This window comes from Pseudoruegeria sp. SK021 (assembly GCF_002119405.1).
Taxonomy (GTDB): domain Bacteria; phylum Pseudomonadota; class Alphaproteobacteria; order Rhodobacterales; family Rhodobacteraceae; genus Meridianimarinicoccus.
On the sequence record NZ_MTBG01000010.1, the window covers coordinates 56,630 to 108,441 of the forward strand.

Sequence of the window (51,812 nt, forward strand, 5' to 3'; positions counted from 1 at the left end):
TTTTCTGACCATCGGTCAGTATTTGCAGCCGACGCCGAAGCACCATGTGATCGACCGGTTTGTCACGCCCGAGGAATTCGCGTCCTACGAAAAAGCCGCCTATGGCAAGGGCTTCCTGATGGTGTCGTCAACGCCGCTGACCCGGTCCAGCTATCATGCCGGTGATGATTTCGCGCGGTTGCGCGATGCGCGGCAGGCGAAACTGGCAAAGGGGTAACGCGGGCAGGGATGTCTCTGCCTCGGTTATGGTGCGGCGCTGCCGCACCATGCAGCTTTGCGTCGGGGTCAGTCCAGAAAGCGGACTTTGCCAATAAAGGGCAGGTTGCGGTTGCGTTGGGCATAGTCGATGCCAAACCCCACCACGAATTCATCTGGAATTTCAAAGCCAATCCAGTCGGCCTTGAAATCCACATCCCGCCGTGCCGGCTTGTCCAGAAGCACGATGGTGTGCAGGGATTTTGGCTCGCGCGATTTTAGCAAGCTGACGACGTGGCTTAAGGTATAGCCGGTATCGACCAGATCCTCGACCACCAGCACATCGCGACCGGCAATCTCGCCGCGCAAATCTTTGACGATCCGCACCTCGCGGCTGGACACAGTTTCATTGCCATAGCTGGAGGCTTCGATGAAATCGACCTCGATGGCGAGATCAAGTTCGCGCACCAGATCGGCAATAAAAATGAATGATCCGCGCAACAGGCCGACGACGACCAGTTTGTCGACACCGGCATAATGCGTTTCGATTTCGCGGGCGAGGTCCTCTATCTTGGCAGCAATGGCCTTGGCAGAAATGAGTTGATCGATGGCATAAGGCCGCTTTGACATATCGTCCCCTTGTACTTACGGGCGAACTTTACGATATCGGCGGCGACTGTCACACTGAAAAAGGTACGCTATGCCGACCCATTCGGAAAAACGGACCCTGCCATACAGTGCGGCGCAGATGTATGGGCTTGTCGCGGATGTCGCGTCCTACCCAAAATTTCTGCCGTGGTGTGCCGCGGCACGGATTCGGGGGCGCACGCCGATCGACAATGGCGAAGTCCTTGAGGCGGATTTGGTGATCTCGTTCAAGGTCTTCCGCGAACGATTCGGCAGCCGGGTGACGCTTTGGCCGCAGACGCACCAGATCGACACCGAGTATCTGGATGGACCATTCCGCTATATGAAGTCCACTTGGGCGTTTGTGGATCGCGAAGATGGCGGCTGTGAGGTGGATTTCTTCGTCGATTTCGAATTCCGTAACCGCATCCTGCAAGGCGTGATCGGGGTGGTGTTCAATGAGGCCATGCAGCGGGTCGTGCGTGCGTTTGAGGCACGGGCCGAGGCGCTGTACGGCTCAGTCGCCGTCCGTTAACCCCGACAGCAACAGCGCCAAGGCATGATCGACCGATGCGCGGCGCACGGCGGCGCGCCCGATGGCGCCGAACTCGACCGTTTCGGTTTTGGTGGGCTTGCCGTCCTGCGCCAGACCAAAACACACCCGACCTTCGGGTTTGTGATCGGACCCGCCGGGGCCGGCGATGCCGGTGGTTGCGACCGACACATGCGCCCCCGACCGGGCCAGCGCCCCTTCGGCCATTTCAGCGGCCACCAGTTCTGATACCGCGCCTACAGAGGCAAGGGTTAACGGCAAAACGCCCAGTAAATCTTCTTTTGCGGCGTTGGTATAGGTCACAAACCCCCGGTCAAACACGGCGGACGAGCCGGGGATTTCGGTCAAAGCCCCGGCCACAAGACCGCCGGTGCAGCTTTCAGCCACGGCGATCATGACCCCCTTACGCCGGGCGGCCTCAAGGACGCGCGCGGCACTCATAGGGCGAAGACGCCATGGGCAATTCCTGCGGCCAGCATCACGCCGATGGCGGCGAAGGCACCGGCGATCAGGTCATCCAGCATCACGCCAACTGCGCCGGGTTGCCGATCGGCCCAGCCGACGGGGCCGGGCTTCCAGATGTCAAAGAGCCGGAACAATACGAACGCTCCGACCCAGCCCGGCCATGGAAACAGCCAAGGATCGACCCCCGCATGCCACAGGCCGAACGACAGCGGCACCAGCGCAATCCACTGGCCCGCGACCTCGTCGATGACAATTTCGCTGGCGTCATGGGCCCCAGATGCGCGTTCCTCGGCCCGGGCTGCCCACCAGCCCAAGACGGTCGTGACGCAAACGCCCGCGACCAGCAGCAGCGGCCCACCCAAGACATGCAGCCCGTAGCCAAGGGGCAGGGCCGCAGCCGAGCCCCATGTTCCGGGGGCGGGGCGCATCAACCCGACGCCGCCGACCGTCGCGATCCAGCGTGACAGTCTCATGCCTTGACCAACGTGACGCTGGCCAACGCGGCGATGCCTTCTTCGCGGCCGGTAAAGCCCAGCCGTTCGGACGTGGTGGCTTTGACGCTGATCCGGTCCAGATCAACGCCCATAATGGCGGCCATGGCGGCGCGCATGGCCGCGGCATGAGGGCCGATTTTAGGATGTTCACAGATTAAAGTGCAATCGGCATTGGACAGGGCAAAGCCACGGGCTGTGGCCTCGGTCATAGCATGGCGCAGAAAAATCTCACTTGCGGCGCCTTTCCATTGCGGATCGCTGGGCGGGAAGTGCTGGCCGATATCGCCCAAGGCCAGTGCGCCATAGATCGCGTCAGTGACGGCGTGCATGCCAACATCGGCATCGGAATGCCCAACCAGCCCATGGTCGTGCGGTACAACCACCCCGCACAGGGTGACGGCAGAGCCGGGGCCGAATTTATGCACGTCGAAGCCGTTTCCGGTGCGAATATCCATAGTCATTCCTTTGTCGACGGTCAGCAGAGATTCGGCGCGCGCCAGATCGCCGGGATGAGTGATCTTGAAGTTGCGTTCATCCCCTTCGACAATCGTCACGTCAAGCCCGTGCGCACGGGCAACCTCGACATCATCCATGGCACCGCCCGGATGGGCAGCATGGGCGGCGCGAATGTCGTCCAGTCGAAAGCCTTGGGGGGTCTGGGCGCGAAACAGCCCGGTCCGGTCTACCGCGCCCGATACATGCCCCTGCGCCCCTGTCCAAAGCGCATCGGTGACGCCAAGGGCCGGGGCGGCGCCGGGGGCGGTCTGCAGGGCGTTTAAAACCCGGTCGATGACGGCCTGTGGCAGCAAGGGCCGGGCCGCGTCGTGAATCAGGACCGCGTCACACGGCGCGATGATCGCCTCCAACCCGGCCCGCACCGAGGCATCCCGGCTGGCGCCACCCACCACGATTGTTACGGGAAGATGGCTGGGACAGGTGACCATGTTCTTAAACCGGTCCCGGTCCTCGGGATGCAGAACGACGACGATTTGACTGACATTGGGATGACCGCCAAGCGCCGTCAGAGCATGTTCCAAGACAGTTTTTCCGTCAAGTAATTGATATTGTTTTGGTATCATCCCGCCGGCCCGGGTTCCGCGACCGGCAGCGACGATAAGGGCAGCAGCGTGCATTGGCGGTTCTCCTGTTTCGGCCATTACTATTTGCAGTACAGGCAAGTGACAATGCTAGGCATTTAAATGCGGCAATCGCACAAAAATTAAGCAAAGCGAACTTTTTGCCGCCTTTCTTGGGCGCAGGACTTTGCGGTTTGCGTCATTTGCCAGTAGCTGAGGGTCAGTTCGCATAAGGATTAGGCGTTTGACACTTCATGTGGCGGATATAGAGATGACCCCACCGGTGCTTCTGGCGCCGATGGCTGGGATTACGGATCTGCCGATGCGCCAATTGGTGACAGAATTCGGTGTCGGTCTGGTGGTCAGCGAAATGGTCGCCAGTCAGGAAATGGTGCAAGCCAAACCCGGCGCGCGTGAGCGGGCCGAGCTGGGCTTTGATCAGACCCGGACGGCGGTGCAACTGGCCGGGCGGGACGTCTATTGGCTGAGCGAAGCGGCCCGCATGGTCGAAGCCAATGGGGCGCGGATCATCGACATCAATATGGGCTGTCCGGCGAAAAAGGTTGTTGGCGGGCTGTCTGGCTCGGCGTTGTTGCGCGATCCAGACCACGCGCTGCGGTTGATTGAGGCCGTGGTCGGGGCGGTCAAAGTCCCCGTCACCCTGAAGACCCGGCTGGGCTGGGATGATAACACCCGCAATGTCAGCGGGCTGGCGGTTCGGGCCGAAGCGGCCGGTATCCAGATGCTGACGTTGCATGGCCGGACCCGCTGTCAGTTCTATAAAGGCCATGCTGATTGGGCGGCGATTGCCGAGACCGTCGCGGCACTGTCCATCCCCGTCGTCGCCAATGGGGACATCTGCACCCCCGCCGACGCCCGGACTGCCCTTGCGCAATCCGGCGCTGCGGGCGTCATGGTCGGGCGGGGCGTTCAGGGGCGGCCCTGGCAACTGGCGGTCATCGCCGCCGAGCTTTACGGCACCGATGCGCCCACCATTCCCACAGGGGCCGCGTTGGTCGATATGGTGATCCGTCACCACAGCATCATGCTGGACTTTTACGGCCCGACGCTTGGCTTGCGGGTCGCCCGAAAACACCTTGGATGGTACATGGATCACGCCAAAACTCCCCCAGACCTTCGCAAGCGCGTGCTGACCGCCACCACGCCCGCTGGGGTTCACACACTGTTGCCCGATGCTTTGGCGCACTCAATGGAGATGGCAGCATGACGATAGAATGGGGAGACGTCCTGTGGGCGTCGCTGCCGATACCGGCGATTTTACTGAATGCCGATGATACAATTGCCGATGTGACGCCGTCAGCCGAGGTCTTTCTGAATACCTCAGCCAAGGCAATGCGCGACACGCCGGTCTGGGATCGGATCATGATCGACGCGCCGCTAGAGCGGGCCTTTTCCCGGGTCCGTATTGATGGCTCGGCGCTGTTCATCAACGATGTCGATGTCAGCAGCGGCAACCGCCCGCCGGTTCACTGCAACATCCAGATCGGCCCGGTGTCGGACGATTCTGGCAAGGTGCTGTTACTGATAGAACCGCGCCAGATCGCAGATCGGATGGACCGGGCCAGCCTGTCGAAATCAGCGGCGAAATCCGCCATCGGCATGGCCGAAATGCTGGCCCATGAAATCAAGAACCCTTTGGCGGGCATCACCGGCGCGGCGCAGCTTTTGGCCATGAGCCTCAGTGCCGAAGATCGCGAAATGACCGATCTGATCGTGGCCGAAGCGCGCCGGGTGATGAAGCTGCTAGAGCAGGTCGAGCAGTTCGGAAACCTGCGGCCGCCCAAGCGGTGTTCGCTTAATCTGCATGATCTGCTGGACCGGGCGCGCCGGTCTGCCAGCGTCGGCGTCGCCGCCCAGATGAAGATCGTGGAAGATTACGATCCGTCTCTGCCCAATACTTACGTCGACGGGGATCAGATCCTTCAGGTTTTCCAAAATTTGATGAAGAACGCTGCTCAAGCCGCTGAAAAGAATGGCGGCGGCACCATCAGACTACGCACATTCTATGACCTCTCGCTGCGGTTGCGGCGTCCGGATGGCAGCGGCGCACCCTTGCCGCTTCAGGTTGAGGTCATTGATGACGGTCCGGGGATCCCGCCCGAGATCGCAAGTGACATTTTCGATCCGTTTGTGTCGGGTCGCGAAAACGGCACCGGCCTTGGATTGGCCTTGGTGTCGAAGATCATCGCAGAACATGAAGGCTGGATCGGGGTCGAAAGCGTGCCGGGACGCACGGTTTTTCGAATCTCGTTACCGGTCGCACCTAAAGAGACGGAGATATCCTGATGGACGGCACGGTTCTAGTTGCCGACGACGACCGCACGATCCGGACAGTGCTGACCCAAGCGCTGACCCGGGCCGGGTGCAAGGTTCACGCCACATCGTCCCTTGTGACGCTGATGCGCTGGGTCGAAGAGGGCAAGGGGGATCTGGTGATCTCGGATGTCATAATGCCCGACGGAAATGGGCTGGAGGCGCTGCCAAGAATTTCAGCCGAACGGCCGGGCCTGCCGGTGATCGTGATTTCGGCGCAAAACACGATCATGACCGCGATTCAGGCCGCCGAGGCCGAAGCCTTCGACTACCTGCCAAAACCCTTCGATTTGCCGGACCTGATGAAACGCGCCTCGCGGGCGTTGGAGGTCAAGCGCCGGGTTCATACCCCGAAGGCCGCCACCGACTCCGCGCAGGACGACCTGCCGTTGGTGGGGCGGACCCCGGCGATGCAGGCCCTTTACCGGCTTGTCGCCCGGGTCATGAACACCGAGCTTCCGGTCATGGTCCATGGGGAAAGTGGCACGGGTAAATCCTTGATTGCGAAAGCAATCCACGACTTCAGTGACCGCCGTTCCATGCCCTTTATTGTGGCCTCGGCGGCCGATCTGGATGGGGCCGATGGACCCGCCAATTTGACCGCTCGGGCGCGGGGCGGATCGATTTTGTTTGATGAAGTGGGTGATTTCAGCAGTGATGCGCAGGCGCGGATTGTGCGGATGCTGGATAATTTCAGCGATCCGGTGCCGCGGATCATGGCCACATCGCAGCGCGACCTGACCGTCAAGATCGAGGCCGGTGAGTTCCGGCAAGACCTGTTTTACCGATTGGGCGGGGTAACGATTGCGGTACCGTCCTTGCGCGAACGGGTTGATGACATCCCGCTTTTGGCCAGTCACTTTCTGGCTCGGGCCGAACGGGATGGCGATCCGGCCCGCAGCTTTGCCCCCGACGCGCTGGAAATGATCCGGAGTTTCGGATGGCCCGGCAACGTACGGCAGTTGGAAAATACTGTGCGCCGGTTGGTCGTGACCAGCGCCGAAGACGCAATTACCCGTGCGGATGTTGATAATGTCCTTGGAAATCAACCCTCTCGGGAACCACTTTCCGGCAGAACCGACAGTGAAAAGTTATCCGCGTCGGTCGGATCGCACCTGCGACGCTATTTCGATCTGCATGGGGGCGTCTTGCCACCCCCGGGCCTGTATCAGCGCATTCTGAAAGAGGTGGAAACGCCGCTGATCGAGATTGCGTTGGATGCCACGGGCGGCAATCAGGCGAAATGCGCCGATCTTCTTGGGATCAATCGGAACACCCTGCGGAAGAAAATCACGGATCTGGATATCCGCGTGACACGTCGGCGCAAATTGATGTAATAGGGCAACAGAGGCGTGGCCGATGTGTCGCAACATCAGCGCCCTAGGTCGGGGGCTGATGTCCCCCTTACATCGGGGGTGTCACATGCGCACTGATCTGGGTCGTGCGACATGGCTGAAGATCAATCAGATCAGGCAACGGAAACGGGTTCAAAACCTTGCGACGCTTGGTTTGGTGGCGTTGGGACCCGTTCTTGCCGTGACCACGTTCATGGTGCTCGGACCGCTTGGCCTTGAGGTGTCGTCGATGGGACTTCGGCTGGCGTTGCTGGCCGATCTGATCTACGTCCTTGCCGTGGCCACGCTGGTTCTGAGCCGGATTGCGCAGATGGTGGCAGCACGGCGGTCGCGCTCGGCGGGCTCGCGCCTGCATTTGCGGCTGACCGGCGTCTTCGCGCTGGTTGCCCTGATCCCCACCGTTCTTGTCGCGGTGTTCGCCGGATTGACCTTGAATGTCGGCCTTGAAGGCTGGTTTTCGGAACGGGTGCGGCAGGTGATTGGCGCGTCTCTGTCCGCCGCCGAAGCCTATGAAGAAGAACAGCGCCTTGGGCTTCAGGAAGACGCGCAGGCGCTGGCGAATCTGTTGGATGCCCAACGGCAGCGCACCGCGCTTTTGTCTGACGGCGATATTCGCGTCATTCTGACCCAAGGCCAGAGCCAGATTCAACGCGGGTTGAAAGAGGCCTATGTCATCAATGGCGTTGCCGAGATCAATGCTCGCGGCGAGGGGTCGTATCTGTTTGATTTCGAAGCCCCAACTGACGATCAGATCGCCGAGGCCCGGCAGGGCGGCATCGTGGTCATTCAGGATTGGGACAATAACGAATTTCGGGCGCTGGTTTTTCTGGATGCGTTCGTTGATCGCTATCTGCTGGTATCGCGAGATGTTGATGGGGAAATCCTGAACCTGCTGGATCAGACCCAACAGACCGCGAAACTGTATCTGCAACTGGAGCGCGAACGCGGGCGGATGCTGTTCGAGTTCGGGCTGCTTTATCTTGGCTTTGCCGTGATGCTTGTCTTGGCGGCGATCTGGCTTGGGCTTTGGTTTGCCGAACGGTTGGCGCGTCCGGTCGGCCGGCTGGCCGGAGCGGCGCAAAGGGTCGGGGATGGCAATCTGGATGTGCAGGTGCGCGAGGAAGAGGGCGATGACGAGATCGCGGTGCTTGGCCGTGTGTTCAACCAAATGACCCGGCAGTTAAAGCGTCAACGCCAGACCCTTTTGGATGCCAACCAGCAGATCGAACAACGGCGGCGCTTGTTCGATTCGGTGCTGACGTCGATCACGGCTGGGGTGATCGGGCTGGATGCTATGGGACGGGTCGACTTTATTAACCGGTCGGGCGTCCGTCTTCTGTCGCTGGACGATGACACCCTCGCCGGGCGCGACCTGACCGAGCTGGTACCCGAGTTCAGCCATCTGGTTCAAAGCTTGCGCCAAGATGGCGTCGAGGCCGTGCAAGAGGAAATCAAGCTGCGTCGCGGCGGCATTCAGGACATTTTGCTGGTTCGGATGGGGATGCGGCGCGGCACCGACCACAAGTTGGAAGGATTCGTGGTCGCCTTTGATGACGTCACTGACCTGGTTTCTGCCCAGCGTATGGCGGCGTGGGGCGACGTGGCACGGCGGATCGCCCATGAAATCAAAAACCCGCTGACCCCGATCCAGTTGTCGGCAGAGCGGATCAAGCGCAAGTTTAGCAAAAAGGTCGGCGAGGATTCCGCCACCTTGGACCAGTTGACCGATGTGATCGTTCGGCAAACCGGCGACCTTCGGCGCATTGTCGATGAATTTTCCAAATTCGCGCGGATGCCGGAACCTGAGCCGTCGTTGCAAGATTTGTCGAAGCTGGTGCAGGATGCGGTGGTCCTTCAGGCGGCCGGATATCCAACCGTGCGCTTGACGGGAACGATCCCCGATCAAGCCGTTCTGGCAGACCTCGACCCGACCCTGACGTCTCAGGCGATGATCAACGTGATCAAGAACGCGGTCGAGGCCACCCAAGCCCATGCCGCCACCGCCGGGCCTGATTTTGTACCGGAAGTGCGTGTCCGTCTCGGCGTGTCCGGATCGGCGGCGGTGATCGAGGTTGATGACAACGGCAAGGGTTTTCCGCCGGATCGCGCGAAGCTTTTCGAGCCCTATGTGACAACCCGGGATAGCGGAACTGGACTTGGTCTTTCAATTGTGAAGAAAATCGTGGAAGAACAGGGGGGGCGGATCCGGTTGGAAGATGCGCCACCCTTTGCGCCGGGGGCGGCATCCGGGGCGCGGGTGACCCTATCCTTGCAGCTTGTCGAGACGGCATCAAATGCGGCGGAATGAGCAGACGATGAGTTTGAGAATAAGACCTGAACAGGCGAGAACATGAGCGACATTCTGATAGTGGACGATGAGCGGGATATCCGGGAACTCATTTCCGATATTCTGGAAGACGAAGGCTTTTCAACGCGGCTGGCCGGGAATTCGGACGACTGCATGACAGCTCTCAGCGATGGGCTGCCAGCGTTGATGATTCTGGATATTTGGCTGAAAGACAGCACCATGGACGGGATCGATATCCTGACCAAGGTCAAGCGCGAGACGCCCGAGGTTCCGGTGGTGATCATCTCAGGCCACGGGAATATCGAAATTGCCGTCGCTGCTATCAAGCAGGGCGCTTATGACTTCATCGAGAAGCCGTTCAATATCGACCAGCTTCTGGTGGTGGTGCGGCGTGCGATGGAGGCGTCACGCCTGCGCCGGGAAAACACCGAACTACGCCGGATGGATGTCGCAAACGGCGAATTGATTGGATCAAGTCCACCGTTCAAGGCGTTGAAATTTCAGCTTGAAAAAGTGACGAAATCCAACGGGCGGGTCTTGTTGCGCGGCGCGCCGGGGTCGGGCAAAGAGACGGCCGCACGGTACTTGCACAGCAATTCCTTGCGGGCGACGGGGGGCTTCGTCAGCCTGAATTGTGCGTCGGTCTCGCCAGATCGGATGGAACATCTGCTGTTTGGCCGCGAAACCAATGGCCAGCAGGTGGAGCCGGGGCTTTTGGAGCAGGCCGACAAGGGCACGCTTTACTTGGATGAAGTGGCAGATATGCCGCTGGATACTCAGGCCCGAATTCTGCGGGTTCTGGTGGATCAAAAGTTCCAGCGCGTGGGCGGCACCGCCATGATCAAGGTCGATGTGCGGATCATCTCAAGCACGTCGCGCGATCTGGCTTTTGAAATTGCCGAAGGCCGGTTCCGCGAAGAACTGTTTCATCGCCTTGCCGTGGTGCCGATTGACGTGCCGGGATTGGAAGAACGTCGCGCCGATATTCCCGAAATCGCGGCCTATCTGATCGGACAGTTTCACAGCATCGATGGCTTGCCGGAGCGGCCCGTCAGCGACGAGGCAGTGGCGCAACTGCAAACCATGCTTTGGCCCGGGAATATCCGTCAGTTGCGCAATGTGATTGAACGGGTGCTGATCCTTGGACCAGATCACGGCGCCATTCAGGCGCGCGAATTGCCCGTGGCAGACCCCGAGAGTGACGATGAGGACCGGGTGGTTTTGTCGCCCGCCATCGCACGCTTGCCGTTGCGCGAAGCCCGGGAGTTGTTCGAGCGGGAATATCTTCTCACCCAGATCAACCGGTTTGGCGGCAATATTTCCCGCACGGCGAGTTTCGTGGGCATGGAACGCTCGGCGCTGCATCGGAAGCTGAAGTCCCTCAGTGTGGTAACGTCGAACCGCGCGGGCGGCCGGGTTGCCATCATCGAGATCCCGGATGAGGACGAGGCATGACACAAGCCGCACGACGGACGTTTCAGGATGAGGCCGCTCGATGAAAGTCATCATCTGCGGCGCGGGTCAGGTCGGGTGGCAGATCGCCAAACATCTGTCGCGCGAGCACAATGAAGTTACCATTGTCGACAACAACGAAGACTTGGTGCGGCGGGCCACCGACCAATTGGACGTGAAAGGGGTCAGCGGATTTGCCAGCTACCCTGATGTGCTACGCAAGGCCGGGGCGCAGGACGCCGACATGATCATCGCGGCGACCCATTCAGACGAAGTGAATATGGTGACGTGCCAGTTGGCGCATTCGATGTTCTCTGTACAGCGCAAGATCGCGCGGCTGCGGGCGCAAAGCTATCTGGATGCGTTGCAAGACGATCTCTATCGCCGGGATCATCTGCCGATTGACGTCGTGATCAGCCCGGAAAAAGAGGTGGCGGAGGCGGCGTTGCAACGTCTGGCAGCTCCGGTGACTTTTGACATCGAAAGCTTTCTCGACGGGCAGGCGCAACTGATGGGCATCGGGCTGGACGAAGAATGTCCGGTTCTGAATACGCCATTGCGCCAATTGACCGATCTGTTTTCGACTCTGCGCGCCATTGTGGTCGGGGTGCGCCGTGACGGTACCTTGATTACGCCTGCGGCGCGGGACCAGTTGTTCGCCGGTGACGAAGTGTATGTATTCTCGCATACCGACGACATGGATCGCACGCTTGAAATCTTTGGCAAAAAGCGGTCGCGGCAGGAACGTGTGGTGATCGTGGGCGGCGGCAATGTCGGTCTGGCAGTGGCCCGCGCGCTGGAGAAAAGCACCGAACGGGTCCGGGTCAAGATGATCGAGATGGATCGCCGGGTGGCTGAACATGCGGCAGAAGCGTTGCAGCGCACCATCGTTTTAAACGGCGACGGCCTGAATTCCGCACTGTTGCTGGAAGCCAATATTGCCAAGGCCGATGCGGTCCTGACGGTCACGGATGATGACAAGACCAACCTGCTGACGGCGGTGCGGGCCAAGTCTTTGGGATGCCGGATGGCGATCTCGCTGGTGAATGACCCTTCGCTGGTGCCGTTGTTGGGGCCGCTCGATATTGATGCCTATATCAATCCGCGCGCCACCACCGTGTCTTCGATCCTGCGGCATGTGCGCCATGGCCGGGTCCGAGGTGTCTATTCGATTGGCGATGGTGAGGCAGAAGTTCTGGAGGCGCAGGTTCTGAAGACGGCGCAAATGGCAGGCCGCTTTGTGCGCGACATCGATTTTCCGGAAGGCGTGCTGATGGGGCCGATCCGTAAGGGCAACAGGATCCTCATTCCAAACGGCAATACCCGGATCGAAGATGGTGATATCGTCACATTCTTTGTGCTGTCCGGCGAAGTGCCTCATGTCGAACGGCTGTTGCAGGTTTCGATTGAATACTTCTAGACCCGGGATGTCGCGGCTTCGCCGTCCGCACCAGATGTGGTTCGACAAGGTGCCCTTGTTCGTGATCCTGTGCGGGGTGGCGTCGATTGCGATGATGGTGCCAGCCATTTATGGCGGTGTCACTGAAGACCATGATGCCGCCCGTCCGTTCCTATATGCGGCGATTGTGTTGTTCGCGCTGTCGACCCTGCTGGCCATGGCGACGCGTTCCATGCCGGTGGGCAATCAGACCCGGGGATTGTTGTTATCCTTGGTGGGAGCCTATCTATGTTTGCCGGTCGTGCTGGCACTGCCCTTGGTCGAGGCCGTCCCGGGCTTGAGTTATCGCAATGCTTATTTCGAAATGGTGTCCAGCATCACGACCACCGGTGCGACGGTGTTCGACCTGCCGGACCACATCCCCGCCACCGTCCATCTGTGGCGCAGCATCGTTGGCTGGCTCGGCGGGTTTCTGATCTGGGTGGCCGCAATCGCCATTTTGGCCCCGCTTCGACTGGGCGGCTTTGAAGTGGTGCTGACCTCAGAGCAGGTCGGCCAGGACACAAAGCTGGGGCGCGCCGTCACTACAGCCCGGCCCATTCAACGCTTTTGGCGGTACACGCTGGATTTGGCGCCGATCTATGGCCTGTTGACCCTCGCGCTGTGGCTTTGTTTGTTGATTGCTGGTGAAGAACCCTTCGTTGCGGTCTGTCATGCCATGGCGACACTTTCGACCAGCGGGATCTCGCCCGTGGCGGATCTGGGCGATACTCAAGCAGGCGCTATTGGCGAGGTGATCGTCTTCGTATTTTTGATCTTTGCCCTGTCGCGCAGCATGTTCGCCCAAGACATGCCGACGCCGATCATCCGGCGCAAGTATCAAGACCCGGAACTGCGACTTGCCGCCACCATCGTTCTGGCCGTACCGACGATCATTTTCGTACATCATTGGGTCGCGGTCCTTGAGGTAACATCGCCGGTGCAGTTTGGAGGCACCATTGAGGCCTATTGGGGCGCGATGTTCACGACCCTGTCGTTCCTCACCACCACCGGATTTATCTCGGAAAGCTGGCCCGAGGCGCAGAACTGGTCGGGGCTGACCACACCCGGTCTGGTGCTGATGGGGCTTGCCCTTGTCGGTGGCGGGGTTGCCACCACCGCAGGCGGGGTCAAGTTGCTGCGGGTCTATGCGCTGTATAAGCATGGCCAGTTGGAACTGTCCCGTCTGGTGCATCCCAGCATGATTGCCAGTCCGGGCAACCCGGCACGCCGCATCCGCTGGGACAGTGCCTATGTGGCGTGGCTGTACTTCATGATCTTTGCCCTGTCGGTGGCCTTTTTCATGATGATGCTCTCGCTGTTTCTGGTGGGCTTTGATGAAGGGGTTATCCTGACCGTGGCTGCGTTGACCAATACCGGGCCGCTCTCCGCTTTGGCCGGGGACAGCCCGATCAAATTGGCGATGCTGGATACGCCGGCCCAGATCGTTTTGTGTATTGCTATGGTTCTGGGGCGGCTGGAAACCCTTGCGATCATCGCCCTGTTAAACCCCGATTTTTGGCGCTCGTGATGGACAAGGCACCAACCGGTGCATAAATACTGCACGTGCGAAAAAGAACCGGTCTTCCGTGTGGAGCAACTGGAAAACCCGGGGGGTTGCATGCACTGTCATTGGGATATTTAAAAGCCCCGGTGCCCAAGCCGAAAAAAACAAGAAAAGGCAAACGACAATGGCCTCCGACAGACAAAACTTGCAGGATGCTTTCCTGAACCACGTCAGAAAGACCAAGGTCCCGGTGACCATTTTCCTGATCAACGGTGTGAAGCTTCAGGGTGTCATCACCTGGTTCGATAATTTCTGTGTCTTGCTGCGCCGTGACGGACAATCGCAACTTGTCTACAAGCACGCGATCTCTACGATCATGCCCAGCCAACCCATTAGCCTATATGAGGGCGAAGACTGACCGACTCCATCTCTCGCGAGGCCATTCCCACTCGGGCATGGGTCTTGCATCCCGATCTCGACAGCAACAACGAACGGCGCACCCCGGCGCATTCCTTGGATGAAGCCGTGGCTTTGGCGGCCGCACTTCCCGGGCTTGAGGTCGTGGGGGCTGACGTCGTACGCGTTGCCAAGCCGCGTCCAGCCACCTTGTTCGGCACCGGTAAAGTCGACGAACTGAAAGCCCGGGCTGCGGCCATGGACGCTGAATTGGTCCTGATAGACGGCCCGTTGACGCCGGTTCAACAACGCAACTTGGAACGGGCATGGAAGGTCAAGATCCTTGACCGAACGGCCTTGATCCTTGAAATCTTCTCGGACCGCGCCCGGACTCGGGAAGGGGTGCTTCAGGTCGAAATGGCCGCGCTCAGCTATCAGCGCAAGCGGCTGGTGCGGGCTTGGACCCACCTTGAACGGCAGCGCGGCGGGCTTGGATTTGTCGGTGGCCCGGGGGAAACCCAGATTGAGGCCGACCGTCGGGCGATTGACGATGAATTGCTCAAGATCAAGCGCCAGTTGGCCAAAGTGGTCAAAACCCGGGATCTGCATCGTGCGGCCCGGGCAAAGGTGCCGTTCCCGATTGTGGCCCTTGTCGGCTATACCAACTCGGGCAAATCGACTTTGTTCAATCTGGTGACCGGCGCCGAGGTGATGGCCAAGGACATGCTGTTTGCCACGTTGGATCCAACCATGCGGTCAGTCGAACTGCCCGATGGCCTAAAGGTGATCATGTCGGACACGGTTGGCTTTATCAGCGCGCTGCCGACCCAGCTTGTCGCGGCGTTTCGCGCCACCCTTGAGGAAGTTCTGACCGCCGATCTGATCGTCCATGTGCGCGACATTTCGCATCCCGACAGCGACGCGCAGGCCGAAGATGTCCACGACATCTTGGCCAGTCTGGGGGTCAATCAAGCGACGCCGATGATCGAGGTTTGGAACAAGATCGATGTTCTGCCGGCTGACCGTCTGGCAGCGCTCAGCGCCCAAGCCGCGCGGGCGGATGATGTCCTGATGACGTCCGCGTTGACCGGCGCCGGGATTCCCGAGTTGCTGGCGCATATCCAGCAATTGGTGGTGGAACCGGTGCAGCAAGACATCCTGACCCTTCGGTTTAAGGATGGCCGCAGACGGGCGTGGTTGTTCGACCAGAAATTGGTGGTGGATCAGTCGCAGGATGACACGGGTTATACCTTGACCGTGCGCTGGACCCAGCGGCAAAAGCGTCAGTACGACGGTCTCTAAAATGCGAAACTAGATCGGTGTCGATGCCGCCGATCTAGTCCGTGGCTGGTTCCAGCAGGGTGATCCCGGTCGCGGCGGCTTCGGCCAGTTCCGGATCAAGCGACATCGGAATGTATTCACCCCGGCGCCAGCGATCCCCCAGATTGTCATAGAACCGCGACAGGGGATGTCCGGATTGCCCGGTGGAGATGACAAAGACCGAGCTGTCTGGATCGGCCATATCATAGACCCCGCGATAGCCCGCCGCATGGACGTTCTGAAACGGGTTGGGGCCGGTGCCGCTGGTCAGGCCGCGATCCAGCGTATTGTCGCCGCCGCTGGTGGATTGACGGATATTGACCATCCAGTTCAGGACCGGGATGCTGCCCAGAACCTCATGATCATGCATGGCCACATGGGCGTCGCCCCATTGCAGGCTTTCCACTGACCCGCCATAGGTCTCTTCCAGCCAGACAAGCGCATCGTCCAGCGCCAGCCGGGAAATCTCGGCGCAGGTTTCGATTGCGTTCGACTGCAGCACATTGCACCAGACCCCAGCGCCGTCGATGTCGCGATAGACCCGTTCAATGAACAGCGGATCGACATGGGTGAACTCGGATGCCAACTCGCCGCCCAACTCGTCTGAAATCAGGCGGGCTTGCAGGGCGCGCACCCAAGCCGCATAGATCAGGGGTTCAGGCAGATGTTCGTTCATCTCGCCATTCCAGTCCGCCAGCAGGGCCAATGCATCGCGCCGTCGGGCGTCCAATGTGTCGGGCGCTGCCGCCGCACTGGTGAACCACAGATCGGCTCCGATCAGCGGCAGCAGGGCGCGCGCCGAGACGCTGACCGTATCAAGCTGCGCTTCAATAAAGCTTTCCCGGCTGTGGACCTTACGGTCCTGCATCAGCTTTCGCCAACGATAGACGCGCTGGCTGTCGCCCCAATTGTAGCTGACATGCATCGGAAAGGGACGATCAATGACCTTGTTGTTGGTGTTGCCCAGAATGCCGCCCTCAGGGTCGAGAAAGCGGGGGTTGCTGTCATACGCGAACGTGCCTTGCCAGTTGTTTTCTGGCCGCCATCCGGGGGTCGGCAAGCGACCCAAACTGTCATGCAACGGGGATCGGCGTGGCAAAGCGCCGACAACCTGCATGGCAATCTGGGTGCGGTCCACAAGGATCAAGTTCTGGGCCGGGGACACCATTTGCGATGCCGCTTCGATCGCTTGGTCGATGCTGCGTGCTTGCATCAGATCAAGCGCGGCGGACATCGAGGTGTCCTCGCCGCTGAGCGCCGTCCACGCGACAGAGGTGATATAGCCCGGCGGCGTGATCCGGCCCAGATCAAAGCTGCTGGGCGGCAGAACCGGTCCGCGTTCGGTCCAGCGCAGGGTTAGGGTGCGCGGCGCGTGATCCTTAATTCTAACCACCGATCCTTCGCTGCGGAAGGGCATAAAGTCGCCGGATGTACTGAGATATTCATCCGGGTTTTCCGGGTTGACCTGTTCAACATACACGTCAAGGTCATCCGCCCCGGTCGAGGTCAGGCCCCAAGCCAGATCGTTATTTCTGCCGACCAAGACCGGCGGCATGCCGGGAATGGTGCCGCCGATCACCCCGCCGGTGGAAAGTTCGAGCCGGGCCAGATACCAGATCGATGGGGCCGACAGGCCCAGATGCGGATCATTGGCCAGAAGGGTTCCGCCAGTCGTGGTCCGGTGTGGGGCCGCCGCCCAAACATTCGAGGCGCTTTCAAAACCGCGCTTTTTGACCGGAGAGAGCGGATCGTCGCGAACATCCCGCCCATCCGCATGTTGGGTGGCGTCTGGCGATTGGCGCAGCCATGTTAGGTCAGGCAAGACCGCAATGCCTTCGCCGGGCACATCGGGCAACAGATCTAGAACCCGCTCTGGGTCCAGTGCCAGTGCAACCCGGGCACGCAGCACTTCGTCCTGCAACTGGCCATCCAGCTTCAGGGCCATCAACTTGATCATGGCAAGACTGTCTGCGGGTTGCCATGGCGCGATGTCTGGCTGGAACAGGAACAGCTCCGGCGCGCCGCGACCGCGTGCGCCTGCGTTGACCTGATCGATCCACGCGTTCACCCCAGCCGCATAGGCGTCAAGCGCTTGCTGGGCCTCCGGTGTTTGCACCGACACCGAACTGGCGGCGAGGCGATACAGATCGAACCGCCGCATCATTTCGTCGATCCCGACCGTTCGCGCGCCAAAGAGTTCAGACAAGCGGCCCTGCACGGTGCGCCGTAGCATGGTCATTTGCCACAACCGGTCCTGTGCATGCACAAAGCCAAGACCAAAATAGCTGTCCGCATCGGTCTGGCCGAAGATATGCGGCACGTTTGCGGTGTCGCGGACGATTTTGACCGGGGCAGAGATGCCGTCCAATTCAAACGTGGCCGAGTAGTCGGGCAGGGACCGCGACGCCAGATAGAAGGCAAGGGCCGCCAGAAGGCTGCCAACGCAAAGCGCCGCCAGCACCAGCCGCAGTAACCAGCGAAAGGCCAGAATCATCGTTGTCTCTTTCGTGGTGGAGCCGTCAAAGCGGTGCTTTTCCGCAAGGCACGTGCCGTGTCAACGGCACGCGCTGCGATCCGCTTAGCGCAGAATGCGGGTGTATTTGGTGCCGTCAATCGTGGCGCCGATCATCAGCCCTTGTTGGGCGAACAAAAGCGCGACAACTGCGTTCTGCGTGACGGTGTCCGCAGACAGTGCCCCGGCGATATCGCCGCCGGTAAATTCGGCGGCAGCCCCGGCAGCCCAACCCGGAGACGTGCGGAACCGTTGCAACGCCTCTGGTGTCATGAAGAACAAGACATAGGCATATTGCTGGGCCCCGAACTGGAACCCAACCGTCGCTTGGGTTGCGGAATAATAATCAACCGTCGCCCCATCGATGAGTAACGCACCCTCGCCATAGGAGCCGCCGACCATGAAGCCGGCTTCGCCGATCAGCGGCATGACCAGCATCCCCGAGGACGTGTCCCGGAGCCGCGTTGTTTCGGGGTGTTTTGAATACATGTACGACAAGGTCGAGGTGACGCGCCGATCAATCGTTTGCGATCCCGGTGAGCCGACGGAATTGTCGCAGGCGGCGGCCAGACTTGCTGCCCCCAACACGAACCCGCGGCGTGTTGTCATAATCATACTCTTAGCCTCTTTGTCATTTTGGACTGCCCGTCCGAAGCGCCATTGCTGCGCCTTTCGGCGTTCTGCCGGCAACTCTACTACGGTCTTGGGCCGCTGTCACTTGCCTGTCACGTGGCTTTCGGCGCGGAACCGGCCAGTAGCGCGGCGGCGCGGGGGGCGAAATACGTCAGGATTCCGGTGCAGCCTGCGCGTTTGAACGCCTGCAGGGTTTCCATCATCACTTGATCGCCGTCAATCCAACCATTGCCAGCGGCGGCTTCGATCATCGCGTATTCGCCCGAGACTTGGTAGGCGAAGGTCGGCACGCCAAACGTATCGCGCACCCGGCGGCAGATATCGAGATAGGCCAAGCCCGGCTTGACCATGACCATGTCGGCGCCTTCATCCAAATCCCGACCGACGAGGCGCAGGGCTTCGTCACTGTTGGCGGGATCCATCTGATAGGTCTTCTTGTCGCCCACCAACTTGCCGGACGCGCCGACGGCATCGCGAAACGGGCCATAAAAGGCCGAGGCATATTTTGCCGAATAGCTGAGGATCGAAACATCGGTGTGACGTTCGCTTTCCAAAGCATCCCGGATCGCGCCGATGCGTCCGTCCATCATGTCAGATGGTCCGATGATGTCGGCACCTGCACGGGCCTGCGCGACGGCCATGCGCACAAGGGCGGCCACGGTTTCGTCATTGACGATGACGCCGTCGCGAACAATGCCGTCATGGCCATTGGCGTTATACGGATCGAGGGCGACATCGGTCATGATCGCGACTTCGGGGACGGCCTGTTTGATCGCGCGGATGGCGCGGTTGATCAGGTTGTCCGGGTTCCACGCCTCGTCGCATGTCTCGGTGCGCAGGTCGGGATCGGTGTAGGGAAACAGGCACATCGCCGAAATGCCCAAGCTGCGCGCGGTGCGTGCGGCGTCGACGGCGCGATCGATCGACAGGCGGCTGACCCCCGGCATCGACGGGATCGGCTCTTCCATGTTGTCGCCGTCACGAACGAAGATCGGCCAGATCAAATCTTCGGGGCGCAGCGTGGTTTCGCGGACAAGCCCGCGCAGGGCGGGGCTGGTGCGGGTCCGCCGAAATCGGTTGCGTATGGCCAGCGCATGGTCAGTCGTCATCGGATCGTCCTTGTTGCTGCGCATGGGTCGCACGGATTGGGGCCTAATCTCAAGGGTGGGAATCCGCAGCAAGCTGGGATAGCTGGAGGCGTCCGCAGTGCCAAGCCATAAGGAATTCCGGTGCCCCTGACCATCTTTGACCTGATCGAATTTCGGGCGTTTTCCAGCTTTTGGTACTGGGTTGTTGTCGGCCTGATCTGGGTCCGTACGATCACGGTGCCATTGGGTATTCCAGTCGATCTGATCCGCCGGGCGGAAGCGGGACACGCGCAGGCCCAAGACGATCTAGAGACAAGCGTCGCGATGATCCTGCGGCGCCGGACCGGGGCGGGTGCCGTCGGAGGGGCCTGGCAGGTCGGTGGATGGGCGTTTGTGTTGACCGCACTGATCATTCTGGCGATTGGCTATGGCATTGAGGTCGCACAGGCGCTGTTGCTGCTGGCACTGCCTTTGGCACTGGTGGCCGCGACGACGGCTGCAACCGCGCGACGCATTTTGGCGGCAGGGGCCAGCGGGTCTGACCTGCGGCAGCGTCTGTTCGGATTGAAACTTCGGGTTCAGGCAATTGGTCTGACGGCGGTTTTCCTCAGTGCGGTTTGGGGCATGTATTACACATTGGCGACCTACAGCTTCTGACCACAGGGCTTGGCGCCGTAGACCGGACGAGGCGACAAGCCTTGACACGACCGGTCGGTTTTGTAGGTCACCGGAACGGAAACAGATAGGGGTGACCATGGCACGGGCAGACATGCAGCACCTGACGGTGGGCGGCGCCCCCGAAGGCTTTGATGCCCAGCTCGTGCTGGATGAGCTGGATCGCAGCGGCGGACCTGTGGTCCATGTGGCGCGCGACGACAAACGGTTGGCGGCGATGCAGACCGCGTTGCAATTCTATCGGCCCGACATGCCGGTCTTTGTCTTTCCGGCATGGGATTGTCTGCCTTATGACCGAATTTCGCCCAATGCCGATATCTCGGCGGCGCGGATGGCGACGCTGGCGACCTTGGTTCATGGTGCACCGTCCAAATTCATTTTGTTGACGACGCTGAACGCCGCCGCGCAAAAGGTTCCGGCCCGGGACGTGCTGCGCGAGGCCGCCTTTACCGCCTATGTCGATCAGCGAATCGATGAAGCAGCGCTGCGTCAGTTCTTGGTCCGCATGGGCTTTACCCAAAGCCCTACGGTGGTCGAGCCGGGCGATTTTGCCATTCGCGGCGGCATTTTTGATATTTTTCCTCCGGGCCAAGGCAGCCCGGTGCGGTTGGATTTGTTTGGCGACATGCTGGACGGCGCACGGCGCTTTGATCCCGAAACCCAGCGCACGACAGAAAAACTGTCGGTCGTGGAGCTGGCCCCGGTCTCTGAGATCATTCTGGACGAAGCCGCCATCGCCCGGTTCCGGCAGAATTACCGGTTGGAATTCGGCGCCGCGCGCAGCGATGATCCGCTTTATGAGGCGGTCAGCGCCGGGCGCAAGTATCAGGGCGTCGAGCATTGGTTGCCGTATTTCCATACGCACCTCGAGACGTTGTTTGACTACGTGCCCGAGGCGTCGATCTGTTTGGATGAGCAATCCACCGCAATCCGGTTGGCGCGGTGGGACAGCATTGCCGACCAATACGATACCCGGCGCGAGGCGCTGAGCAACAAGGCGCGGATCGACACGGTCTATAAGCCATGCCCGCCGCATCTGTTGTATCTGGATGATACCGCGTGGCAGGCCGCTGTTGCGGACCGGCGCGTGTTGCAGTTCCACCCGTTCGCGCAGGCCTCGGGGCCGGGGGCGATTGATGCGGGCGGGCGGATTGGCCGAAATTTCTCGCCCGAGCGGCAGCTTGAGAATGTGAACCTTTTTGCCGCTTTGGCGCAGCATGTTAAAATCGCGCGGGCCAAAAAGGCCGTGGTCATTGCCAGTTATTCGGATGGTGCTCGGGAGAGATTAAAGGGCTTGCTGCACGATGAAGGCCTGATGGATGTTAAGGAAATCAAATCATTCCGTGACGTTCCTGATGTATCCGGCGGCGCGTTTCTGGCGGTCTGGGCTTTGGAGCACGGATTTGAAACGTCGCATCTGACGGTGATCTCTGAACAAGACGTTCTGGGGGATCGTCTGATCCGAACCGGCAAGAAGAAACGCCGCGCCGATAATTTCCTCACCGAAGCCCAAAGCCTCAGCCCGGGGGATCTTGTGGTTCATGTGGATCACGGCGTTGGACGCTATACCGGGCTTGAGGTCATTACCGCCATGGGGGCCGCGCATGAATGCGTGGCGTTGGAATATGCGGGCGGCGACCGCTTGTTCCTTCCGGTGGAAAACATCGAACTTCTGAGCCGATTTGGTCACGACGAAGGGCTGCTCGACAAGCTTGGCGGCGGCGCATGGCAGGCCAAGAAGGCGCGTCTGAAGGAACGGATCCGCGAAGTTGCGGATCGCTTAATCCGGATCGCGGCCGAGCGCGCCCTGCGGAAGGCCCAAGTTTTGGAACCGCCCTCGGCGATGTGGGACGCCTTTTGCGCCCGGTTCCCGTATGAAGAAACCGACGACCAGTTGGCGGCGATCCATGACGCCCTTTCGGATATGGCATCGGGTCAACCCATGGATCGGTTGATCTGCGGCGATGTCGGCTTTGGAAAAACCGAAGTCGCGATGCGGGCGGCATTTGTCGCGGCAGCAGCGGGCACGCAGGTTGCCTTGGTAGCACCGACGACGCTTTTGGCGCGGCAACATGCCAAGAGTTTTCAAGAAAGGTTCCGAGGGTTTCCTTTGGAAGTCAGACAGTTGTCGCGCTTTGTTTCAGCAAAAGACGCGCAGAAAACCCGCGATGACCTTGCGCGCGGCACGGTGGATATTGTCATCGGCACCCATGCGCTGTTGGCCAAATCGATCCAGTTCAAATCGCTTGGGTTGATGATCATCGATGAGGAACAGCATTTCGGCGTCGGCCACAAAGAACGGTTAAAGTCGATGCGGTCGGACGTTCATGTGCTGACCCTGACCGCGACCCCGATCCCGCGTACGCTTCAGATGTCGTTGTCGGGGATGCGCGATCTGTCGATCATTGGAACCCCGCCGGTGGATCGTCTGGCGATCCGCACTTATGTCAGCGAATTCGATGCTGTCACGATCCGGGAAGCGTTGCTGCGTGAACATTACCGGGGCGGCCAAAGCTTCTTCGTGGTGCCGCGCATTGCTGATTTGCCGGAAATCGAAGCATTCTTGCGCGAGCAGGTGCCGGAAGTGTCCGTCGTGCTGGCGCATGGCCAGATGGCCGCTGGCGAATTGGACGACCGAATGAATGCGTTCTACGACGGGAAATACGACGTGTTGTTGGCGACGACGATCGTCGAATCCGGTTTGGATATTCCCACGGCCAACACGATGGTCATCCATCGGGCTGATATGTTCGGCCTGTCGCAGCTCTATCAGATCCGGGGGCGGGTTGGCCGATCTAAGACCCGCGCCTATGCCTATCTAACCACCAAACCGCGGGCCAAGCTGACCCAGACCGCCGAAAAGCGGTTGCGGGTGCTCGGCAGTCTCGACAGCCTTGGAGCCGGGTTCACGCTGGCCAGTCAGGACCTGGATATTCGCGGTGCCGGCAACATTCTGGGCGAAGAGCAATCTGGCCAGATGCGCGAGGTCGGCTATGAGCTGTATCAGCAAATGCTTGAAGAAGCGGTCGCCAAGATCCGGTCGGGCGATCTGGAAGGGCTGCCGGATGACGATGGCCAATGGGCGCCGCAGATCAATCTTGGTGTGCCGGTGCTGATCCCCGAAGCCTATGTGCCGGATCTGGATGTGCGGCTCGGGCTGTACCGCCGGCTGTCGGGGCTGAAGACGAAGGTTGAGTTGGAAGGCTTTGCCGCCGAGCTGATCGACCGGTTCGGCAAACTGCCGCGCGAGGTCAATACGCTGCTGCTGGTGGTGCGGATCAAGACCGAGTGCAAGAAGGCCGGCATTGCGCGGCTGGATGCGGGGCCAAAAGGCGCGACCATCCAGTTTCACAACGACAAATTCGCTTCGCCCGCTGGGCTGGTCGCTTTTGTGCATGCGCAGGACGGGATGGCCAAGGTCAAGGACAACAAGATTGTCGTGCGCCGGGACTGGGCCAAGGAGGCCGACAAGATCCGGGGCAGCTTTGCCATTGCCCGCGATCTGGCTGACAAGTTGAAAAGCGTCCCAAAAGCCAATGCAAAGGCTTAGGGGGTGGCGGGCTGATCGGGCGCGTCGTCGGGTTCACCGGTGAATTCGGTCTGGACGATCTGGGCGTCATAGCCTTGATCGTCCAGCCAGCGCCGGAACACCGTTGTATAGCCGTGGGTGACAAGGATGCGTTCGGCCCCGGTCTCTTTGATTGCGGTGTTCAGCCCCGCCCAATCTGCGTGGTCCGAGACCACAAAGCCACGATCCGCCGCGCGGCGCCGGCGAATGCCGCGCACCGCCATCCAGCCAGAGGCGAAACCGGTGGCGGTTGCGCCAAACCGCGCCATCCATTGTGTTCCAAGCGCGGCTGGCGGCGCCAGCACCAGCCCGCCGGCCATGGCCTGTGGGGTGGTGTCCGGGGTCACCGGCAATGTGGCTGGCAAGGTCAGACCTTCGCGGCGCAGCACGGCATTTGTGGCCTCGACTGCGCCATGGCACAGGATCGGGCCAATTGACGGGTCGAGGGCGGCCAGCAATCGCTGGGCCTTGCCGAGGGAATATGCGCCCAGCACGCTGATCCGCCCCGCGGCGGCATTCTCGGCCCACCAGCCGTTGATGTCATGGCGGATGCTGGTTGCATCCGGCCAGTGAAAAGCCGGCAGCCCGAAGGTACATTCGGTGATGAAACAATGGCAACGAACCGGGGTGAACGGGGTGCTCAGCCCATCGCGCTCCAGTTTGTAATCGCCCGACACGACCCAGACCTCGCCGCCGACCTCGATCCGGATCTGGGCTGATCCGGGCACGTGGCCTGCCGGATGAAATGACACCCGGGCATCGCCGATCTGACGGCTTTCGCCGTAAGCCAGTACCTCAGATGAGATGTTCCCAAGCCGGTGGTGCATCATGGCGTCGGTCAGGCGGGTCGACAAATAATGGCCATGCCCGGATCGGGCGTGATCAGAATGTGCGTGGGTAATCAACGCGCGCGGCACCGGACGCCAGGGATCGACATAGAAATCCCCCGCAGGGCAATAGAGCCCGTGTTCCGTCGAAATCAGGCAAGGAGGAGGGTGGGCCAAATCGTCCGTCCTTTCGGTTGCGACAAGCGACGTTGCCGAGCGAAATTTGCAATCGAACATTCCTTCAGCAGATTGCTGAAAAAAAATGCATATGAAACGAGGCATTGCCTTTCCGCGTAAGACACTCTTTTCTGTACCTCAAGACCGTGCGACCTCACAGTCACAACGACAGGCAAAGACGGGCAAAATGGCAGCGACTTATTTCAATGAAATGTACGATGGCGGTTTGATCCGCCCCCCATATGCTCGTCTTGAGGACTGGCAAAAGAATATGCCGGATGAATTGCGTAATCTGAAACAGGCCGAAGCCGAGAGCTTGTTCCGGCGTATCGGGATTACCTTTGCGGTTTACGGCGAAGGCGGCGATCCAGATCGCTTGATCCCGTTCGACATGTTCCCGCGCGTGTTCACCAGTCTCGAATGGCAACGTCTGTCGCGGGGTGTGAAGCAGCGCGCCCGGGCGTTGAATGCATTTTTGTGCGATGTGTATGATCGCGGGGAAATCGTCCGGGCCGGACGTATTCCTGCGCGCCTCGTCTACGAGAATGAGGCCTTTGAGAAAAGCGTGGTGGGGTTCCGTCCGCCGAAGTCTGTCTACAGCCATATTGTCGGCATTGATCTGGTGCGGACCGGACCGGATGATTTCTTTGTGCTGGAAGACAACTGCCGGACCCCGTCGGGCGTGTCTTACATGCTGGAAAACCGTGAGATCATGATGCGGATGTTCCCGGCGCTGTTCCGTGAAAACCGGATCGCACCGGTGGAAAGCTATCCCGAACTTTTGCGGCAAACCTTGGCATCGGTGGCACCTGAAAAGTGCCGGGATGAGCCGACCATCGTGATTTTAACGCCGGGTCATTACAATTCTGCCTATTATGAGCATTCCTTCCTTGCCGACTTGATGGGGGTTGAGTTGGTGGAGGGCCAAGATCTGTATGTGGATGGCGATTATTGTTGGATGCGGACAACCGAAGGGCCGCGCCGCGTCGATGTGATCTATCGCCGGTTGGACGATTCCTTCCTTGATCCGTTGTGCTTCCGTCCTGACAGCATGCTGGGCGTTCCGGGCTTGATGAATGTTTATCGCTCAGGCGGGGTGGCGATTGCCTCGGCGCCGGGGGCGGGCGTGGCCGATGACAAGGCGATTTATACCTTTGTCCCCGAAATGATCCGGTTCTATCTGGGTGAAGAGCCGATCCTAAACAACGTTCCCACTTGGCAATGTGCCAAGAAAGACGAGTGCAAATACGTGCTGGAAAACCTCAAGGATCTGGTGGTCAAAGAGGTGCATGGCTCGGGCGGTTACGGCATGTTGATCGGCCCGCGTTCGACCAAAAGCGAGCAGGAATTGTTCGCCGCGAAGATCCGTGAAAACCCGTCCAACTACATCGCGCAACCGACCCTTGCCCTGTCCACCTGTCCGACCTTTGTCGACGAAGGGATTGCCCCGCGCCATGTCGATCTCAGGCCGTACTGTCTGGTCGGGGGCGATCAATGTGAACTGGTGCCGGGGGGCTTGACCCGCGTGGCGCTGACAGAGGGGTCGCTGGTGGTGAATTCGTCACAAGGCGGCGGCGTGAAAGACACTTGGGTACTGGCGGATTGATGACATGTTGAGCAGAACCGCAGATAATCTTTACTGGATGGGCCGCTATATGGAGCGGGCGGAAACCATGGCGCGCCTGATCAATGTTGGCGCGCGCATGAACCTGATGCCAGATACGGTGGATGGCTATCGCAGCGAATGGGTGCCGATCTTGCAGGCAACCGAGACCTATTCGGCGTTCGAAAAGAAATATGGCGAGGCCGTTGAGCGCAATGTCGTCTCGCATCTGTTCTTTGATAAGGACAATCCGTCATCGGTGGCGTCCTGCATTGGCGCCGCGCGCGAGAATGCGCGTATCGTGCGGACAGCGATCAGCAGTTCGGTCTGGGATGCCTTGAACGGGGCATTTCAGGACCTCAAGGATCTTGAACGGACTCCGCGCAGCGAGATCAGCATTTCGCAGCTGACCGAATGGACCGCCCGGCAGAATGCCTTGTTCGAGGGCGGGGTCCAAACCTCGCTCTTGCGCAATGATGGCTATGATTTTGTCAATCTCGGCTTTCATCTAGAGCGGGCAGATAACACCGCCCGGATCCTTGATGTGAAGTATTACGTGTTGTTGCCAGATGCCGGTTATGTCGGCTCGGGGCTGGACAATTATCAATGGCAGACATTGCTGCGGGCGATGCAAATGCACCGGGCGTTTCACTGGGCATATGGCGGCGAAATCACACCGACTAAGGTGGTGGATTTGCTGATCCTGAATGCGGCATGCCCGCGATCGTTGCTGACCGCGATGCAGGGTGCCACCAATCATCTTGACCGCCTTGCCCGCCACTATGGCACGACCAGCGAAGCCCAAAGCGAGGCCCGGAGCCTGTTTGCCGATCTGTCAGAGATGCGGATCACGGATGTTTTCGACCACGGCGTCCATGAGTTCCTCACCCGGTTCAAAAGCCAGGTTGCCTCAATCGGGGCTGCGGTGAACCGGGTCTATTTGACGGGAGTGCCAGCATGAAGCTGACGGTTTCACATTCGACCACCTACAGTTATTCCGGCCCGCGACGCCATGTGTTGCAAAGTCAGCGTCTGGTGCCATCCGATTTTGACGGCCAGCGTGTCCTCGACTGGACCGTCACGACCGAGGGCGGCACGGTGGGCTGCGAATTTCGCGACGGGGCTGGCGATCGGACCTGCACGGTGTCCGTGCCGGGGCCGGTGGACCGCGTCACGGTTCAAATCAACGGCACAATTGAAACCTTTGATACCTTGGGGGTGTTGCGCGGGTTTCGGGAAAAGGTGCCGCCCTTTGCCTATCTGCGGGCAACCCGGGTGACCCGGTCTGATGTGGCGTTGCAAGCCCTGTCAGAGCAGACCCTGACCGGGCTCGAAGGGGCCAACCTTCTGGATCGTGCCCATGCCTTGTCGGCTGCGGTGACCGAGGCGATTGCCTATCGGCCGGGGACGACCGAAAGCATGACCACGGCCGCAGAAGCCTTGGCGCAGGGGCAGGGCGTGTGTCAGGATCAAGCCCATGCCTTGATTGCGCTGGCCCTGCTCAATGAGATCCCGGCGCGGTATGTGATCGGCTATTTGTTCTCGGCCGGTGCCGAGGCAGACGTTGTCACCTTGAGCGATGATGTCCGGGCTGAGCTGCCAAATTCCGAGGCAGGTCACGCTTGGGCCGAGTTGTATATCGATGGCATGGGATGGGTCGGGTTTGATCCAGCCAATGCCTGTTGCCCGGACGAGCGCTATATCCGGCTTTGTTCGGGCGCGGATGCGTTTGAGGCGGCTCCGATCCGTGGTTTGGCGTCGGGAACGGGCGGCGAAGACTTGCAAGTCGTGGTTGCTGTTGAGGCGGTTCAGCAGTAAGGGCAGGGCTTCGAAATCGCCGCAATTGGCGAATGATGGGGCGCGGGTCATGACGTATTGTGTAGGTCTTCTTTTGGATGCGGGCATGGTTTTGCTCAGCGATACCCGGACAAATGCGGGGTTGGACCGCATCTCGACCTATAAAAAGATGTATACGTTTGAAGTTCCGGGGGAACGGGTGATGGTTCTCATGACCTCCGGAAATCTGTCGGTCACGCAAACCACCATGGCCCGCCTGCAAGACGCGATCGACGATCCTGACGCGACCGAGGACACATCGATTCTAAAGGCAAAATCGATGCTAAAGGTCTGCCAGATGGTGGGCGCTGTTTTGGCGGATGTGTCGGCAGAGATCACCCAGAAACTGGAACGGAATTCTCAGGCGACCGCATCGGCAAGCCTGATTATGGCCGGTCAGCGTCGGGGCGGCGAGATGCGGCTGTTCATGATCTATCCCGAAGGCAATTTCATCGAGGCTACGCCGGATACGCCATTTTTGCAGATCGGCGAGCATAAATATGGCAAACCTATTCTGGACCGGGTGGTGACGCCAAAGACTACCCTGTCTGACGCGCAAAAAGCCGTGCTGTTGTCGATGGATTCGACCCTGAGGTCCAATTTGTCTGTCGGAATGCCGTTGGATCTGACGGTGATCAAAGCGGATGCGTGCTGTGTTGACGAATATCGCCGTATTGAGTCCGGGGACGAGGTCTTTGCAGAAATGAGCGCCGCGTGGTCGAAAGCTCTGCGTGACGCGTTTTCTGATGTGGTGATCTAATCTGGCGCCAGATCGTCGTTTCAAATCGCAAGGGGCGACGTCAGTCGACCTGCTGCTGCGCGGTGATGGCCTTTGCGCGATGCGCGTTGAAAAATTCCGCGCTGCTTGAAAAGAACAGATCCTGCCGCGCGGCGGTTTCCATCATCGTCTCATGAGCCCCGTCCGGGATATCGACCAGTCGGGCATTGGGCCAGCGCGCGATCATAGATCGAACGACGTGCTGGGAGACGACTTTGTCGCCGGTGGGAAGGAACGTCAAAGACGGCACCGGCGGGGACGGGGAATGGCGTAGGCTGCGGCACTCCATCATGGCTTGATAGACCCATGCAAGCGACGGCGCGCCAAGACCCAAGGCCGGATCCGCCGTAAGATGGGCCTGCATATAGGCCAGCCCCTCGGGGTCATGGGTCAGCAGATTGGCAGACGGATCGGCTGTGGCGGCATAGACCTTGCGAGACATGCCCGGTGTGATCCATGCATTCAACTGTCCTGTATGTGCGATCCAGCCCAGCCCGTAGGTGAGCGGACGCAGGGCGCTTGGCACATTGATGCCCCACATCGGCGCGCTGAAGACGGCGGCGGCAACATCCAACTTGTTCCGCAGTGCGCGCAATCCGATGGCCCCGCCCAAGGAATGCGCAAGCAAGAACCATGGCCGCGGCATGGCCTCGGCCTGTGCGAAGGCTACCAACTCTGCCACGTCCTGTTGATAGTCTGCGAAGCGGCTGACATGCCCGATCTGCGCGTCGGGCAGGGGCCGATCCGACAAGCCTTGGCCGCGAAAGTCGACCGACACCATGCCATAGCCGAGATCCGCGAACCGGCGCGCGACACGGCCGTATTTTTCCAGATATTCGGTCCGGCCCTGCAGCAGCAAGACCGTCCCGTGGGTGCCGCGGCCCAGAAGGCCCAGCCTTAGGCGGGTGCCGTCCTTGGTATGCGTCCAGACCGCGCGGGCCACGCTGGGGGCCTGTGCGGAGACGTGATGGAACGGTGCCGTCTGAAATTGGGGGCCTGCCGGGCCGTCAGGCGGTGCCGCTCTGGTGTCAGGCAAGGACCGCGCCCAGCTTCATCGCCATTCCCATGTCGCCATCGATCTTCAAACGGCCGCTCATGAACGCGGTGGTTGGATTCAAGCTGCCTTCCAGAATATCGCGGAAAGTTTCTGTGTCTGCGGTCAGGGTCACGTCTGTCAGGGCATCGCCGGCGCGGACGCCTGCCTCATCAAGGATGATCGTGCCTTCGCCGATAATGTCAAACTTGGCACTGCCGTCAAAGCCGCCGGTGATCTTGTCGCGCAGTTTTTTGACTGCTGCATTTATCACGTCGCTCATTGCCAATCTCCCGAAGTGTTTGTTGAAGGTATCGCTATTGCAGATTGTGACGCTATATCTTGGATATGACGATCATGGTGCCTCGAATCAAACGTGCCGTTGCGACATTTTTTGCCTTTGTCGCGATGGCCGGAGCGTCGGTTGCTCAAACTGACCGTTTGGATCGGTTGTTTGAGCGGCTGAAAGAACCGGAGCTAGCGGAATGGGAGCAGGTCGAAGACGAGATTTGGGTCGAATGGTCGAAATCAGGGTCTGCGTCGGCTGATTTGCTGCTGGACCGGGGGCGCGACGCACTTCAGGCTGGAAATTATCCGTTGGCGATCGAGCATCTGACCGCGCTTGTTGATCACGCCCCGGCGTTCGCCGAAGGATATAATGCGCGTGCGACTGCCTTTTATCAGGCCGGTGAATTGGGACTGTCGGTGCAAGATATCGAAGCTGCTGTGGCGCTGAACCCGCGGCATTTCGGGGCGCTGTCGGGATTGGCGATGATTTTTGAAGGGCTTGGCATGTTGGCGGAAGCCCTCGATGTCTATGAAGCGGTCCATACTATACATCCTCATCGCCCGGACGTAGAAGATGCCATAATACGTCTGGAGAAAGACCTGGGCGACGTCGATCTGTGACGCACGCTGTCCGGTTGAGCGGCCATCCGCTGATCCTGCAACGGAAAAAGGGGATGTCATGGCGGTTCTTGGCCGAATAGAAGCCGTTCTCGGGCCGACCAATACCGGCAAAACCCATTATGCGATTGAGCGGATGCTGGCCTATCGCAGCGGTGTGATCGGTCTGCCCCTACGGCTGTTGGCGCGTGAAGTTTACGACAAGATCGTGGCGCTGCGCGGGCCATCCGTGGTTGCGTTGGTCACTGGCGAGGAACGGATTGTTCCCGAGCGGACGCAATATTGGGTCTGCACCGTCGAGGCGATGCCCGAAGGGATTGGCGCGGAATTTGTCGCCATTGATGAAATTCAACTCTGCGCCGACCCTGAGCGGGGCCATGTCTTTACTGACCGTCTACTGCGCGCACGTGGGTTGAAAGAAACGCTATTCCTTGGGGCCGATACCATGCGGGCGGCGATTGCGGCGCTTGTTCCTCGGGTGACGTTTTCACGGCGCGAACGGATGTCGGAGCTGACCTATGTTGGCGCCAAGAAGCTAAGCCGCATGCCCGCGCGCGCAGCGATTGTCGGATTCTCGGTCGAGAACGTCTATGCGATTGCGGAATTGTTGCGTCGCCAAAAGGGTGGTGCGGCTGTGGTCATGGGTGCGCTGTCGCCCAGAACGCGGAATGCACAGGTCGAACTCTATCAAAATGGCGATGTCGATTATTTGGTTGCGACTGATGCAATCGGCATGGGATTGAACCTCGACATCAAACATGTGGCATTCTCGACACTATCAAAGTTCGATGGCCGCCGGATGCGATCGTTGCAACCCAACGAACTGGCGCAGATTGCAGGCCGAGCTGGCCGTCATTTAGAGAACGGAACCTTTGGGGTCACGGGCGAGGCGCGCCCGCTGTCTGACGAGGTGGCCGAGGCGATTATGTCAAATCAGTTTCTGCCGGTGCGCAAGCTGCACTGGCGGAATTCGCGGCTGGAATTCGGCACCGTGCGGCGCTTGATTCAGTCGCTGGAACAGCAGACAATTGACGACTGGTTGACCCGGGCACGGGATGCAGATGACCTGATGGCCCTTAAGACATTGGCGGAAATCCCGGCGATCCGCGATCAGGCCACCTCTGGTCCGGCGGTGCAACTGTTGTGGGACGTGTGCCGCATTCCTGATTTTCGCGGCATCAGCCATGCGGAACATGCCAGCCTTCTGGAGACCATTTTTGGCTATCTCCACGATCTGCGCCGAATCCCTGACGACTGGATGGCGGCTCAGGTTAAACGCATCGATCGGACCGAAGGTGACATCGACACGTTGTCGAAACGATTGTCTTATATTCGTACTTGGACCTATGTTGCACAGCGCAATGGGTGGCTGGATGACGAAAGCCATTGGCGCGGCGTCACTAGGTCTGTAGAAGATCGCCTGTCAGACGCGCTTCATGATCGTTTGACGCAACGATTTGTAGATCGGCGCACTTCTGTGCTTTTGCGCCGGTTGAAACAGAAGGAGAGCCTTGTGGCTGAGGTTAACGATATCGGCGAAGTGACCGTTGAGGGACAGTTCATCGGAAAGCTTGAAGGATTCCGTTTCATCCAGGACAAGGCGGCGTCGGCAGACGAGGCCAAGACATTGCGTCAAGCAAGTCTTCAGGCCCTTGCTCCGCATTTCCATCTTCGGGCGGATCGATTCTACAATGCCCCCGACACCGAAATTGACTTCACTGAACAGGGCGGGCTGATGTGGGGCGAGCATGCTGTCGGCAAGCTGGTTGCGGGTCAGGAAGCCTTGAAGCCGCAGGTTCAGGCCTTTGTCGATGACGAAGCCGGGGCCGATGTGGTTCAGAAGGTTGAACGCCGGTTGCAGCACTTCATCGACCGCAAGATCGCATCGCTGTTTGAACCCCTGATCGCGCTGCAACGTGATGAGACCCTCACGGGCCTTGCGCGGGGATTCGCGTTCCGCATGGTTGAAGCCAACGGCATCCTGCGCCGCGAAGAGGTGGCGGGCGAAGTGAAGGCGCTGGACCAAGACGCCCGTGGCAGTCTGCGCAAGCACGGTATCCGTTTCGGTCAGTTCACCATTTTTCTGCCGCTGTTGTTGAAGCCGGCGCCGACGCGGTTGCGTCTGGTGCTTTGGTCTTTGAAGCAAAACCTAGATGAATTCCCAGAAAGCCCGCCGCCCGGCTTGGTCACCATTCCGGTGATGACCGGCTTGCCGACAGGCTATCACACCATGTCCGGCTATCGCGCTGCCGGCGAACGGGCGATCCGGATCGACATGCTGGAACGACTGGCTGATTTGCTGCGGTCCAAAGACACGCGCGGCGGGTTCGAATCGACCGCCGATATGCTGTCGATCACCGGTATGACGCTGGAGCAGTTTGCTGCGCTGATGCAGGGGCTCGGCTATCAGTCTATTCGAGGGGAACGCCAGAAGGTAAAGCCTGCACCGTCTACAGCGACGCCGTTGGCTGCCGAGTCGGACTCAGCCGAAGCCGATGTGGCAGACAGCCAGAAGGATGCGGACGAGGCCCCGAAAGCGGAAAGCGACGCTGAGGCGACGCCACTTGAGGGCTCGACACCCGAGGCCGTTGCCATAGAGACATCTGAAGCATCTGAAGCATCTGAAGCATCTGAAGCATCTGAAGCATCTGAAGCATCTGAAGTAGTAGCGGCGACCGTTGCCGATGACGCCGCACCCACGGCTGCCGCGGCGCAAGCTTCTGAGATCGAGGTGTTCTATACGTTCAGTTGGGTTCCACGCGCGAAATCCCGGTCCGGCGCGTCGGATCAGGCGCGTGGTACAGGTCAGAAAGAACGCACCAGAGGTGGCAACAAGTCCGGCAAATCCGCCGAAGGGCGCGGCGATGGCAAGCCACGGGGCAAGCGGGCGCAGAAATCCTCGGATGCCAAGCCCGCACATGCCAAACCCGCAAAAGTGGAGCGAATCGATCCTGATAACCCCTTCGCAGCGGCGTTGATGGGGCTTCGCAACAAGACCTAATATGACGGATTCGTCCGGCATACCGTCGATGCGGATCGACAAATGGCTTTGGCACGCGCGTTTTTTTAAGACGCGCGGCCGGGCCTCTGAGATTGCGGGCTCAGGTGGGCTCCGGGTGAATGGTGCCCGGATTTCAAAGCCCGCGCATCTGGTTCGCGTGGGTGATGTCCTGACGTTCCAACAAGAGCGTCAGACCCGGATTGTCGAGATTACCCGGATGACCGAGCGGCGGGGGCCAGCGCCCGAAGCGCAATCCGCGTACATTGATTGCAGCCCCGAACCGGTGCATGATCCAGGGGCACCGCAGTCGTTGCCGGGCCGACCGGACAAGAAACAACGGCGGCAAGCCCGTCAATCCGGGTTGGGGCGTCTTGAATGATCCGCCCGAGACAAATACAACGACCGAAATAACTAGACGGGCTTCCCCATGACCTATGTCGTCACAGACAACTGCATCGGATGCAAATATACAGATTGCGTCGAAGTTTGCCCCGTGGATTGCTTCTACGAGGGCGAGAACGCCTTGGTGATCCATCCGGATGAATGCATCGACTGCGGTGTCTGTGAACCGGAATGCCCGGCGGATGCAATCCGCCCGGACACCGAGCCAGATATGGAGAAATGGGTCGAATTTAACCGCAAATATAGCGAAGTTTGGCCGGTGATTTATACGAAGAAAGACCCGTTGCCAGACGCGGAAGCCCGCGATGGCGAGACCGGGAAACTGGATAAAATCTTTTCCGAAGCACCTGGGGAAGGCGGCTAAGCCACCGTAGCGCTGATCGAAAATCGAAGATCGAATTTATGGCTGCTAGCGGCCATAAAATCCTTGACCGGAAATTGACCTTCCCGAATCCTCGGTTTTTTGTTATATTCACGTTACAGGATAGCACACTGTGGAAAGATCGTCTTGCAAGTCATTGCAAGTGCGTGATTTTTTTTTGATGCAGTAAAATGGATGGCCGCCCGGCATATGGGCGCGGCCGCCAATGTAAGGATGAACATCACATGAGCCAAGCTAAAGCGCTCGAGTTTCGCGCCGACGATTTCGTTGTCTATCCGGCCCACGGGGTCGGACAAATCGTGTCGATCGAAGAGCAGGAAATCGCTGGGCTGCGCCTAGAACTATTCGTGATCTCCTTCGAGAAAGACAAGATGACCTTGCGGGTGCCGACGAACAAGGCTGCCGATGTTGGCATGCGGTCGTTGTCGTCCCCTGACATGATTGATCGCGCACTGGAAATCCTACGCGGCAAAGCCAAAGTCAAAAAGGCTATGTGGTCGCGCCGGGCGCAGGAATACGAACAGAAAATCAACTCTGGTGATCTGATTGCCATCGCAGAAGTGGTGCGTGATTTGCATCGTGCTGACGATCAGCGCGAGCAAAGCTACTCAGAGCGTCAACTCTATGAAGCCGCGCTGGAGCGTCTGACCCGTGAAGTTGCTGCTGTCAGCGGCGATGGCGAAGACGATGCGCAAAAGCAGGTCGGTGAAGTTCTGATGAGCCGCGCTGCTTAATCTCAGCGATCATCCATTTTGATTGGGGCCACTTCCGCAGGGAGGTGGCCCCTTTCTTATTACGCTATGACAAGATCGTAGACAGGACGATCAACACCAGTGTTTCGCTGATTTGCTGGCCCGCTCCAAGAATATCGCCGGTTTGACCGCCGATCTTTCGATGGGCCACAATGCCCCAGACCAGGATCGCCAATGCTGCGCTGGCGGTGCACAGCAGGCCAATCAGGACCGAATTTAGCACCAACATGCTGAGGCCGATTCCAAGCGTAATTGCCAATGCGGTTGTTGGCAGGCCGGGTTGGCCCGAGGAGGCCGACAGGCCGTTGGCGCGGGCCGGTGGCAAGGCGAACCAGATGGCCACCACTGCGGCCCGGGATAAGATCGCAGCCGCGATCAGCGCCCATCCCATCGCCGCGTCGGTGCCACTCAGCGCTGACCATCGCAGCAGCAGAATAAGGATCAAGGCAAGGACGCCATAGGCGCCGATGCGGCTGTCTTTCATGATTTCAAGGCGGCGGTCTTTGATCCAACCGCCCCACAACCCATCCACGGAATCGGCCAGACCGTCTTCGTGCATTGCGCCGGTTACGACAGCCAAAATTGCCAGCGCCAATGCAGCGGCAATCGATGGGCTGACGCCAACCCACAATGCCAGACCGGCCCCAGCGGCTGCGATGACGCCGACGACGGCACCAACGAACGGAAAGCACCACGCGGCTGCCGCACCCCGGGTGCGTGCAGTATCGGGGTCGACGGTCACCGGAAGGCGTGTCATCAGCCCCAGTGCGGCGAGAAAATCTTGTCGGTGAACAAGGCCATGGCGCGCATTCTTCATCGTCAGACATTTCCCTTTTGCTATGCTTGCGGTAACGATTTCCGCTGTCGAAATCAACGAGGACCCTGATGACCCAGAACGCATTTCCCACCCTAGACAGTCTGCGCGCGGCCATGACGTCTTTGCCAGAGCCCGACGCGTCTGCCCTAGCAGGGGCTGAGATGCGCAATGGTCAACTGACCAAGCCGCCCGGTGCCTTGGGCTATCTGGAGCCGTTGGCGATCTGGTACGCCGGATGGCGGGGCACCGAAACGCCCGACATCGCTGCGCCGCAGGTGCTAATTTTTGCTGGCAACCACGGGGTCGCGGCAAAGGGCGTGTCAGCCTTTCCACCTGAAGTGACGGCGCAGATGGTGGCGAATTTCCGATCCGGCGGGGCCGCGGTCAACCAATTGTGCCGCACTTTTGGCGCGCAGTTGGATGTGATCGCCTTGGAACTGGATCGTCCGACACAGGATTTCACCCAAGCGCCCGCCATGACCGAGGCCGAGCTTTGCGCGGCGCTGTCCGCTGGATGGCACGCGGTTGACCCACAGGCAGATGTGCTGGTCACCGGGGAAATGGGCATCGGCAACACCACTGCGGCGGCGGCAATCGCCACGGCGCTGTTTGGCGGCACGGCTGCGGATTGGACTGGTCGCGGTACCGGGCTTGAGGGCGCGGCGTTGGCGGCCAAGACCAAGGTGGTCGCGGATGGTCTGTTGCGCCACCCACAGGCCAAGACTGACCCGCTAGAGGCGTTGAGGTGTCTGGGAGGGCGCGAACTGGCGGCCATGGCAGGCGCGATCTTGCGGGCCAGGCATTTGCGGATACCCGTGATCCTTGACGGTTTCATCTGTTGCGTGGCCGCGGCGGTTCTTGCCGAATTGCAGCCCGGTGCACTGGATCATGCTGTTGCCGGGCATGTGTCGGCGGAAGGCGCCCATTCTGCGGTTTTGGCCCGATTGGGAAAGCGGCCGCTTCTGTCGCTGGACATGCGGCTTGGTGAAGGGTCGGGCGCAGTTCTGGCCATAGGGGTTCTCAAGGGTGCGGTGGCCTGCCTGAGCGGAATGGCGACCTTTCAGGAAGCCGGGGTCGCCGCAGGGGCGTAAGGGGTCTCAGCGCGAGGGCGGTGGCGCCGTCTCATCAACCGGTGCCGCCTCATCGTCCAGTTGGGACACAAGTGCCGTCTCAAGCTCTTTGTTCAGGGCTTTGGCGCGGGCAATATAGGCGTCGTTCTTGTCGACCGGCATTCCGGGGATCCAGACCTTTGCCAATTCTTGGGTCGCATGGCGATCCAGCTTATAAAACAGGGTTTCAAGTTCGGCGGCCTCGAATTCACTCAGACCCATGTTTTCAAGAACATATCGTGCCGCCCGCAGGGAGCTGTCGAACATCTCGCGGACGATGTCATTGGCCCCGGCACGATACAACTCGTACACATGCACCCGATCATGGGCGCGGGCCACGATATGCAGATCGGGACGTTGCGCGCGGGCGTATTCCACCAGTCTGATGGCCGCTTCCTTGTCATCGATGGCCACCACCAGCACTTTGGCCCGATCTAGTCCGGCAGCATGCAGCAAGTCGGGACGCGTCGGGTCGCCCAGAAACCCCGGAAATCCAAATCGGCGCATCAACTGGATCGTGGCGAGATCATTGTCCAGAACTGTCGCACGCAGGCCGCTCATATGCACCATTCGGTTGACCACCTGTCCGAACCGGCCAATGCCGGCAATGATGATCGGCCCGCGGTCTTCAATTTCATCTGCCGCATTCATCTCGTCGGGGCCGCCCTGATGGAGGCGTTTGCTAACCACCTCGTAAAGGATGAAAAACAGCGGGGTTAGCATCATGGAGAGGGCGATGATCAGATAGAGCGACGGGGCGTAGGCAACCGGAATAACGCCGCGCTGAAGGGCAAAGCCGACCAGCACGAAGCCGAACTCGCCTGCCTGCGCAAGGCCCAAGGTGAACAGCCATCGGTCCCGCCCTCTGAGATGAAAAATCAGCGCCAGAAGATACAGAATGGCACCCTTCACGCTCATGACCATGAGGGTCATAGCCACGATGCCCAGCGGGTTGCCACGCAAGGTCTGAAAGTCGATTCCGGCCCCGACAGTGATGAAAAATAGCCCTAAAAGCAGACCCTTGAATGGTTGAAGATCGGATTCCAGCTCGTGTCGGAATTCTGAGTTCGCCAAAACTACGCCAGCCAGAAATGTGCCCAAGGCGGGTGACAGGCCAACAATCAACATCAGGCAGGCAATGCTGACCACGATCAGCAGGGCCAAAGCCGTATACATTTCCCGAAGACGGGTGGAGTGGATAAAGCTGAACACTGGCCGCGTCAGGTAGATTCCCACCAGTACGATGGCGATTACCGATGCCAATGTCAGCAGCGCGACGCCCCAGCCGGGCAGGCCGTCGACAAATGCCAGCGCTGCTTGCGCGATTTCGGGCTCGGCCATGTCTGCGTGACTGGGTGCTGCACCCGAATGGGGGGCGGTCAAGGGGGCTTTTGGCAGGGCCGACATGGCGAGCAGGGGCAGAAAAGCCAACATGGGAATCACGGCGATGTCTTGAGTCAGCAACACAGCAAATGCCGAGCGGCCACCCCGGGTCTGCATCAGACCTTTTTCTGACAGGGTCTGGAGCACGATTGCGGTCGACGATAACGCAAAGGCCAGACCGATCGCCAAGGCGACACTCCAGTTCAGGCCAAGGCTCATGCCGCAGGCCATGATGGCCGCAGTGGTCAGCCCGACTTGCAATCCTCCCAACCCCAATAGGCGATGACGCATGGTCCAAAGGGTTTTTGGATCCAGTTCCAACCCGATCAGGAACAACATCATGACGACGCCAAATTCGGCAAAGTGTTGCAGGCTTTGTGTCTCAGATCCGACCACATGCAAGACGGGTCCGATCAAGACGCCTGCCAAAAGATAACCGAGGACCGAGCCAAGCCCTAGCCGCGCGGCAATTGGCACGGCAACCACCGCCGCCGCGAGATACACCATCGCCGGAAACAGGAAATCTTCCACTTTGCCTCGCTTTCAAAACACTGGCCCGATTTTGTCCGCTCAGGCAGGATAGGCACCGCCAAGCGGCGTGGGCGTCCAGATCGCGTCGGCGGATCGGCTGGCATTGCCGCCGGAACTCCCCCGGAAATCGACCGTTAGCTCTTGGGCATATCCAACGTTATGGTTTGTCCGCCTTTGAGATAGATCAGATGGCCTTGGCGGATCTTGGCGACCTTACCGCCGTCGACGGTATCGCCCACCTTGACGTTAACAACGCGCCCATTCGACAATCGCACCAGCGCACGGGGCTGAGAAGCCGAGCCGAAAGTCCCCAAAAGGTTGATGCGCGACAGGTCCATGCCATCGGAACGGGTTGCTTGCCGGGCCACCTTGGCCGGCGTTGGATTTTTCGGGACCAGCGTATCGTCCGCATGAATGGCCGGGCCATCCGGTGCGGTGGCCCGGGTCACGGCAAACATCTGCGCTTTTCCGGCGGAACGGGGCATTGGCCGCGGGGCTTGCGCCACAGCGAGCGCAGTGGGCGGGGCAGGAGTGGCGACGTCCTGAATCGATTCAGGTCGATCGGCCGGGCGCAAGGCCTCGAGTTCGGACACCGTTTTGCCACCGAGTCGATCCCGTTCAATGCGGTCGGCCAAATTGTCCGGTCGCTTGCGTGGTAGGATCCGCCGTAGGGGATCGTCGCTGGCAAGGCTGTCCCGGTCGGTGACGTCAACCTCTACCGGTTCTTCTAAAATGGGTCGGGGCTGGGTTTCGGTCGGCGGGTTGCCTTCGAATACAACAATCCCGTCTTGGGTTTCCTCACCCTCGGGGGATGGCTGCACAAGACCGCGTGCATCAACAGCGAAGGTCCGCCCCAAAGGTGGCGGCGGCGGCAGCGCGGCGGGTGCCGTTTGCTCATCCCAGGTTTCCGGCGCGGGCAGGGCCAGCGCGTCGGTGCGCACGTCCGGGTCCAGTCCGGGTTCCGACAAGGTATCAAGCGCGTCTAAGGTTGCGGTCGATTGCAGGCTGGGGGGCGGGGTGAAGTAACTGGGTCGGCCCAAAGCTTCGTCTGGGGGGCCGCTGGGCACCGAGACAGCTTGCAGCGAATGCTGCGCGGTTAGGGCAGACGATTGCGACTGATCTGCGATCGCGATTTGGGGATCGGCAAGCGGCAGGATCGTTGCGCCTGCTCCGGCGTCATCGGTCGGAGGCAAGAACAATGCGTCATCCGCGCCTGATATTTCGGCCCGTTGCGCGACGATGTCGTTCGGCATGGTGCGGTCGGGCAGCGATGCGGATCTGCCTAGAGGTGTGGACGGATGCGGGCCGGGCACCCAGAGGGCAGCGGCGATCATTGTAGCAATCAGCAGGGTCAGCAATGCCGCGGCGAGAGTCCAACGTTTGTTTCGCCACACCATGCCGCGCCAAGAGCTTCGGGTGGGGGCTAGGCTGGTGGTCTCGGCCGGTGGGTTCGCCGGGTCGTCGTCTGGAAGCGGGGTCAAAAAGACTGAGGGCTGCATCCGTGCTGCCGCATAGGCCCGGTCCCGTGCGGTCCGGATCAGGTCTTGCGACAAAGGCGACAGGGGCCGGGGATCCCGGCTGGATCCCGGCAGCAGATCGACCACGTCCTTGCCGCAACTGTACGGGGACAGGCCCTGTGGGGCCGGATCAGCCGAGCGTCCGAACCACGGCGTGCCGTCAAAACGGGAATCCCCCGGGCTGGCTGCGACCGCAACTGGATGCAGGCCAAGGCTACGGACATAGGTTTCGGCTTCGCGTAGAACCTCGATCGGGACGGCGGCCAGTTGAATGTGATCGGCGGCGGCGTGCCAATCCAGACGCAGCGCTGAGACAGGATAAGGGGTCTGCCCATCCAGCATCCAGCGCATCGCAGACAGGTCAGTCGTCACGGGCGCGTGCATATAAAACACCTGATCGGACGGAATGATCACAATCACGCTTGGCGTCTCAGTGGCCCCGGTCTGGCGGCTTAGGGCGGCGGTCCGCAGGCGGTCGGGCAGGTCTGGCGCGTCGACGGGCAGGCGCAGTAGCGACGCCCAACGACCCTGATCGCGGACAAGCAAAGAAATGCGCTCGACGGTCAGGTCGATCGCCAAAGTATCCTGCTGTCGTCTGAACTGAAGAATGCGCGTTGCCTCTGTGTAAATTGGTGTCCGCCTCCTATATCACAGCAGTGTGCGGATCCTAGCAAGAGCGCCCAAAAGATTAGCGGATTACACGACTAGAATTGGAGAAATGGATGCTTCGTCCCCTGCTTTTGATGATGTCCCTCGGGGCGGCGGTTGTCACGCCAGCGGTTTTAAGCGCTGAAGAAACCCGGTTGATCACGGTGTCCGGCACGGGCGCGGCGACGGCCGTGCCGGATATGGCAACCATTCGTTTCGGGGTCGTGGCGCAAGAGACAACGGCGGGCGCGGCGATGGACGCCATGTCCAAGTCGATGGCTCAGGTTTTGTCCACTCTGGAAGCCGCCGGGATTGCCGCGAAAGATGTACAAACGTCGGGGCTTGATCTGAACCCGCTGCGGGCAGATGCTGGACCAGACCGCTCGAAAGAACCCGAAATCATTGGATTTGAGGCCAACACATCGGTGTCGGTTCGGGTTCTGAACCTGCCCTCACTTGGTGGGCTTCTGGATGCGGTGGTGTCGGTTGGGGCTAACCGGATGCAAGGCCTGAGTTTCGGGCTTCAAGATACCGACGCCCAACTGGCCGAAGCGCGCAAAGCCGCTATCGCCGATGCGCTGAGCAAGGCTGCGCTTTATGCGGACGCTGCAGGGGTTTCGCTGGGGCCGGTCCAAAGTATTTCCGAACAGGGCGGTAATCCCCGTCCGGAAATGATGATGAAGGCCATGGCGATGTCCGACGCGTCGGTTCCGGTTGCCGAGGGCGAGGTCAGCCTGACGGCGCAGGTCACCGTGGTGTTGGCGCTGCAGGACTGACCTTAGATGGCTCGGATCAGGCGGTGGCTTTGGCCAGCGCCTGATCCAGATCGGCAATCAAATCATCGGCGTCTTCGATGCCGATGGAGAGGCGGACCACATTTGGTGCCGCTCCGGCAGCGACTTGTTGCGCTTCGCTCAACTGTCGGTGCGTGGTCGAGGCCGAGTGGATGATCAGCGATCGGGTGTCACCAAGATTGGCAACATGGCTGAAAATCTCAACGGAATCGACCAGTTTCATGCAGGCCTCATAGCCGCCCTTCACCGCGAAGGTGAACAAGCCGCCGGCCCCTTTTGGGCAAATCCGCGGCACCCGGTCGAAATAGGGCGACGACGGCAGGCCGGCATAGGTGACGAAATCCACCCGCGGATCGGCTTCCAGCCATTTCGCGACCCGTTCGGCATTCTCTACATGGCGTTGCATCCGCAAACTGAGGGTCTCAATGCCCATCAGTGTGTAATGTGCGCCCTGCGGGTTCATGGTCATGCCAAGGTCGCGCAAGCCAATGGCGATGCTGTGGAAGGTAAAGGCCATGGACCCCAGCGCTTCGTGGAAAACCAACCCGTGATAGGCCGGTTCCGGGGCGCTGAGCGACGGGAACTTGCCGCTGGCAGACCAATCGAAGGTGCCGGAATCGACCACGCAGCCGCCGGTCACGGTACCGTTGCCTGTCAGGTATTTGGTGGTCGAATGCACCACAAGGGTCGCGCCATGCTCAAACGGGCGGCACAGGTAGGGTGTGGCCGAGGTGTTGTCCACGATCAGGGGCAGGCCAACCTTGTCCGCAATCGCCGCAATGGCGTCGAGATCGGTGATGTAGCCGCCGGGGTTGGCAATAGACTCGCAGAAGATCGCGCGCGTGTTGTCGTCGACAGCCGCTTCGACCGCGTCCAGATCGTCGAAATCAACAAAGGTCGCGGACCAGCCGAACCGTTTGATGGTCTGGCTAAACTGGGTGATTGTCCCGCCATAAAGCCGGGTCGAAGCTACGACGTTCAGGCCGGGACCCATCAGCGGGAACAAGGCCAGCAGTTGCGCCGCATGACCGGACGAACAACATACCGCGCCAGCACCGCCCTCCAACGCCGCGATCCGCTCGGCCAGCACTGACACAGTGGGGTTGGTCAGGCGCGAATAGATGTACCCGACCTCTTGCAAGTTGAACAATGCCGCGGCGTGATCGGCATCCCGAAAAACATAGGCCGTGCTTTGATAGATCGGGGTCTGTCGCGCGCCTGTGGCAGGATCTGGATGCGCGCCGGCGTGGATCTGAAGCGTGTCGAAGCCGTGTGTTTTGGTCTCGGACATGTGGTTCTCCCTGTGCTGCTGTCGCACAGGTTTTAGGTGAACTCCCGTGACGCGACAAGCGATTGCGACGGAGCGCTCGCTTGGTCGGAGGATCCGCTTGTGGTGTCTACATTTGATGGTTGTGCCATGCGTAGAACTCTCTACCCTCAGCGGGCAGGGATGCAGAGGTGGATTGCTCAGGTCTTGGGAGGGATTGTTCCATGCGCAAACTTGTTGTCGCCACAGTGGCCGGATGCTGTCTGGCCGCGCCGGTCGCTGCGGATATTGTGATCGCCCATGTGTATGACCGCACCGGCGCACTTGAGGCCTATGCCAGTCAATCCCATACCGGTCTGATGATGGGGCTGGAATATGCCACCGATGGCACCATGGAAATTGACGGCGAAAAAATCGTGGTGATTGAAAAGGACAGCCAGTTGAAGCCGGAAATCGGGCGCGCCATGCTGGAAGAGGCGTATGGCGACGATTGGGCGGTCCTGGCGGTGGGCCCGGTCAGTTCAGGTGTGGCCCTTGCCATGTTGCCGGTGGCGGAAGAATTTGAGAAAATTCTGGTGGTCGAACCGGCCGTGGCCGACAGCATCACGGGTGAAAACTGGAACCGGTATATTTTTCGCACCAGTCGAAACTCGACCCAAGATGCGGTGGCCAGTGCCGTGGCCTTGGGCCATGAGGGCACGGTGATCGCGACGTTGGCACAAGACTATGCCTTTGGTCGGGACGGGATCGCCGCCTTTCGCGACGCCATTGCCCAGACCCCGGCCCGGATCGTTCACGAAGAATATGCGCCCACCGACACCACGGATTTCACGGCCGCAGCAGAACGCATTTTCGCAGCCATGAAGGATGAAATGGGCGACAAGAAGCTGTTCATCATCTGGGCCGGTGGTGGCAACCCCTTGGGCAAGATCAACGCCATGGAGCCGGGACGGTATGGTATTCAGTTGGCGGCGATCGGTAATATTCTGGCGGCGATGACAACCTATAAGGAATTGCCGGGCATGGAGGGCGCCACCTATTATTATCACGACATTCCCGACAATCCGGTCAATGACTGGCTGGTCCGAGAACATGAGGCCCGGTTTGGCGGCCCACCCGATTTTTTCACGGCTGGCGGAATGGCTGCGGGGATTGCTGTGGTAGAGGCGCTGCGTAAAGCGGACAGCACCGATACCGAGGCGTTGATCGCGGCGATGGAAGGGATGGAATGGCAGACCCCAAAAGGCACCATGCGGTTCCGCCCAGAAGACCACCAAGCCTTGCAATCCATGTACCATTTCAAAATCCGGGTGGATCCTGATGTGGCGTGGGGAATCCCTGAATTGGTGCGGGAATTGACCATTGACGACATCGTGGTTCCCATCCGCAACAACTGATATGGCCTGCGACGGGCGGTGTCGGACAGGGGGAACGGCATGGCGACGCGCGCTTCGGTCCCTCAGGGTTTAATAAGTAAAGCGATACAGTCTGATGCATCCAGCGATCCTCGAAACCCGTAACCTGACGGCCCGTTTTGGCGGCCATGTTGCTGTGGATGCGGTGAGCTGCACGTTCAACCCCGGCGAGATTACCGCCATTGTCGGGCCAAACGGGGCGGGAAAGACAACCTATTTCAATGTGATTTCTGGTCAGGTGCCAGCCAGCGCTGGCGCGGTCTTTCTGGCTGGGCGCGACATCACGCGCTGGTCGGTGGCGCGCCGGGCGCAGGCGGGACTTGGGCGGGCGTTTCAACTGACCAACCTGTTTCCCAATTTGTCGGTCTTCGAAAATCTGCGGCTTGTGGTTCAAGCCCGTCAGCGCAAAGGGGCGCGGTTGCTGCAGCGGGCCGACAGCGATCACAGCGTCTTGTCGGCGACGCAAGAGGTGTTCGAGCGGGTCCGCCTGACCCCGAAAGCCGATCAGCTGGTGACCGAACTCACCCACGGCGACCAACGCAAGCTGGAGTTCGGGTTTCTGGCCGCCCTCGATCCGGTCGTGTTCATGTTTGATGAACCCACGGCTGGTATGTCGGCCGATGATGCGCCGGTGATTTTGGAGATGATCGCATCGCTTCGCGGGGATCCGGCAAAGACAGTGCTTTTGGTTGAACATAAGCTGGACGTGATCCGAACCCTCGCAGATCGGATCATTGTTCTGAACAATGGGGTTTTGGCCGCTGACGGGGCTCCGGCTGACGTGATTGCGTCTGATGTGGTGCAGGACGCGTATCTGGGGCGGACGCTTGCCGATGTCTGATGATGCCGATCGCGGCCCGAAGATGCGCCTGAATGTTGACCGCTTGGCGGCTGCGCTGATTACTGCGCGGGAACGGGATCAGGCGCCGTCGCGTGTTTCCGCGCCTGTAGAGGACCCGGCCGCGCGGCCTAAGACGCCGTCGCCCTCTGCGCCGATGGTGCAAATATCCCGTCCGAGCGCGCCGCAGGAAGCGGAAACTGCGCAGACTTTGGCGGCAGAACCCGTCGCGCCAGCGCCGGCCAAGGACTTGCCGCCGCTGATCCTGACGCAGCCAGTGACGCTGCCGGATCGCTCTTTTGCGTCCACACCTGAGGCCGCGCCCGGACAGGACACACATCCTGAGGCGGGTATGGTTGCGGTTCGGCCTGCCGGGTTGTTCTCTCGCAACCGGCATAGGGTGCGGTCATCGGATGATGCGTTACAGTCTCTAGGGTCGGACCGGACCCGACCATTGGATCCGCCTCTGGCAAGGCGTATCGATTTGGCATCGGATGGGTTTGAGCGACCCGAGGCTCGATCGCGTCCCGTATGCGTCCCGGAGACGAAACCGGCCGTTCTGAAGCTGACCGGGATCCAGACCAATATTGGGCGGTATCATATCCTTGACGGTGTCGATCTTGAGGTGCCGACAGGCGGGGTCACCATGTTGCTCGGCCGGAACGGGGCCGGAAAGACGACGACTTTGCGCACGATCATGGGGTTATGGCGCGCAAGGGCTGGACAGGTTGTCTTTGGTGGCAACGATGTGACGGGCTGGCAGACCTCCAAGATTGCCCGGGCTGGTATTGGTTATGTGCCGGAAGACATGGGGGTGTTTTCGACGTTGACGGTGGCCGAAAATATGCGGCTAGGCGTGGTGTCCGGACCAATTCCGCAGGATCGGCTGGACTGGATTTTTCAAACCTTTCCACCGTTGAAAACCTTCTGGAGGCTGCCCGCTGGGCACCTGTCCGGGGGGCAGAAACAGATGCTGTCGATTGCGCGCGCCGTGATCGTGCCGCGTCGGTTGTATCTGATCGATGAGCCCAGTAAGGGGCTGGCCCCCGCTGTAGTGGCAACGCTTGCGCGCGCTTTGCGCGATCTGAAATCGCAAGGCGCCTCGATTCTGATGGTTGAACAGAATTTCAGTGTGGCGCAGGCATTGGGCGAAACTTGTGTGGTGATGGAAGACGGCCGATGTGTCTGGAGCGGGACGATGCAGGCCCTGAAGGACGCGCCAGCCTTGCGCAATCAGCTGTTGGGGTTGCGTGCGGCCACAGAGGGAGATGCGTCATGATCCGCAAACCACACGCCCAAAGCGACGCGCGCCTTGGTATGGCCCTGCGTCCGCGCGGCGATGGCTGCGCTCAACCTGGCGTGAGCCGGAACTTCATGCGCTGGTGGCAAGCGTGACAGAGGGGGCCGCACCCGCCCCGGTCCACACCCTGCCAATTCGGGTGGGCTTGGTCCAACGCATTGGCGAATGGGCCCCATACCTTCTGGTTCCGTGCGTGATTGTGGCAGGTCTTCTGGTGATGGCAATGCAGGCGGCGCTTCCGCCGGATCAGTGGCTGATCCCGGCGTTGTTCGGGGGGCCATTCTGGCTGGACCTCCCTTCGGCGATGCTTGGCGTGCTTGCGTCTTGGACAACCCTGACCCTTGCCGGTCTTGCGATGGGCATGATGATCTTTCTGATGGCATCTGGCCTGACCCTTGTGTTCGGACTAATGGACGTGGTCAATTTTGGCCATGGTGCCTTTATCTCAGTGGGTGCGTTTGTCGGGGTGTCGGCGATGCTAGCGCTGTCGGCCTGGACGGGCGCGCCGTCACTTTCCCTGAATCTGGCGGCGGTGGGGTTGTCTGCTGCTGCCGCGATGGGCGTGGCCGGGGGGCTGGGTCTGGTGTTCGAGCGAGTGATCGTGCGCCCGGTTTATGGGGCACATCTGAAGCAGATTCTTGTCACCGTGGGCGGGCTGATCATTGTTGAGCAGTTGATCCAGATGGTTTGGGGGCCGGATGAAATTTTTCTGGCCCGGCCGCATGCGCTGAAAGGGTCGATCGTCTTCCACGGTGTCGCTTTGGAAACTTATCGTCTGCTGGCGGTGGCGGTTGGCCTTGCGGTTCTAACGAGTCTTCTGGTGCTGCTACGATGGACCAAGATCGGCCTAATCGTGCGGGCCGGGGTAGAGAACGGCGAGATGGTTGAGGCCATGGGATATCGTCTGCGGCGGGTCTTTGTTTTGGTCTTCGTGGCTGGATCAGCTTTGGCTGGTCTCGGCGGGATCCTGTGGGCGCTTTATCAGGAAACGATTACGGCATCGATGGGCGGCGATCTGATGGTTTTGGTGTTCATCGTGATCATTATCGGCGGGCTTGGCTCGGTTGAGGGATGTTTTATCGGCGCGCTTCTGGTCGGGCTGATGCAGAACTACACCGCGTTTTTGGAGCCGAAATTGGCGTTGGTGTCCAATATCGGTTTGATGGTTGTGATCCTGATGTGGCGTCCGCAAGGGATGATGCCCGCCGCGAAGGGGCGATGACTTGACCGTTATCGCATCACCCCGCAGTTTTGGGCGCATCCTTTTAGGGGTCATCCTGATCGGAGTATTTCTATCTTTGGCCTGTGCCCCGTTTCTGTTCCCGGGAACGCGGGCCTTGGATACTGCCGCCCGGATCTGCGTATTTATCGCGTTTGTCGCCAGTTACGATCTGCTGCTTGGATATGCGGGCATTGTCAGTTTCGCCCACACCATCTTCTTTGGTTTCGGGGCATATGGCGTGGCGATCACATCGGCGCAGATGGGACGGTCATTCGAGGCGTTGGGACTTGGTGCGGTGTTGGGCGTCATGGGTGCGGTTGCACTGGCGGCGGTGATCGGGTTGTTTTCGCTGCGGGTACGGGCGATTTTTTTCGCGATGATCACCCTTGCCGTGGCATCGGCGGCGGCGGTTCTGGTCAGCCAGATGTCAGCCCTGACAGGGGGCGAGGATGGACTGACGTTCCAAATTCCAAAGGGCCTGACCTCGGCCGCGATCTACGCCTCGGAGCCTGTATTCGGCGTTCGTTTGACCGGCAAGATCGCCAATTATTATGTGATTTTTGCCGTGTCTTTGGGGCTGATTGCGTTAATGCTGCGGATCGTGAACGCCCCGTTTGGACGGGTGCTTCAGGCCATTCGTGAAAACGAATTTCGGGCCGAGGCGATTGGCTATCGGGTGGTGGGGTATCGGGTGGCGGTGACCTGCTTGTCGGCGGCCTTTGCGGCCATGGCGGGGGCGCTGTATGCGATCTGGTTACGCTATGTCGGACCGGACACGGTGCTGAGTTTTGGGATCATGATTGATGTTCTGATCATGACCGTCATTGGCGGTATGGGCACGATTTACGGCGCGGTGATTGGAACGGTTCTGTTCATGTTAGCAAGGAGTTACTTGCAAGATGTGATGGGGTCACTTGGTGCCGTCGTTCCGGATTATCCCGTACTGGCGGCGCTGCTGAACCCGGATCGGTGGCAGCTTTGGATCGGGGTCCTGTTCGTGTTGAGCATCTATTTCTTTCCGAACGGCATCGTCGGGCGTCTGCGCGGTGGCGGGCCAAAACCGCGGTAATTTCAGTGTCGGAATTGTTTCGGACTTTCGTCGGACTTTCGTCGGACTTTTGTCGGACCGGGCGCAGGCAGAAGCAACTATTTCATAGGGTAAGTGGCGGAACCTCGCGGGCCCATCAACAGAAAACCGCGATAGGACGGTCCTATCGCGGTTTCAATGTTTGTCAGTTTTGAAAATTTGCGGAAACGGATGCCCGTACCAGACGGCATTGGGGCACCGCGCTATTCCGACTGCTTGCTTGACCCGATGATATAAGGATCAGGCCAAGGCAACCCCAGCGAGCTTAGTCGCGGTGATGGCGGCGGCGGTCGCGGCGGATGTCGATGCGCCGGGCCTCCATCCGCAGAAGCACGGCACCAGAGGCGGCAACCGCGAGGGCAATCAGGGGTACGGCAATTTCAAACAGGGTCATGGGCGGGACTCCTTGCGCATCATCCCCATAATGTAGTGTGCAAAGCCGTGAATTACTAGTCCCGCAAGGCCCCACCAGAGGGTAATCCAACTGACTTGACTAATATCATCGGTAATCGGACGCAGAACAGCGAAACCGATCAGTCCAAGCGAGATGGCGTTGAGGAAGCCCGCAAAGAGCTTCACCCGTTCATTATGGACCGCGACGGTTATGCGGGGCATCAGAGGCCGAGCTTGGCCGCCACCAGCGCGTTGACGGCGGCGGGGTTGGCCTTGCCACCAGTTGCCTTCATGACCTGACCCACGAACCAGCCTGCCAGTTTGGGATTGGCTTTGGCTTTTTCAACTTGGGCCGGGTTGTCAGCGATGACCGCATCGACTGCGGCTTCAATGGCGCCGGTATCGGTGACTTGTTTCATGCCGCGGGTTTCGACGATCTCAGCCGGGTCGCCACCTTCGGTATAAACAATTTCAAACAGGTCTTTAGCAATCTTGCCGGAAATGTCGCCTGATGAGATCAACGCGATAATGCCGCCAAGCTGGGCCGCAGATACCGGGCTGTCGGTGATGGTGCGGTCGTCTTTTTTGAGGCGGCCAAACAGCTCGTTGATGACCCAGTTCGCGGCCAGTTTGCCGTCGCGTCCGTTGGCGACGTCTTCGAAATAGGCGGCACTGTCGATATCGGCAGTCAGGACAGAGGCGTCATATTCGGTCATGCCGAATTCGGTGACGAAGCGGGCCTTCTTGGCATCGGGCAATTCGGGCAGGGTGGCGCGAATGTCGTCGACCCATGCCTGTTCGATTTCCAGCGGCAGCAAATCGGGATCCGGAAAATAGCGGTAGTCGTGCGCCTCTTCCTTGGACCGCATGGAGCGGGTTTCGTTTTTGTCTGGATCGTAGAGGCGGGTTTCTTGGGTGACGCTGCCGCCGTCTTCCAACAGGGCAATCTGGCGGCGGGCCTCATAGTCAATGGCGGCTTGGATGAACCGCATTGAGTTCATATTCTTGATTTCGCAGCGGGTGCCCAGATGGCTGAAATCCTGAGTTTCCTGATACCGTTCGTAATCACCGGGGCGACAGACCGAGACGTTCACATCGGCGCGCAGGTTGCCGTTCTGCATGTTGCCATCGCAGGTGCCCAGATAGCGGAGGATCTGGCGCAGCTTGACAACATAGGCGGCGGCTTCTTCGGGGCCACGGATGTCAGGACGAGAGACGATTTCCATCAGGGCGACGCCGGTGCGGTTCAGGTCGACGAAGGACATGGTGGGGTCCATGTCGTGAATCGATTTTCCGGCGTCCTGTTCAAGGTGGATACGTTCGATCCGGACCAGACGGGCCACACCCGGGCCCATATCGACCAGCACTTCGCCTTCGCCGACGATGGGGTGATAGAGTTGGCTGATCTGATAGCCTTGCGGCAGGTCGGGATAGAAATAGTTCTTCCGGTCGAAGGCCGAGCTTAGGTTGATCTGCGCGTTCAGGCCAAGGCCGGTTTTGACCGCGAGGGCAATGCAGCCTTCGTTGATCATCGGCAACATCCCCGGCATGCCGGCGTCGACGAACGCGACGTTGGAATTGGGTTCGGCACCGAACTGCGTCGAGGCACCGGAGAACAGTTTGGCCTTGGAGGACACTTGGGCGTGGACCTCTAGCCCGATGACCAATTCCCAATCGCCGGTAGCGCCAGAAATGACGCGGGGTTTCGGGGTCTCGTAGGTCAGATCAAGCATGGCGCGGGCTCCTTGAATTGCGGGGCCGTTGTAGGCGAGCGATGCGGGGGCGGCAAGGGGCGCGG

The 51,812-nt window shown here is 60.0% G+C and carries 45 protein-coding genes (1 of these 45 cut by a window edge); 29 read left to right on the forward strand and 16 right to left on the reverse strand.

The annotated features are described in order from the left end of the window. A protein-coding gene (gene lipA / locus BV911_RS08450) for a lipoyl synthase (RefSeq protein WP_086053163.1) crosses the window boundary here: on the forward strand, positions 1-217 show its 3' end. Its footprint begins 734 nt before the window's first position; only the last 217 of its 951 coding nucleotides appear in the window; the start codon falls outside the window, past its left edge; it ends in the stop codon at positions 215-217. Between the two features lie 68 nt (positions 218-285). On the opposite strand, the gene hpt is transcribed toward lipA, so the two are convergent. Next, positions 286-825, reverse strand: a complete 540-nt coding sequence (hpt, locus tag BV911_RS08455; RefSeq protein WP_086053164.1) for a hypoxanthine phosphoribosyltransferase — start codon at positions 823-825, stop codon at positions 286-288. A gap of 70 nt (positions 826-895) precedes the next feature. Between hpt and BV911_RS08460 the strand changes: the two genes are divergently transcribed. Beyond that, positions 896-1,357, forward strand: coding sequence for a type II toxin-antitoxin system RatA family toxin (locus tag BV911_RS08460; RefSeq protein ID WP_086053165.1), 462 nt, complete (start codon positions 896-898; stop codon positions 1,355-1,357). Here the strand turns inward: BV911_RS08460 and BV911_RS08465 are convergent. From BV911_RS08465 to BV911_RS08475, 3 genes are read right to left on the reverse strand one after another with little or no spacing between them, the layout of a single operon-like run. Next, positions 1,340-1,816 (reverse strand): CinA family protein, encoded by a 477-nt coding sequence (locus BV911_RS08465; RefSeq protein ID WP_086053166.1) that lies wholly within the window; start codon positions 1,814-1,816, stop codon positions 1,340-1,342. The two genes, BV911_RS08460 and BV911_RS08465, sit on opposite strands and share 18 nt — an antisense overlap. Then, positions 1,813-2,313 (reverse strand): phosphatidylglycerophosphatase A, encoded by a 501-nt coding sequence (locus BV911_RS08470; RefSeq protein WP_086053167.1) that lies wholly within the window; start codon positions 2,311-2,313, stop codon positions 1,813-1,815. Before BV911_RS08470 ends, BV911_RS08465 begins: the two co-directional genes overlap by 4 nt. Then, positions 2,310-3,467 (reverse strand): bifunctional 2-C-methyl-D-erythritol 4-phosphate cytidylyltransferase/2-C-methyl-D-erythritol 2,4-cyclodiphosphate synthase, encoded by a 1,158-nt coding sequence (locus tag BV911_RS08475; RefSeq protein ID WP_086053168.1) that lies wholly within the window; start codon positions 3,465-3,467, stop codon positions 2,310-2,312. The genes BV911_RS08470 and BV911_RS08475 overlap by 4 nt, the downstream gene beginning before the upstream one ends. Positions 3,468-3,681: 214 nt before the next feature. Here BV911_RS08475 and dusB point away from each other — a divergent pair, with 214 nt between their 5' ends. From dusB to hflX, 9 genes are all read left to right on the forward strand, one after another. Further along, complete coding sequence (gene dusB / locus BV911_RS08480; RefSeq protein ID WP_086053210.1) at positions 3,682-4,638, forward strand: tRNA dihydrouridine synthase DusB; 957 nt, start codon at positions 3,682-3,684, stop codon at positions 4,636-4,638. Then, complete coding sequence (locus BV911_RS08485; RefSeq protein ID WP_086053169.1) at positions 4,635-5,717, forward strand: nitrogen regulation protein NR(II); 1,083 nt, start codon at positions 4,635-4,637, stop codon at positions 5,715-5,717. Before dusB ends, BV911_RS08485 begins: the two co-directional genes overlap by 4 nt. Beyond that, positions 5,717-7,081 (forward strand): response regulator, encoded by a 1,365-nt coding sequence (locus BV911_RS08490; protein ID WP_168184022.1) that lies wholly within the window; start codon positions 5,717-5,719, stop codon positions 7,079-7,081. Before BV911_RS08485 ends, BV911_RS08490 begins: the two co-directional genes overlap by 1 nt. Positions 7,082-7,166: 85 nt before the next feature. Beyond that, the gene (locus BV911_RS08495) at positions 7,167-9,407 is read left to right on the forward strand and encodes a PAS domain-containing sensor histidine kinase (protein ID WP_086053171.1); all 2,241 of its coding nucleotides are present in this window, start codon (positions 7,167-7,169) and stop codon (positions 9,405-9,407) included. Positions 9,408-9,449: 42 nt separating this feature from the next. After that, on the forward strand, positions 9,450-10,862 hold the full coding sequence (locus BV911_RS08500; protein WP_086053172.1) for a sigma-54 dependent transcriptional regulator: 1,413 nt from the start codon (positions 9,450-9,452) through the stop codon (positions 10,860-10,862). Positions 10,863-10,902: 40 nt separating this feature from the next. Beyond that, positions 10,903-12,279 (forward strand): Trk system potassium transporter TrkA, encoded by a 1,377-nt coding sequence (gene trkA, locus BV911_RS08505; protein ID WP_086053173.1) that lies wholly within the window; start codon positions 10,903-10,905, stop codon positions 12,277-12,279. A gap of 7 nt (positions 12,280-12,286) precedes the next feature. Next, a complete protein-coding gene (locus BV911_RS08510) occupies positions 12,287-13,828 on the forward strand; it encodes a TrkH family potassium uptake protein (protein ID WP_240512197.1) in 1,542 nt (513 codons plus the stop codon). 160 nt (positions 13,829-13,988) lie between these two features. Then, on the forward strand, positions 13,989-14,222 hold the full coding sequence (gene hfq / locus BV911_RS08515; protein WP_086053174.1) for an RNA chaperone Hfq: 234 nt from the start codon (positions 13,989-13,991) through the stop codon (positions 14,220-14,222). A gap of 8 nt (positions 14,223-14,230) precedes the next feature. Then, positions 14,231-15,502, forward strand: a complete 1,272-nt coding sequence (hflX, locus tag BV911_RS08520; RefSeq protein ID WP_086053175.1) for a GTPase HflX — start codon at positions 14,231-14,233, stop codon at positions 15,500-15,502. 34 nt (positions 15,503-15,536) lie between these two features. Here the strand turns inward: hflX and BV911_RS08525 are convergent, their stop codons facing one another. The 3 genes from BV911_RS08525 to hemB all read right to left on the reverse strand — a co-directional run bounded on the left by BV911_RS08525 (position 15,537) and on the right by hemB (position 19,774). Beyond that, positions 15,537-18,014 (reverse strand): penicillin acylase family protein, encoded by a 2,478-nt coding sequence (locus tag BV911_RS08525; RefSeq protein ID WP_086053176.1) that lies wholly within the window; start codon positions 18,012-18,014, stop codon positions 15,537-15,539. A gap of 84 nt (positions 18,015-18,098) precedes the next feature. Continuing rightward, positions 18,099-18,647: a YSC84-related protein gene (locus BV911_RS08530; protein WP_086053177.1), complete on the reverse strand. Its 549-nt coding sequence runs from the start codon at positions 18,645-18,647 to the stop codon at positions 18,099-18,101. A gap of 110 nt (positions 18,648-18,757) precedes the next feature. After that, on the reverse strand, positions 18,758-19,774 hold the full coding sequence (hemB, locus tag BV911_RS08535; RefSeq protein WP_086053178.1) for a porphobilinogen synthase: 1,017 nt from the start codon (positions 19,772-19,774) through the stop codon (positions 18,758-18,760). 120 nt (positions 19,775-19,894) lie between these two features. On the opposite strand from hemB, the gene BV911_RS08540 reads away from it, so the two are divergent. Then, entirely contained in the window at positions 19,895-20,410 is a 516-nt protein-coding gene (locus BV911_RS08540) for a hypothetical protein (RefSeq protein ID WP_086053179.1), read from the forward strand. A gap of 97 nt (positions 20,411-20,507) precedes the next feature. Continuing rightward, a complete protein-coding gene (gene mfd / locus BV911_RS08545) occupies positions 20,508-23,978 on the forward strand; it encodes a transcription-repair coupling factor (protein ID WP_240512199.1) in 3,471 nt (1,156 codons plus the stop codon). Here mfd and BV911_RS08550 read toward each other — a convergent pair. Further along, positions 23,975-25,000, reverse strand: coding sequence for a ligase-associated DNA damage response exonuclease (locus tag BV911_RS08550; RefSeq protein ID WP_240512200.1), 1,026 nt, complete (start codon positions 24,998-25,000; stop codon positions 23,975-23,977). The genes mfd and BV911_RS08550 overlap by 4 nt on opposite strands. A 187-nt stretch (positions 25,001-25,187) precedes the next feature. On the opposite strand from BV911_RS08550, the gene BV911_RS08555 reads away from it, so the two are divergent. Genes BV911_RS08555 through BV911_RS08570 form a run of 4 tightly spaced genes read left to right on the forward strand, consistent with a single transcriptional unit; the run spans position 25,188 to position 29,199 of the window. Then, a complete protein-coding gene (locus BV911_RS08555) occupies positions 25,188-26,606 on the forward strand; it encodes a circularly permuted type 2 ATP-grasp protein (RefSeq protein WP_086053181.1) in 1,419 nt (472 codons plus the stop codon). A 4-nt stretch (positions 26,607-26,610) separates the two neighbouring features. Then, a complete protein-coding gene (locus BV911_RS08560) occupies positions 26,611-27,564 on the forward strand; it encodes an alpha-E domain-containing protein (RefSeq protein WP_086053182.1) in 954 nt (317 codons plus the stop codon). Further along, a complete protein-coding gene (locus BV911_RS08565; RefSeq protein ID WP_086053183.1) occupies positions 27,561-28,421 on the forward strand; it encodes a transglutaminase family protein in 861 nt (286 codons plus the stop codon). Before BV911_RS08560 ends, BV911_RS08565 begins: the two co-directional genes overlap by 4 nt. A gap of 49 nt (positions 28,422-28,470) precedes the next feature. After that, entirely contained in the window at positions 28,471-29,199 is a 729-nt protein-coding gene (locus tag BV911_RS08570) for a proteasome-type protease (RefSeq protein WP_086053184.1), read from the forward strand. A 40-nt stretch (positions 29,200-29,239) separates the two neighbouring features. On the opposite strand, the gene BV911_RS08575 is transcribed toward BV911_RS08570, so the two are convergent. Together BV911_RS08575 and BV911_RS08580 are read right to left on the reverse strand one after the other, a co-directional pair. Continuing rightward, positions 29,240-30,253, reverse strand: coding sequence for an alpha/beta fold hydrolase (locus BV911_RS08575; RefSeq protein ID WP_086053185.1), 1,014 nt, complete (start codon positions 30,251-30,253; stop codon positions 29,240-29,242). Further along, entirely contained in the window at positions 30,246-30,533 is a 288-nt protein-coding gene (locus tag BV911_RS08580) for an SCP2 sterol-binding domain-containing protein (RefSeq protein ID WP_086053186.1), read from the reverse strand. Before BV911_RS08580 ends, BV911_RS08575 begins: the two co-directional genes overlap by 8 nt. A 74-nt stretch (positions 30,534-30,607) precedes the next feature. On the opposite strand from BV911_RS08580, the gene BV911_RS08585 reads away from it, so the two are divergent. The 5 genes from BV911_RS08585 to BV911_RS08605 all read left to right on the forward strand — a co-directional run bounded on the left by BV911_RS08585 (position 30,608) and on the right by BV911_RS08605 (position 35,675). Further along, a complete protein-coding gene (locus BV911_RS08585; RefSeq protein WP_240512201.1) occupies positions 30,608-31,159 on the forward strand; it encodes a tetratricopeptide repeat protein in 552 nt (183 codons plus the stop codon). Between the two features lie 58 nt (positions 31,160-31,217). Further along, positions 31,218-34,157 (forward strand): helicase-related protein, encoded by a 2,940-nt coding sequence (locus BV911_RS08590; RefSeq protein ID WP_086053187.1) that lies wholly within the window; start codon positions 31,218-31,220, stop codon positions 34,155-34,157. 1 nt (position 34,158) lies between these two features. After that, a complete protein-coding gene (locus BV911_RS08595) occupies positions 34,159-34,536 on the forward strand; it encodes an RNA-binding S4 domain-containing protein (RefSeq protein ID WP_086053188.1) in 378 nt (125 codons plus the stop codon). A 48-nt stretch (positions 34,537-34,584) separates the two neighbouring features. Continuing rightward, positions 34,585-34,923, forward strand: coding sequence for a ferredoxin FdxA (fdxA, locus tag BV911_RS08600; RefSeq protein ID WP_086053189.1), 339 nt, complete (start codon positions 34,585-34,587; stop codon positions 34,921-34,923). Positions 34,924-35,165: 242 nt separating this feature from the next. After that, positions 35,166-35,675, forward strand: coding sequence for a CarD family transcriptional regulator (locus BV911_RS08605; RefSeq protein ID WP_086053190.1), 510 nt, complete (start codon positions 35,166-35,168; stop codon positions 35,673-35,675). Positions 35,676-35,739: 64 nt separating this feature from the next. Here BV911_RS08605 and cobS read toward each other — a convergent pair whose 3' ends face one another. Further along, positions 35,740-36,510 (reverse strand): adenosylcobinamide-GDP ribazoletransferase, encoded by a 771-nt coding sequence (cobS, locus tag BV911_RS08610; protein WP_086053191.1) that lies wholly within the window; start codon positions 36,508-36,510, stop codon positions 35,740-35,742. 68 nt (positions 36,511-36,578) lie between these two features. Here cobS and cobT point away from each other — a divergent pair, with 68 nt between their 5' ends. Further along, positions 36,579-37,601: a nicotinate-nucleotide--dimethylbenzimidazole phosphoribosyltransferase gene (gene cobT / locus BV911_RS08615; RefSeq protein WP_086053192.1), complete on the forward strand. Its 1,023-nt coding sequence runs from the start codon at positions 36,579-36,581 to the stop codon at positions 37,599-37,601. Positions 37,602-37,607: 6 nt separating this feature from the next. Here cobT and BV911_RS08620 read toward each other — a convergent pair whose 3' ends face one another. Both BV911_RS08620 and BV911_RS08625 read right to left on the reverse strand, forming a co-directional pair. Further along, entirely contained in the window at positions 37,608-39,533 is a 1,926-nt protein-coding gene (locus tag BV911_RS08620; protein WP_086053193.1) for a monovalent cation:proton antiporter-2 (CPA2) family protein, read from the reverse strand. Positions 39,534-39,667: 134 nt separating this feature from the next. Further along, positions 39,668-41,629 carry a hypothetical protein gene (locus BV911_RS08625; RefSeq protein ID WP_086053194.1) on the reverse strand — a complete coding sequence of 654 codons (1,962 nt, stop codon included), beginning with the start codon at positions 41,627-41,629 and terminating at the stop codon, positions 39,668-39,670. 143 nt (positions 41,630-41,772) lie between these two features. Between BV911_RS08625 and BV911_RS08630 the strand changes: the two genes are divergently transcribed. Beyond that, positions 41,773-42,474, forward strand: coding sequence for an SIMPL domain-containing protein (locus BV911_RS08630; protein WP_086053195.1), 702 nt, complete (start codon positions 41,773-41,775; stop codon positions 42,472-42,474). A gap of 16 nt (positions 42,475-42,490) precedes the next feature. On the opposite strand, the gene BV911_RS08635 is transcribed toward BV911_RS08630, so the two are convergent. After that, on the reverse strand, positions 42,491-43,783 hold the full coding sequence (locus BV911_RS08635; RefSeq protein WP_086053196.1) for an O-acetylhomoserine aminocarboxypropyltransferase/cysteine synthase family protein: 1,293 nt from the start codon (positions 43,781-43,783) through the stop codon (positions 42,491-42,493). 200 nt (positions 43,784-43,983) lie between these two features. Here BV911_RS08635 and BV911_RS08640 point away from each other — a divergent pair, with 200 nt between their 5' ends. The 5 genes from BV911_RS08640 to BV911_RS08660 all read left to right on the forward strand — a co-directional run bounded on the left by BV911_RS08640 (position 43,984) and on the right by BV911_RS08660 (position 49,603). After that, positions 43,984-45,156 carry a substrate-binding domain-containing protein gene (locus BV911_RS08640; protein ID WP_086053197.1) on the forward strand — a complete coding sequence of 391 codons (1,173 nt, stop codon included), beginning with the start codon at positions 43,984-43,986 and terminating at the stop codon, positions 45,154-45,156. Between the two features lie 94 nt (positions 45,157-45,250). Beyond that, positions 45,251-46,015: an ABC transporter ATP-binding protein gene (locus BV911_RS08645; protein WP_086053198.1), complete on the forward strand. Its 765-nt coding sequence runs from the start codon at positions 45,251-45,253 to the stop codon at positions 46,013-46,015. A gap of 556 nt (positions 46,016-46,571) precedes the next feature. After that, positions 46,572-47,291: an ABC transporter ATP-binding protein gene (locus tag BV911_RS08650; RefSeq protein ID WP_240512203.1), complete on the forward strand. Its 720-nt coding sequence runs from the start codon at positions 46,572-46,574 to the stop codon at positions 47,289-47,291. A 112-nt stretch (positions 47,292-47,403) separates the two neighbouring features. Further along, positions 47,404-48,534, forward strand: a complete 1,131-nt coding sequence (locus tag BV911_RS08655; protein ID WP_240512202.1) for a branched-chain amino acid ABC transporter permease — start codon at positions 47,404-47,406, stop codon at positions 48,532-48,534. A gap of 1 nt (position 48,535) precedes the next feature. Further along, positions 48,536-49,603: a branched-chain amino acid ABC transporter permease gene (locus BV911_RS08660; protein ID WP_086053199.1), complete on the forward strand. Its 1,068-nt coding sequence runs from the start codon at positions 48,536-48,538 to the stop codon at positions 49,601-49,603. A 283-nt stretch (positions 49,604-49,886) separates the two neighbouring features. Here the strand turns inward: BV911_RS08660 and BV911_RS20220 are convergent, their stop codons facing one another. Together BV911_RS20220 and gatB are read right to left on the reverse strand one after the other, a co-directional pair. After that, positions 49,887-50,015: a hypothetical protein gene (locus BV911_RS20220; RefSeq protein ID WP_256388247.1), complete on the reverse strand. Its 129-nt coding sequence runs from the start codon at positions 50,013-50,015 to the stop codon at positions 49,887-49,889. A gap of 220 nt (positions 50,016-50,235) precedes the next feature. Continuing rightward, positions 50,236-51,747: an Asp-tRNA(Asn)/Glu-tRNA(Gln) amidotransferase subunit GatB gene (gene gatB, locus BV911_RS08670; RefSeq protein ID WP_086053201.1), complete on the reverse strand. Its 1,512-nt coding sequence runs from the start codon at positions 51,745-51,747 to the stop codon at positions 50,236-50,238. Positions 51,748-51,812 lie beyond the last annotated feature (65 nt).

What these genes read in the sequence shown, in the direction of transcription:
- fdxA (WP_086053189.1), top strand. Translation starts at nt 34,585, where the DNA reads ATGACCTATGTCGTCACAGACAACTGCATCGGATGCAAATATACAGAT.
- hfq (WP_086053174.1), top strand. Translation starts at nt 13,989, where the DNA reads ATGGCCTCCGACAGACAAAACTTGCAGGATGCTTTCCTGAACCACGTC.
- BV911_RS08630 (WP_086053195.1), top strand. Translation starts at nt 41,773, where the DNA reads ATGCTTCGTCCCCTGCTTTTGATGATGTCCCTCGGGGCGGCGGTTGTC.
- trkA (WP_086053173.1), top strand. Translation starts at nt 10,903, where the DNA reads ATGAAAGTCATCATCTGCGGCGCGGGTCAGGTCGGGTGGCAGATCGCC.
- BV911_RS08530 (WP_086053177.1), bottom strand. Translation starts at nt 18,647, where the DNA reads ATGATTATGACAACACGCCGCGGGTTCGTGTTGGGGGCAGCAAGTCTG.
- BV911_RS08470 (WP_086053167.1), bottom strand. Translation starts at nt 2,313, where the DNA reads ATGAGACTGTCACGCTGGATCGCGACGGTCGGCGGCGTCGGGTTGATG.
- hemB (WP_086053178.1), bottom strand. Translation starts at nt 19,774, where the DNA reads ATGACGACTGACCATGCGCTGGCCATACGCAACCGATTTCGGCGGACC.
- BV911_RS08635 (WP_086053196.1), bottom strand. Translation starts at nt 43,783, where the DNA reads ATGTCCGAGACCAAAACACACGGCTTCGACACGCTTCAGATCCACGCC.
- BV911_RS08475 (WP_086053168.1), bottom strand. Translation starts at nt 3,467, where the DNA reads ATGCACGCTGCTGCCCTTATCGTCGCTGCCGGTCGCGGAACCCGGGCC.
- BV911_RS08590 (WP_086053187.1), top strand. Translation starts at nt 31,218, where the DNA reads ATGGCGGTTCTTGGCCGAATAGAAGCCGTTCTCGGGCCGACCAATACC.
- BV911_RS08640 (WP_086053197.1), top strand. Translation starts at nt 43,984, where the DNA reads ATGCGCAAACTTGTTGTCGCCACAGTGGCCGGATGCTGTCTGGCCGCG.
- BV911_RS08585 (WP_240512201.1), top strand. Translation starts at nt 30,608, where the DNA reads ATGGTGCCTCGAATCAAACGTGCCGTTGCGACATTTTTTGCCTTTGTC.
- BV911_RS08525 (WP_086053176.1), bottom strand. Translation starts at nt 18,014, where the DNA reads ATGATTCTGGCCTTTCGCTGGTTACTGCGGCTGGTGCTGGCGGCGCTT.
- gatB (WP_086053201.1), bottom strand. Translation starts at nt 51,747, where the DNA reads ATGCTTGATCTGACCTACGAGACCCCGAAACCCCGCGTCATTTCTGGC.
- BV911_RS08605 (WP_086053190.1), top strand. Translation starts at nt 35,166, where the DNA reads ATGAGCCAAGCTAAAGCGCTCGAGTTTCGCGCCGACGATTTCGTTGTC.
- BV911_RS08500 (WP_086053172.1), top strand. Translation starts at nt 9,450, where the DNA reads ATGAGCGACATTCTGATAGTGGACGATGAGCGGGATATCCGGGAACTC.
- BV911_RS08495 (WP_086053171.1), top strand. Translation starts at nt 7,167, where the DNA reads ATGCGCACTGATCTGGGTCGTGCGACATGGCTGAAGATCAATCAGATC.
- BV911_RS08645 (WP_086053198.1), top strand. Translation starts at nt 45,251, where the DNA reads ATGCATCCAGCGATCCTCGAAACCCGTAACCTGACGGCCCGTTTTGGC.
- cobS (WP_086053191.1), bottom strand. Translation starts at nt 36,510, where the DNA reads ATGAAGAATGCGCGCCATGGCCTTGTTCACCGACAAGATTTTCTCGCC.
- BV911_RS08560 (WP_086053182.1), top strand. Translation starts at nt 26,611, where the DNA reads ATGTTGAGCAGAACCGCAGATAATCTTTACTGGATGGGCCGCTATATG.
- hpt (WP_086053164.1), bottom strand. Translation starts at nt 825, where the DNA reads ATGTCAAAGCGGCCTTATGCCATCGATCAACTCATTTCTGCCAAGGCC.
- BV911_RS08595 (WP_086053188.1), top strand. Translation starts at nt 34,159, where the DNA reads ATGACGGATTCGTCCGGCATACCGTCGATGCGGATCGACAAATGGCTT.
- mfd (WP_240512199.1), top strand. Translation starts at nt 20,508, where the DNA reads ATGGCACGGGCAGACATGCAGCACCTGACGGTGGGCGGCGCCCCCGAA.
- BV911_RS08510 (WP_240512197.1), top strand. Translation starts at nt 12,287, where the DNA reads ATGTCGCGGCTTCGCCGTCCGCACCAGATGTGGTTCGACAAGGTGCCC.
- dusB (WP_086053210.1), top strand. Translation starts at nt 3,682, where the DNA reads ATGACCCCACCGGTGCTTCTGGCGCCGATGGCTGGGATTACGGATCTG.
- BV911_RS08485 (WP_086053169.1), top strand. Translation starts at nt 4,635, where the DNA reads ATGACGATAGAATGGGGAGACGTCCTGTGGGCGTCGCTGCCGATACCG.
- BV911_RS08555 (WP_086053181.1), top strand. Translation starts at nt 25,188, where the DNA reads ATGGCAGCGACTTATTTCAATGAAATGTACGATGGCGGTTTGATCCGC.
- BV911_RS20220 (WP_256388247.1), bottom strand. Translation starts at nt 50,015, where the DNA reads ATGACCCTGTTTGAAATTGCCGTACCCCTGATTGCCCTCGCGGTTGCC.
- BV911_RS08460 (WP_086053165.1), top strand. Translation starts at nt 896, where the DNA reads ATGCCGACCCATTCGGAAAAACGGACCCTGCCATACAGTGCGGCGCAG.
- BV911_RS08465 (WP_086053166.1), bottom strand. Translation starts at nt 1,816, where the DNA reads ATGAGTGCCGCGCGCGTCCTTGAGGCCGCCCGGCGTAAGGGGGTCATG.
- BV911_RS08565 (WP_086053183.1), top strand. Translation starts at nt 27,561, where the DNA reads ATGAAGCTGACGGTTTCACATTCGACCACCTACAGTTATTCCGGCCCG.
- BV911_RS08570 (WP_086053184.1), top strand. Translation starts at nt 28,471, where the DNA reads ATGACGTATTGTGTAGGTCTTCTTTTGGATGCGGGCATGGTTTTGCTC.
- cobT (WP_086053192.1), top strand. Translation starts at nt 36,579, where the DNA reads ATGACCCAGAACGCATTTCCCACCCTAGACAGTCTGCGCGCGGCCATG.
- BV911_RS08490 (WP_168184022.1), top strand. Translation starts at nt 5,717, where the DNA reads ATGGACGGCACGGTTCTAGTTGCCGACGACGACCGCACGATCCGGACA.
- BV911_RS08580 (WP_086053186.1), bottom strand. Translation starts at nt 30,533, where the DNA reads ATGAGCGACGTGATAAATGCAGCAGTCAAAAAACTGCGCGACAAGATC.